Genomic DNA, 57671 nt, shown 5'->3' on the forward strand with positions numbered 1-57671 from the left:
TGTTTATAATGTCTGTTAAGCGCTCATCGGCTGAATTAATATCAACAGGCACATAGGCATGACCCGATTTAACACTACCTAAGAAACTGGCAATCATTTCAAATTGTTGTCCCCCATAAACCATAATTGGTGCTTTATCAGCAATAGGTAAGTTTTCTATAAATGCCGCTAAACTATCAGAATAAGTTTTAAGTTGCTCGTACGTGTGTGTGTTTCCCAATTCATCATAAGCAATTGTATGCCCTTGCGTTTGCGCAATGCTGTCGATTGCTGTCATGATATTTTCAATAATCATATTAATTTCCCTAAGTTAGAATTCGTTGTAAATAAAGTGACTTTCGCCCACGCCTGAATAGCTGTAAAGGTATATCAGCGCTAAAATAATCACAAAATAAAATAGCGTCCGACTAATAAAATTAATAATCGGTCGCTGAAAAAATTGTTTAATCATTTCACGTTACCCCCGTATCTGTGATTTAATGTATAATCAACATAGTAGTTTGTCGCAATACTATAAAAACATTTATAGCTATTATAGCACAAACTTTTTAAAAGTACCGTCTAATTATTGCAATACAACTATTTTTACACCTACTGGAGGGACCCCATGTTTAATCGTTTGGTCAACACCGCACAGCACTGGGATAGTGCCTTATACCGCCGACCTGATTTGCAGGCAATAGCAATTGCTATCCAACAATCTATCCCAATTTTGGCAATTGATGTCTATTTTCGGCTACTTTTAAAATTAGCTATTTCGCCTGACGCCTTGTTCGCCAACCTTTTTAGCAATTACCCTGTGTTGCCAGATACCATAACCGATCATTCACGACTCATTTTATCTAATCTTGATATGGCCGTAGCTATGGTTTTTGTGATTGGCTTAACGCATCATTATTTAACCAACAGAGGCATCCAAAATACGACATTGCCAGTTATAACCAATTTCATCGCAATCTACCTATTGCTTTTTGAAAAAAGTCAATTACCAGCTTACATTGCGACTCAATACTTGCTTATCACACTCATAACCCTGTTAAGTTGCCGCACGTATTATTGGTACTATCACCACTTTACGCCCAATGCTTCCCCGTTTAGTTTTAAATATTTAATCTGGGCTATGACAATTATAGCAATCAATTTATTACTTCATATTGTCTGCCGCTTTCCACGCATGCTAACAATCATATCAAACCTGTTGTCTCAAACCTTCTTTACAACATTCTCTGGGTTATTGCTGATTGCTATTTTGTCACCCATGCTGTTTTTACTTGGATTTTCGTTGCCACCAGAACTCACTGGTAATCAAACAACTCTTAATCCCGTGATATCAAATTTAGATGCCATGCTGACACATGGCCTGTCAACACTCCCTTTTCCTGAAAATTTGTATAGTATTTATGGTGCGTTTAGCTTATTTGGTGGTGTTGGTAACACTTTAGCACTCAACGTTTTATTATTATTTGCAGTGTCCAAAAAGTACAAACGTTTAGGCATTTTATCATGGATTCCTAGTTTATTTGATAATAATTTCTTACTTTACGCCGGTTTACCCTTATTTTTAAGACCACTTATGTTAGTGCCTATGTTACTCGTTAATGTCTCGAGTTTGTTAATCAGCTATATTGCTGTGGCCAGCCATCTTGTTCAGCCTGTTGTTTTTCTCACACCAAATAACCTGCCGAATACCTTGCTGCCAACACTTGCAAGCAATACCCCTATTCGGTCAACTATCCTTGCGATACTCATTTTCATGCTATCCTTACTAATTTACCGGCCATTTATACATCGTCTTATGACGGAGGATTCTAATGAAAAATAAAATAATTCTAATTTTAAGTCTCTTATTCATGGTTGTTTTAGGATTTTACGGTCAACATTGGGTTGCACAAACAAGCACGAGTCAATCTAAAATCCAAAATTCACGCATGACGCCAGTTATTTTTATCCCTGGATCGAGCGCTACCGTTAATCGTTTTGATAACTTATTATCAACCATTAATGCCAATGGCCAAACGCACAGCATTTTAAAAGTTCAAGTTAATCAAGACGGTGCACTTGTATACCACGGTAGTATCAACGCTAATGATCGTCAACCGTTTATTATTATTGGTTTTCAAAACAACAAAGATGGTTACAGCAATATCAAAAAACAAACACAGTGGTTGACAAGCGCGCTTAATTCCTTGCAAGAACGCTACCACTTCAGAACATTTGCCGCTGTTGGTCATTCAAACGGTGGTTTAATATGGACCGATTTTTTAGAAAAATATTATGACAGCAACACTTTTTCAATCCCAACATTGATGACATTAGGTTCCCCTTTTAATTTTTCAGAAACGTCTTTACAACGTCGTACTGAAATGCTTAAAGATTTTATTCAAGGAAACAACAAATTACCAAGTAATCTGGCCATGTATTCTGTTGCTGGCACTGAAGATTACACAGACGATGGTATTGTTCCAATTCAAAGTGTCACTGCTGGAAAGTATATTTACCAAAAAAAGGTTAAATCATACACGCAAATTACAGTTACCGGTGACAACGCACAACACTCCAGTCTGCCAGATAATCCCGAAGTCGTAAAGATTATCCAATCTAATGTTCTCTCCCCACTTTCTCGTCGCGATCGCCGCTAAAAAATAAGACAACGCAATTGCGTTGTCTTATTTTTTAATATTATCTATCACCACGTTTTTTATTTTCTTTACGCGTGGCGCGCATTTCTTCTCGCTTTGAAATACGGCGATCCATTTGATCTTTACGTTGAATGGCTGATTTAATTCGGCGCTTATAACCAGGTTTAACTATCTTTTTCTTCTTTTTAACCATGCCAACCATCGTTGGGTCTAACTTCTTGGTCGTTGCTACACGTTGTTTACGTGCGCGACGGTCTTTAACTTCAACAATTTCGCCATCTTTAATTTGCTTGGCTTTAAAGTTAATACCAAGCGCTTCTAATTCAGCAACCTCTTGTTCTTCATCAGGACCATATAAAGTAATCGCTAGACCAGACAAACCATTACGGCCAGTTCGCCCAACACGATGAACAAAGAACTCTAATTCATCTGGAATATCATCGTTGATAACATGTGATACACCTTCAATATCAATGCCTCGTGCAGCCAAGTCGGTTGCTACAACATATTGAAACTCTAAGTTCTGAATAGCTTTCATCACACGGCGTCGCTCACGTGGTTCAATATCGCCATGTATTTCTGCTACTTTCAAACCGCGACCACGCAAATTAGAAGCAATTTCTTTTGCACGTTCCTTGGTATTAGCAAATACCAAAGCCAAATAAGGATTACCAATTGATAACACTTGATAAATAACATCATTCCTGTCTTTAGACTTTGTTGCAAGTAGCCAGTTATCAATTGTATCAGCAATAACTGTTGATACAGGAATTGATTCAAACTGTGGATTGTCCAAATACTTCTTCAAAAATGGTTTCAACTTTTCGGGCATCGTTGCACTGAATACCAAAGTTTGCAATTTATCTGGCATCGCACCGGCGATAAAGTCTACTTCACTCAAGAATCCCATGTCAAGCGTCATATCAGCTTCATCAACAACCAATGTATGCACAGCATGTAACTTTAAAGCACCCGTTGACACCAAGTCTTTAATACGACCTGGTGTGCCAATAACAAGTTGGGGTTGACCTTTTTCAAGTTGCTTAATTTGTCGCATTTTGTCCGTACCACCGACGAACTCTGAAATAGTCACATCTTGTGACCAATTTTCCGCAAAATCTTTAGCTGCCTTAGTAATTTGTGCGGCTAACTCACGTGAAGGCGTTGTGATCACAGCCTGCACGTACTGCTTATCTTGCAGTAATTGATTCAATATTGGTATCAAAAATGTATGTGTTTTCCCAGAACCAGTCTGAGATTGTCCCACAACATCATTACCTTGTAAAATACTAGGAATGAGCTTAGCTTGAACCGGTGTTGGTTGTGTGAACCCAATTGCGGTCAAAGCCGAAATAATTTCTGGTTTTAAGTTAAATTGTCCAAATTGGTTTGCAGTTTCTGCCATCAATTTTCTCTACTTTCAGTCTGCTCAGTTATTGCCTGAGTTGCTTTTTCGACACCATATTTTTTAACTAATGCCATATCAACAATACTTATTAAACGATCAACATCTTGTGCAGTTTGTGCCCAAGCACCCGATGCCATTGGATGTCCGCCACCTTCAAATTGGTTTGCAATTTTGTTAATGACAATCGTTCTTGATCGTAAACGTACGCGATAGTTACCTTCATCTTGCTCCTCAAAAATAGCCCAAGCCTTAACTTTATCTATTTTTGAAGGCAGTGGCACAACAAATGCTGTGCCAGATTCTCCCAAATTGAATTTTTGAACTAATGACTTCGTTAACACGATATAAGCAAATCCAGAAGGCAAAATGGTTAAATTTTGTAAGACGTATCCCGATAATTTAGCCGCATTTTCAGTGATTGTCTCCATACTATGGTGCACATCTTCATAATTAAATTTATAATTAAATAATTCTGATACGACACGAAAAGTTTCCTTATCCATACCATACATGAAGCGGCCCGTATCACCTACAATACCAATGTAAAGCAACCGCGCTGCCGCGTCAGTCATTACTAACCCTTGATCTTTAAGTCCTTCATAAAACTCATAAATCATTGTACTGGTTGCAGAGTGCCCTGGTTTAACCCATTGCCAATCACCGTATGGCTCATCATTTGGATGGTGATCAATTTTAATTGTTTCTAACCCATTCGGCCAACGTTGATCATCAATGCGCGGTGCATTAGCCGTATCAACCATAATGACTAGCGCATTTTTATATGCTTTATCAGGAATATCATCCATGAACGTTTCATTTTCGTTCATCCATGATAGTCCTTGAACAGCTTTACCAACTGCATAAACACGTTTTTCAGGAAAACTCGCTTGTAAGATAGCTTTTAAACCAAGTTGTGAGCCAAAAGCATCAGGATCTGGTCGCTGATGCCTGTGAATAATAATTGTGTCGTACTTTTTAATTTGTTGCAGTATCTGTTCTTCAATCGTTGCCATAATTCTATCTTTCTATTTTTACACAAGTGTATTTAAATTTAATATGTCAACACCTAGTATATCACGTTTAAAACAACGTCATTTCCTCAAAAGCGCTAGATTGTAAATTACTCATTGAAACGCCTAACATTCGAATTGAAAACGGCAACGTTATCATATCATCAAAAACATTCTGAGCATTGTCAACGAATAGATCTTCCGACAAAGGCCATGGTGTCTCACGCGTGATCGCACGTGTTTTGGTGTTGAATTCATCATCACGCACTTTAATATTAAGTGTTCTACCAACCAGACCATGTGTCTTCAACGTACTGATCAAAGCAACAACCAATTTTTTAAATTCGTATTGTATATCGAATTCATTGCGTAAAAAATGATCATATGTCTCCTCTTTAGCAATAGATTGCCGTTGCCGTTGCCATTGAACCTCACCAAAATGAACGCCACGGGCCTGATAATATAGATGTTCCCCAATTTTCCCAAACTGTGCGCGTAATTCATCATACGACATTGTTCTTAAATCTGCCCCGTTTTTAATATCTAACTGTTTAAATTTTTCATATGTTTTTTTCCCTACCCCACGAAAATCGGCAATAGCTAACGCATCAAGAAACGGCAACATATTTTGTGATGTGATCACCGTGACACCATTTGGTTTATTGTATTCGGATCCCAATTTTGCTAACAGCTTATTATGTGAAATACCAATAGAACTTGTGAGGCCAGTCACTCTTAAAATTTCGTGTCTAATATGCGCTGCCTCCATTGAACCTGACGACGTTAAATCACTCAGGTCAAGGTATGCTTCATCTAACGCTACCGGTTCAACTTTTTTGGTAAACGTGTGAAAAACATCATGAATTTGGTCAGAGACAGCTTTATATTTAGTGAAATCAGGGGTTAAAAACACACCATCGGGTGCCAATTGTTTTGCTTCAGAGGCGCTCATAGCTGAATGAATACCTAGTTTTCTTGCAGCATAATTAGCTGTTGCTACCACACCTCGCCCACCTGTTTCTTCAGGGTTACGTGCTATAATTAATGATTTATGTCGCAGTTTCGGGTTATCACGCATTTCAATCTGCGCATAAAACGCATCAAGGTCAACGTGCAAAATTTTTCGCGTATCATTTGTAATCATAAACTCTACCATACAATTATTTTAACATAACGAACACCAGTTCGTTTACCTACTTATAATTAAGTTCACAATAATTTAACACATAAAAAAACCCCTGACCGAAGAGGGCATGGTCAGGGGGGCGATAACCGAAGTTATCAGTTAAATCAATCAGTAATTGGGGGGCTGATTGAAACATTACTAGGGGAGTAATGAAACTCAAATATTATTCGAGTATGTTTTAATTATATACCCTTAACGACTTGTTTAGATATCATCAGTTTTGCTGTTTCGTTACATAAATATTACATCATGACGTTCATCATACCACGCATGACTATAGCACCATGCCACACTTATTTTAGACTCTAAAAAAACACCCAAATGGATGTTTTTTAAGCAGATTAAACGTCGCGACGACGTTCTTTGATACGAGCTGCTTTACCTTGTAATGCACGCAAGTAGTACAACTTGGCACGACGTACTGCACCAAAGCGAATAACTTCAATTTTTTCAACACGTGGTGAATGTAAAGCGAATGTACGCTCAACACCAACACCAGATGAAATTTTACGAACAGTGTATGTTGCTTGAATACCAGCACCCTTACGCTTGATAACAACACCTTCAAATAATTGAATACGTTCACGTGAACCTTCAACAATTTTGGCGAACACTTTAACAGTGTCACCGGCGCGGAAATCAGGCATATCAGAACGTAATTGTACTGATGTAATGTTTTCTAAAATACTATTTTGACGCATTGGTAATTCTCCTAGTCGATAATCTTACACTTGCCCTTAGGCTAAACGCACAGCGGATTAGCGTTAATATGGCCTTCAAGCCTTTTTTAATTGTATCAAATTATTTGTTGATTGTCTATCATTACTTCGTATATGACATCAAATCTTCTGTCATGACATCAATTTTAGCCTGTGACGCTACTTGTGAATCAGATTCAACACCAATATAGAATTTCAACTTTGGTTCAGTACCTGAAGGTCGAATAGCGACCCATGAACCATCTTCAAGCCAGTACTTTAATACATTGGCTTTTGGTTGTGGTAACGTCGTTATTTCACCGTTAACGGTTGTTTCAGTCGCAGTTGCAAAATCCTGTGTGCGCATTACTTTCAAACCACCAATTGTCGCAGGTTGATTGTCACGGAACTTTGAAATAATTCCACCCATCTCATCATTACCATGAATACCCGGGAAATCAAGACTAATTGTCTTTTCTTCAAAATAACCAAACTTCTCAAATAATTCTTGCAAACCGTCTGCAAATGTTTTACCTTGTGACTTGTAATAAGCTGCTACTTCGGCAAACAAGACTAACGCTTGAATGGCGTCTTTATCATGTGCAAATGGCTTAACTAGGTAGCCAAAACTTTCTTCAAAACCAAATAAAAATGTCCGTTCTTTGGTTGCTTCATATTCGTCAATCGTTGCTGCAATATACTTGAATCCTGTTAGGACATCAGTTGTTGTTACGCCAAAACTGGCCGCAACTTTTGATGCGAAACGCGACGAAACGATTGACGTTACAATGGCGCCATTATCAGGCAGCGTCTTGGTATTTTTCTTAGCAGTTAATAAGTAATTAACCAAAACAGCGGCAATTTGGTTACCAGTCAAAACTTGAAAAGTACCATCTGACAATTTAACAGCCGCACCCATACGATCAGCATCGGGATCAGTTGCCACCACAGCATCAGCCCCATCTCGTTTAGCATAAGCAATTGCCATCTCTAGCGCAGCAGCATCTTCAGGATTGGGCTTTTTAACAGTCGGAAAATCACCATCAATAATTGCCTGCTCTTTAACAATTGAATAATTTGTAAATCCAGCTTGTTGTAGCGCCTTTTCACCTATATACTGACCTGTGCCATGTAATGGCGTGTACACAAACTTCAATGAAGCGCCTTCTTTAGCAACTAAATCAGCATCAACTGTGATTGTTGCTATCTGTTTTAAATATTTATCATCAATTTCTGAATCAATGACTTGTACCTGTTTATCTGTTGTATCCAATGCAATATTAAATATATCGGTAATTTTGTCCAATTCACTGACAACTGCATCAACAGCTTCTGGTACCATCTGTCCGCCATCTTCGCCATACACCTTATAACCATTATATTCCTTAGGATTATGCGATGCAGTAATCATAATACCTGCAAATGTGCCGAGTTCGCGCACTGCAAATGATAATTCAGGTGTTGGCCGTAAACTGCTAAATAAATATGACTTAATATTATGAGCAGATAAGACACGGGCTGCATCTGAAGCAAATTCAGGTGAAAAGTGTCTTGAATCAAAGCTAATAGCAACGCCTCTGTTTTTGGCTGTCTCACCTTGTGCATCAATATAACGTGCCAACGCTTCTGTTACTTGACGCACCGTGAAAATATTCATGCGGTTTGTACCAGCACCCAAAATACCACGCATACCAGCGGTACCAAAACTCAAATTTTGATAAAACGCGTCTTCTTCTTGTTCAGGTGTGTATGTCGTCAAATCCTTGGCCAAATAATCAGGCAATTCAACGTTCTGCCATTGTGCTAAACTTTCTTGATAGCTCATGATTTTCTCCTATTTTATTCTAAACTTATTATAACAAAATTTGCTTATTTTCGCGTAACTAAGTTAAATACCTGCTTACTAATGCTAGCAATTCATCATACTTTTATGATAATAAAAAAGCGCCTAGGCGCTTTAGTTGACACAATTACTTTGTCGTAAATATTTCTTTACCATTTTCAGTCACAGTAAAGCGTTTTGTTGCAAAGTTAGCATCTAACACAGCAGTTGTTTTACCATCAGCTGATGTCCGTGATACTGTCAATTCATTTTCGCCATCATTTGTCACTTCAATTGAACCGTCTAAATCAAAGGCTGAACTTGTGTTACGGAAACGCAACAAGTCAAACAAGTTCGAAACAACTGGTCGCTTTGTTGTTTCAGCAATTTCAGCCAAGTCATAATAATGACGGTTAATATTACGACCTTCTTTTGAGCTTTCCAAAAGTGCAATATCATTTTCACCAGCAAGCAAACCAACATAATAAATTTGTGGGATACCAGGTGCAAATATTTGTGCCGCACGAGCCAATAAGTAAGCAGCATCATCGTTACCCAATGCTGAATAGTAAGTTGTGTTGATCTGATAAATATCCAAGTTGTTATATGCAGCTGAAGAGAAAATCTTTTTCACATTTGCGCCAACTTTATACATTTCTTCAGTTGTGAAATCAGTTTCTTCTTGTGTCAACAAATCTTTGGCATCAACAACACCGATACCATCGTGTGTATCCAACGTTGTAAATTGCTTCATTGGGCTTTGACGCAACCAGTCAGCAATGCGTTCTGTCTTACCTGAGTACAATGAATACAATGTAATCAATGGCAATGCAAAGTCGTATGAGTACATATCATGATCAGTAATCTTACGTACAATCTTGTAATGTTCATGAATTTCAGGCAATACTTCTGAGCCTTCTGCTGCTAATATTTCACGAACTTCATCTATAATAGCCCAAATTTCTGGTTCAACGAAAAAGTCATTTGTATCTAACTTCTTAATTGCATAAGCAAAGGCATCCAAACGGATAACTGACGCACCATGATGTGACAAATTAACAAGTGAATCTTTGATGAATTTTTTTGTTACTTCTTTCGTAACATCCAAATCCATTTGTTGATCACCAAATGTATTCCAAACTTGATCAGTTGTACCATCAGCAAATGTTACAGGTGCAAAAGGCGCCTTGTCCTTACGCTTATAAATCAAATCAATATCAGCATCTGTTGGCCGATTTTCTGGCCAGAAATCAGAATATTTCAAGAACATATCATAATATTCTGATGCTTCTTTCTTTTCTAAAAAGTCTTGGAAGTACTTTGATTGTGGCGAAATATGATTCAACATAAAGTCAAACATTAAGTAATACTTTTCTGCTAACTTATCAACATCTGACCAATCACCAAATTTAGGATCAACTGTCTCATATTGCTCAGGAGCGAAACCACGGTCCCCTGTTGATGGGAAAAATGGTAGGACGTGGACGCCACCTACAACACCATTAAGTTCATTAGATAACACTTGATTCAATTCTTTCAAGTTCTTGCCAAGTGAATCCGCGTATGTGATCAACATCGCTTCATTTGTCAGTTTTTTCATGATTTTCCGTTCTCCTTATATAAACGTTTGATAGATGACAATAAATTTAAGGTTACTTATAATGCGCCGCCTAAAGGCGCAAATTTTGACACGTGATATTTTTTTAAGCGCGTTTACGATTTGTCACGAAGGTGACACCAGCAATAATGAGTAAAATCACTCCAAGTAATGGGATTGTCGTATAAGCTGCTTCAGACACACTACTTGTATCATTTCCCATTATCTTGGCTAGTAATGATAATACAAAGGGTTCAACGAAGACACCGACATTAAATCCAATCAAGACAATAGATGTCACAAATGGTTGCTTTTTTAAGGGCGCTAAATTAGGTAATTGACTAAAGATAAATGGTGAGATTAACTGCATTGGGAATCCAATTAATAATACACCAATTGTCAACATAACAAAATTACCGTTTGAAAATGCGACTAAGGCATTAGATAACACCATCAGCAGCAAACCAATTTGTAACGTAAAACGTCCAAATAACTTTTGCATACCACCATATACAAGACCACCCACCATCGCTGCAACCAACATAAGTGACAAAATTGTTGAAACAAGCAGGCCACTAACACCTAAGTTTTGTGCCATAAATGGGAAACTCAATTGAATCGCCATATAGTCAATGACTATAAATGCTGCAAATAATGTTAATACCCAAACTAAGGGGCTAATATCTTGAGGGGCATGCTTTTGAATCTGTGTTGCTTTGTCTTTCTTCTGATCAGCGGCCAACATTTCTGTTGTGTCTGGTACGCGAATATAGAAAAGATACAGGATTGGAAAAGCTAATAGATAAACCAAAAATGTTGTTTGCCAACCAAAATTTAAAAGCAAGCCAGCAATAAAAGTCAAGACAGCTTGACCAATCTGTTCCACTGCTGCACGCCAACCAAGCATGGTAGCACGTGTTTGCCCTTGATACATGACAGCTATCATTGACACAGCTAATGAGTTAAAGATACCAAATCCAGCACCCAAGACCATTCTGGATACAAGAATGACTGGATATGATGTGACAAAGAAAGGTACAATACCAGCAAATCCAACTAAAAGCATACCTAGCATGATTGTTCTTTTGTCACCTAATTTTGCTGAAATAAATGAACTAAGTAAAACAAACACGGTCACCACAATCGACGGTGTCGTCGCTAGCGCCTGTACTTGTGTTGCTGAGACGCCTAACGCCTTCGTCATTTGAGGCATTGCCCCATTGATTGCATACGCGCTAGTTAACATGAAGGATACACCTAAAAACGCAATTTTAGTAATCCATTTATCCTGACTTTGCATGATCTTCTCCTAGAGTTCTCTTTAATAGAACCGGTTCCTTTTTTTATTAAAAAACAATTCTTCTTGTGCAACTTGACACAAATAATTGTAACCGCTTGCACCTTAAATGTCAAACGATTTCCAACATGTAAATTAAGGACGCTTGTTTTCAGAAATTTTCAGTTTTTTTCAAAAATTAATATTGTTAGGTTAACGCTGCTTTTATGAGAAATAAATGGTAATTATTAATAAAAAAAGAAATCAATAAAAAAGACAAATTTTAAAAAATTTGTCTTTTAAAAATACTATACTACCTGTTCATTTTCTACAACTGGTAAGGCACTAATGTAATCATACACACCTTGTCCGGCAATACTACCATCACCAACAGCTGTTGTAATTTGACGCAAATCTTTGGCGCGTACATCCCCAACTGCAAAAATACCAGGAATCGTTGTCCTCATTTGATCATCAGTTATTATCCAGCCCTCATCATTGGTAATATTTAAACTTTCTAAACCGCGTGTATTAGGTTCTAGCCCAACATACACAAAGACACCACTTGCATCAATTTGAGATACTTCTTGTGTCTGATTATTAATCACACGAACGCCAGTGACTTTATCACTATCACCAGTAATTTCCACCACTTCCGTGTGCCAGATAAATGACATTTTGTCATTAGCAAAAGCGCGATCTTGGATAATCTGTTGCGCACGTAGTTTATCACGACGATGTAATACAGTGACTGACTTTGCCAAGTTTGTTAGATACAGCCCTTCTTCAATGGCCGAATCACCACCACCAACCACAACAACATCTTCATCGCGGAAAAAAGCGCCATCACATACGGCACAATAACTTACGCCACGGCCTTGATAATCTTCTTCACCATCTGCACCTAAATGCACATGTTCTGAACCGGTTGCAATAATAATAGTTTTAGCAATATAACGATCCATGTCAGTGTTAATGATTTTGTTATGACCGTCAATTTCAATACTTTCTACTGTGCCAAAACCATATTCTGCGCCAAATCGCATTGAAGAAGCATACATTTTCTCCGACAAATCTGGTCCTAAAATCGACTCAAACCCCGGATAATTTTCAACCTCAGCCGTGTTATTCATTTGACCACCATAAATACCGCGATCCAACATCAAAACAGATAGATTTGCGCGCGAAGCATAGGTAGCAGCTGTCATTCCGGCAGGTCCTGCACCGATAATCACAACATCATACTGCTTATCTTTTTCCATTCAGTAGACCTCATTTCACTTACTTTTTGTACATTTAATTCTACACGTGTTGCCACAATTTGTCGAGCAAAAAGTCTTGGTTTTTATTGCTACACAACACATTTTTCAACTTGCCTGTCTTACAGCTCACACAGATTTTTTCTTAAAGTTTAGCTGCTAATTCTTTAATATAGGCACGTAATTGGTCTTTTGTTTGTGGATGCTTTAACCCAAATTCGATATTAGTTTCCAAAAATCCAATTTTTGAGCCAATATCATAACGACTACCCTTAAACTCATGCGCATAAACATGCTGACGATTATTTAGTGAGTCAATCGCATCTGTTAATTGGATTTCATTTCCTTTACCGGGTTTTGTGTTTTCCAACTCTTCAAAAATTTCAGGTGTCAATAAGTAACGGCCAATAATCGCCAAATCTGATGGCGCATCTTCTGGTTTTGGCTTTTCGACGAATGACTTTACACGATACAAGCCATCAGAGGCTTCCGCTGCTGGATCAATCACGCCATATTCAGAAACTTGATCATGTGGCACTTTCATAACAGCCAAAGTTGATTCACCAGTTTCTTCATAACGTTCAATTAACTGTTTAGTTAACGGCACATCATCTTCCATCAAATCATCCCCAAGTAGGACAACAAAGGGTTCATCACCAATAAAGGCCTTCGCTGTCAAAACAGCATCACCAAGTCCCTTAGGATGAGATTGACGGATGAAATACATATTAATATCTGTTGTTTCTTGCACAATTTTTAGTAATTCATCCTTGCCTTTATCGCGCAAATTATTTTCCAATTCAGGATTTGAATCAAAATGATCTTCAATTGAACGTTTTGATTTGCCATCAACAATCACAATATCTTCAATACCCGAAGCAATGGCTTCGCGTACAATATATTCTATTGTTGGTGTATCAACAATAGGTAACATTTCTTTTGCTAATGCCTTTGTAGCAGGCAAAAAACGGGTCCCAAGTCCTGCTGCAGGGATAATTGCTTTACGTACTGGCTTCATTATTAATTACTCTCTTTCGTATTCGTTAGTTCATGCTTACAAGTTAATCTTCAGATTTCAATGGTCTAGCCATCAAATCCGCAATCACTTCGCGCAAAGGTTCATTTTTATATAAAACTTGATAAACTGCATCCGTGATTGGCATATCCACGTGATAGATTTTTGAAAAGTCGTAGACAGCTTTCGTTGTATTTACGCCTTCAATGACCATACCCATTTCCGCTGTTACCTGTTGTAAACTTTTCCCTTGCCCTAAGCCAAACCCAGCACGATAATTACGGGAATTTGGCGACATACCAGTCACAATTAAATCACCGATACCTGCAAGTTCATATAAAGTTTCTGTTTTAGCACCCATAGCTGAGCCTAAAGCGCGCATTTCAACCAAGCTTCTTGTTAATAAAGCTGCTTGGGCGTTAACCCCATAACCTAAACCAATTAAAGCACCGGAAGCAATTGCTACTATATTTTTCAACGCTGCAAATAATTCTGAACCAAGTAAATCATGATTTGTATAAGCACGGAAAGTATCATTTGACAAAACACGTTGTAATAGTTGTGCCGCAGATTCGTTCGAACTACCAATAGATACTGCCGTCAAATCATGTTTGATAACATCTTCAGCATGTGATGGCCCAGAAATAACAACCAGCGCTGACCGATATGCCTCTGGTACCTCTTCTGCAATCATTTCGGATATGCGCTTATATGTGCCTTGTTCTAGTCCTTTTGTTGCATGTGCTAAAATCACCGTATGTGCCTGTTCTTTCAAGGCTGTTGCTAATTTTTGGGCTACCTCGCGTACGGCCTTGGTTGGCACAACGCTTAATACGATTTCGACATCTTCAATCGCACGAACCATATCATTAGTTGCTACTAAGGTATCAGCCAATGTTGCATCAGGTAAGTACTTCAAATTCGTGTGCTGCTGGTTTATTTCTTCAACTTGACCTGGATTATGTGTCCAAAGACGTACATCATGGCCATTTTCGGCTGCCGTATTCGCCAATGCCGTTCCCCAAGACCCGGCACCAAGTACAGCTATCTTAGTCATGTTTGTTCTCCAAATCTATTTTTTCGTTTTTCACCATTTCTGCTGACATACGCTCTTCAAGTGTTTTCAGCGCATCAATACCCATATTGGCAGTACGAAACTTTACCGCTGCCGCATCAATAACACTCGCCGTGTTACGACCTGGTGTTACGGGCACAACCATGCGTTTTATTTTGACCCCTAAAATTTCTAGCGTATCATTATCATTCCCTAAGCGATCAAAATTAGCTTCGCCAATTTTACCATTTGATAAGTGAATGTTAAGCGCAATTGTTGCATGTGACCGAACAGAAACTGCACCATATACTTGCTGCACATCAATAATGCCGACACCACGAATTTCCATCATATTACGTAAAACTTCGTTAGGTTCTCCGATGAGGCGCTCTTCATCTTCTTGATAAATATCAACACGATCATCAGCAACCAATCGTGCTTTATCTTGTTGAATGAGTTCAAGAGCAGCTTCTGTTTTGCCAATACCCGCATCCCCAGTGATCAAAACACCCAAACCATGCACATCAATAAGCACGCCATGAACATTCTCACGTGGTGCTAACTGACCGCCTAAATAATAGGTCATATTTGATAAAATACGTGATGACGTTAACGTTGACGTTAGGATTGGAATTTGTGCTTCATTCGCTGCCTGTTTGAGCTCATCACAAATTGGCAAACCTGTTGACACAACGAATGCTGGTGTTAACGGATCGGCCATCCGTCGAAAAACCATCAGTAATTCTTCGTGTCCCATGCGTTCCGAAAAAGAAGTTTCTGTAATGCCTAACAACTGAACACGCTCCGGTGCGTAATAATTAAAATAACCGGTCATTTCTAGTCCAGGTCGTGAAATATCTGCTGTTGTAATCATGCGTTCTAAATATTGTTCACCTGCTACAATTTCTAGACGCGTATTGTTTACTAATTGTTTTACTGTGACTGAATTTTGTGCCATTTTTATTTTCTTTCTACGTGTACATGCAAATCAGGTGTCAATACCGTATTGACAATTGATAGAATAATCGCTGTCAACATTGCCCAGCCAAAACTCGAAAAGTCAAAACCACCCACAAGGTCTGCAGTTATTTCCAACATGATACCATTGATGACAATTGTGAATAAACCAAATGTTAAAAATGTTAATGGTAAAGTCAGAATCGTTAATATTGGTTTAATAATCGTGTTTAAGAGTGCCAGTACTAAGGATGCCCCTAAGGCTGTCGCCCAGTTATCAACACGGAACGCATCTGAAAAAAGTGATGAGATAACCAAAAAAACTAACATTGTCGTCGCTAGTCGTGCAAAAAAACGCATAGACCCTCCTACTATATATTTTGTAAGCGCTTCATGTCTTGACATCATGCACTTACTGATTAATGTCACGATACCTTTATTATACCAAAACTTTGCACCAGTAGACATAAAAACGACTAAACTTTCGTCTAGTCGTTAGTTTAGATTTACTATTACTTATCCCAACGACAACAAAATTCTTACCGTTTCGCTAACTTAAATGAAGTAATTGTATCCTGGATTCAATTCAATAATTTTACCTGTACGCTTATAAACAATCCACTCAGCAATGTCCGTTGTGTAATCGCCAATGCGTTTCAAATAACCAGCAATCACTAAGTAATCAGCGGCTGAGTCAACCAAATCAGCATCTTCTTTCATACCCTCAACTGAATCAAAACGAACTTGAGCCGCACGTTTTGATAATGTTTGATTTTCCTCAGCAATGGATTCAGCGCCTAAAGCATCATTTTTAACATAATAGTCCATAACCGTTGATACCATTTGCGCGACTTGCTCACCCATTTCACCAAGTGCTTGCTCGACACTAGAAATATGTTTTGTGCCCTTAACACGAATGGTGGAATTGGCAATATTGCGCGCTTGATCTCCCATACGTTCCAAAACAGATACAGCTTTCAAAATGGTAACAATTTCACGTAAATCAGTTGTGACTGGTTGATACAATGCAATCATTTCAAAGGTTTTCTTTTCAATAGCTGCTTCTCGTTCGTTAATTTGATGATCATTCTCTAAAATAGCTTTGGCACCTTCGCGATCATGATCTACAAATGATTGCACTGATTTTTGAATGGTTTGTGCAACAAGCATCCCCATTTCTGTAAATGAATTGTCTAAATCTGCTAATTCTTCATCAAATAATCGTCGCATATTGTTTCTCCTTTTCATAACTGACTGTATATTTATTAATTAACGCTATAATTAACCGAAACGCCCACTGACATAATCCTGTGTTTCTTGACTTTGCGGGTTCAAGAAAATATGTTTAGTGGTATCCACTTCAATAAGATCACCATTTAAAAAGAAAGCAGTCCGGTCTGATATACGCGAGGCTTGTGACATTGAGTGTGTGACAATAATCATCGCATAATCGTCACGTAAATTCAATAGCGTTTCTTCAATATTGTGACTCGATACTGGATCTAAAGCTGATGTTGGTTCATCTAACAATAAAAGCTCTGGTGCTGTTGCTAAGACACGCGCCAATGACACACGCTGTTGTTGCCCCCCGGACAAGCCGAGAGCAGATTTATGCAAATCATCTTTAACTTCTTCCCAAATTGAAGCCTGCTTAAGCGACTTTTCAACCGCCTCATCCAGTACCGATTTATCCTTAATGCCAGCCAGTTTAAGTCCAAAAACAACGTTTTCGTAAATCGAAAATGGAAATGGATTAGGTTGTTGAAACACCATGCCAATTCGCTTACGTAAGTCAACGGTATCTGTTGTTGGTGCATAAATATCTGTCCCATTAAAATTAAAAGAGCCAGTAACTGTCACATTATCTTCCAGATCATGCATACGATTTAACGCTCTTATATAGGTTGATTTCCCTGATCCCGATGGCCCAATTAGTGCTGTAATCCCTTTTTGAGGGAAATTCAAATTAATGCCATGTAAGGCTTCTTTTTGACCATACCATAGCTTAACATCGCGTGTCTCAAGTATATTTTCTCGTTTAGTATCTGTCATCCGAAGTTCCCCGAAATATAATCATTTGTCAGTGCAACTTTTGGTCTTGTAAAAATTTTACGTGTTAAATCATACTCAATCACTTTTCCCATATGGAAAAAGGCTGTATAATCGCTAATTCGAGCGGCTTGTTGCATATTATGTGTCACAATAATAATTGTATACTGATTTTTTAATTTAAGTAACGTATCTTCAACTTGTGCAGATGAAATAGGATCTAATGCACTAGATGGTTCATCTAACAGTAAAATATCCGGTTTCAATGCCAACGCACGTGCAATCACCAAACGCTGGGCTTGTCCGCCTGACAAAGCTAAAGCTGATTTGTTCAATTCATCTTTAACTTGATCCCATAAGGCCGCCTGTTTCAAACTGGTTTCAACAATTTCATCCAGTTCTTGTTTGGTATAATGATCACGTTGCGTCAGCGCAAAAGTAATATTATTATAGATAGATTTAGCAAACGGATTGGGCCGTTGGAAAACCATGCCAATATGACGTCGCATCTCATAGACATCAATCGCCTTTGTGTTAATATCAACGCCACGATACATAATGTTACCTTTAACCGTCGCAACACTATCGTTCATACGATTTAATGACCGTAAAAAAGTTGATTTACCAGAACCCGATGCACCAATGAGACTAGTAATTTTGTAGCGTTCAAACGATAAATCGCCTTCGCTCAAAGCTAAATTATTGCCATAGCTCACCTGTAAATCTTTTGTTGATATTGCAATTTCATGTTTATCCGTACTCATATCATGAATATAGCGCTCTGGCATATTTTCAGTGATAAGTTCACTTACTGGTTTTAATTCAATATTATTCGCCATTTTTTCTCCATAACTATGTTAAATACCATAATTTGATTTTATTATGCACTTGTTAACTTTTTGTATAATTGTGCCCCTATTTTACGTGCACTCAAATTGAATAACAGGACAACAATAATCAACACGGCTGACGCACCAGCAGACACGGCATTCACGTCCGGCATAATACCTTCGGAATTAATTTTCCAAATGTGTACAGCTAAGGTTTCAGCAGGCCGCATAGGATTTAAAGGACTCGAAATATTAAACGGATTCCAATCGGAAAAGTTTAATGCAGGTGCAGATTGTCCAGCAGTATAAATTAAGGCAGCAGCTTCACCAAAAACACGACCTGCAGATAAGACGACACCAGTCACAATTGATGGTACCGCGGCGGGTAGAATAACATGAATAACTGTTTCCCAACGTGACAAACCTAGTGCGGAACCGGCTTCACGTTGTAGATTTGGAATTTGTGCTAAACTGGTTTCAATCGAGCGTGTCAACAAAGGCAAATTGAAGAATGTTAGCGCAATCGCACCAGATAGGATTGAAAAACCAAAACGAAATTGGACAACAAATATCAAAAATCCAAATAAACCAACTACCACTGAAGGTAAAGAACTCAAAATTTCAATTGCGGTACGAACGATAGTTGTAAATCTGCCTTTTCTTGAATATTCGTTCAAATAGATAGCTGCGCCTAAAGCAATCGGGAAACTAATCAACATAGCCAATATTAGCAAGTAAAACGAGTTAAATAGTTGTATACCAATACCACCACCAGCTTCAAATGCTTTAGCTGGTGAGGTTAAAAAATGCCATGATAAATGTGGGACACCTCGTACCAAAATAAAGGCAAGCATCGCAATCAAAATTAGCGCAACAATCCCAGCAATCGTATAAATCACACCGGTTGCTATTTTATCTGCAGTTTTTGCATTCATTATTTCATCTCTCCTCTACGCCCAATAGCACGCACAACCAAATTAAATACCAACGACATCAGCAATAGGATCATGGCTAGTGTCCACAAGACATCGTTTTGCAACGATCCCATGACAGTATTTCCAATGCCCATAGTTAAAATTGATGTCAATGTTGAAGCAGGTGACGTGAGATTATGTGGCATCAATGCCGCATTACCAATAACCATTTGTACCGCCAACGCTTCACCAAAGGCGCGCGCCATGCCAAAAACGATTGCTGTTAAAATACCTGGTGTTGCTGCGCGCAAAACAACTTTATAAATCATTTGCCAACGCGTCGCACCAATGGCCAATGCTGATTCTCGATAATGTCTCGGAACTGACTTTAATGTATCTACCGTCATTGAGGTAATCGTTGGTAAAATCATAACGAACAGCACAATTGTACCAGATAAAATACCAAACCCAGAACCACCAAAAATACTACGAATAAAGGGTACCACAACTGTCAAACCAATAAAACCATAGACAACTGATGGAATACCAACTAATAATTCAATGATTGGCTGCATAATTTTTGTGCCACGTTTTTGAGCAATTTCAGTCATAAATAGCGATGTACCGATAGCAAACGGTGTTGCAACAATTGCCGCCAAGAACGTTACCAAAAATGACCCCAAGATCATTGGCAATGCGCCGATATAGGGTTGTTTAGTTTGTGGATTAACGACCGATGGGTTCCATGTTGTCCCAAATAGAAAATCTGTGACATGCACACCATCATGGAAGAATGTTGATAGGCCACGACTCATAACGAAAGCAAAAATTGACACAACAACGATGACAATTAACGACAAGGCTGCCAAACTAATGGCTCGTCCCAGTGAATCTTTTTTTGTTGACTCAGATTTTTGCATCAACTTCTGTGTAATGTTATCCATTTTATCTCCATAGCATCAAATATCATCGTACAAGATGACAGTGTTATCACTTGTACGTTACATTATAAAATAGCATCAAATGCATTAGTTTTCTTATTTGTCATTTTCATCAAATAATTAATGTGCATCAATTATTTAACTGTAACTTTACCATCCACTCCGCGCGTCACGCGCATATCATGAATAGAAATGTATCCTAATTTTGGTACCAAAGTACGCTGAATTTCTTTTGAAGTTAAATAATCCAAAAATTTAGCAACGGCGACAGTCGGCTTTCCCTTTGTATATACATGTTCGTATGACCAAATAGGATACTTGCCAGCCGCAACATTTTTATTTGAGGGTGCGACATGATTAACTGAAGCGGCTACAATTGTGTCATCAATATAACCAAAAGCTGCATACGAAATTGCCCCTGGTGTAGTTGCCACGATAGAGCGCACCATACCTGAAGAATCTTGTTCCTGCGCTTCAATACTTTGTTTACCAAGCAATCCCCACTTTTCAAAGGTTGCACGTGTACCAGAACCAGCTGCACGATTGATAATAACAACCTTTTGATTCTTACCGCCAACTTGATGCCAATTCGTTACTTTTCCAGTGAAAACGGCTTGTAACTGTGCGGTTGTTAAGTCCTTTAAACCAATGTCTTTGTTCAACAAAGGTGCAATGCCAACAACAGCTACTTGATGATCCACCAATCGGCTAGCATTGATGCCTTCTTTTTCTTCTGCAAAAACGTCCGAATTACCGAGATCTACAGCACCTTGTGAAACTTGGCTCAGACCCGTTCCAGTACCGCCACCTTGCACGTTGACAAATGTTCCTAAATTGGCTTTTGCATATTCTTCACCCGCTGCTTCAACAAACGGTTGTAGAGCTGTTGAACCAACAGCCGTAATTGACGTTCCTGAAGTTTTTTTGTCTCGTGTTGCATAAGCAGTTCCAAGTGCTGCTGCAATACCAACGGCCACAATCGTTATGACGATCGTGCCGCGATGTGATTTCGACATGATAATGCCTCCCAAGATTAAACTACTACTATTCTATTATCTTAAAGCGATGTAAATGTATTAACGGTGCTTTGTAAAGATTGTGTAAAGAAATCATTTACAGGGGCAAAGTTACACTAATAGTCGTGCCCACACCTACCTGTGAATTTACTTTCACCTCACCATTATGTTTACTAACAATCTCATTAACAATGGCCAATCCAAGACCAGTCCCACTAGCAATTGTTCGTTGTCGTGACTCGTCACCACGATAAAAACGTTCAAAAATTCGTGATTGTTGATTTTTAGGAATACCAATGCCTGAATCTTTCACATTAATTTGCCAATGCTGATGATCTTTATATACTGTAACAGTCACATCCCCATCCTGCTTATTATATTTCACAGCGTTGATAATTAAATTCTGTATGATTGTCTCCAAATCATTTTTCAAGCCATGAACAACAAAATTTTGTGACACATCATTATGGAAAGTAATATTTTTAGTTGCACCCATTGTCATAACATGTTGCCATTGTTCATCTACTAAGCTTTTAATCGTCAATTTTGTGTTCACTGCTTCATTTTTTTGTTGCACACGTGATAGTGACAAAATATCACTAACAAGCGATGATAGTCGCCCAGCTTCTTCAGCAACGATCTGTAAAAATTGCTGGCGTGTCACAGGATCTTCACCCGCGGGTCCTTGTAAGGTTTCGACAAATCCCGTAATGGCAGTGAGCGGCGTTTTAAGCTCATGAGAAGCATTGGCCAAAAAATCAGATTGCATACGTTCAACCTGCAAAACAGAAGTTAAATCATACAAAATAATCATGACCTCAGCGTGCTTTAAATCAGCCTGATGATAAAGCGTGCTTACCTCATATTGTTTCACCTCACCATTTATCTGTAAATTTAGAATAGATTGTTGGTTACGCTGTGTGTTAAAAGTTTGCGTGATCAATTCTGATAGTGTGAACTGTCGAATGACTAAACTTTCAGCAATTGGCGTTTCAGGTTGTTGCATGCCTAATAAATCGGCAGCAGTCGCATTAAAAACATCAATTATGTGTCGCCGATTGACATTGATCACACCAACTGGGAGGCTAGCCAGTAGCGATTGATAGTTTGTCACATCCCGTTGTGCTGTTTGTCGTGCCTGCTTAATATAATTTTGTAGTGTATTAAATTGATTAATCAACTCATAATGTGGCGAAGATGGTTCTGTTAGTACCCCTCGTGGCTCTTGACCTTGAACGGTAGCTAGCATCCGATTTTGCATGACTTGTAATTCAGTTTGCTGTCTCGTTCCCCATAATCTTATAACAAATACACTAATCACTGCTGCAATCAACATCAAAAACAGTGCAATTAACCACTGTCGAAGATTAAAAGATAATACATTGCCAAACATCATAATAACTATAAAATTAGGTACTAAAAAGGACAAAAATTTAAGCATTGTTTTTTTCATATTGTTACCCCACTACAACTATCATAACAAAAAAAGACCGCTTTCGCGGACTCTAATATATGCTAACTATGTTATTTATTTTCTACTTTACCTGTTGCATCTCGTGTGACCTTCATATCAGTCAAACCAATATAACCAAGCTTTGGCACGATTGTCTTTTGTACTTCTTTTGTAGCAAAGTACTTTAAGAATGCCTTTGTTGCTTCAGATTCATCACCCTTAGTGTACATATGCTCGTATGCCCAAATTGGCCATGTGTTATCTTCAACGTTTTTCTTATCTGGCGTTACTTTATCGATATTTAATGCCTTGATACCTGAGGCATCCAAATAGGCAAAGGCCAAATAAGAAATTGAACCTGGTGTCGTAGATACTATTTTTTGAACAGTACCATTTGAGTCTTGTTCAGTTGATTGCACAGCATTTTGACCATCTAACACATTCTTTTCAAATACTGCTCGCGTACCTGATCCTGTTGCTCGGTTAATGATAACGATTTTTTCATCCTTACCACCAACTTCTTTCCAGTTAGTAATTTTACCTGTGAAGATATCTCGTAACTGTGTTTTAGAAATATTTGAAACTTGCACATCAGAATTAACTACTGGCGCAATACCAACAACAGCTACTTGATGATCTTTCAATTTGGAAGCATCAACGCCTTCTTTTTCTTCAGCGAACACGTCAGAATTACCAATTTGAGCAGAGCCACTAGCTACTTGACTCAAACCTGCACCAGATCCGCCACCTTGAACAGTGATTGTCACGCCAGGATTTTTTTCTTGAAACGATGTCCCAACTTGCTCTGCCAATGGTTGCAAGGCTGTTGAGCCAAGTGATAATACTTTACCACTTAATTTTGTTGTAGATGACGCCGTATTAGATTGACTTTTATCTGCATGCGAGCTGGCATAAAAAGCTACGCCTGCTGCGATAACAATCACGCCACCGGCGATTCCAACAATTGTCTTGTTCATGGATACTTCTCCCTTTGTTTAAGCTTCACGTGGAAGCATATGTAATGTAAACTCGGTTTGTAGTAGCGGCTCTTGGCAGCCTCTCCTTGTTTACAAATCATATATTACGCACCTTGTGTCAAAGAAAGCACCCTAAAATTGTCATCGTTGTGTAAAGCAATGTAAATCAATCTTTACATTGCTAATTAACCATTGTATATCCAAAGCCACGCACTGTCTTTAATATTTGTGGTGACTTCGGATTATTTTCCACCTTTTCTCGTAAATTACTAATATGCATGTCTACCATGCGACTTTCGCCAACATACTCATATCCCCATACGGCCGTTAAAATCGTTTCACGATCAATAACCCGTCCGATTCTTTGAGAAAAATAGAGTAATAACTCATATTCTCGTGGTGTCAGAGTTAAATTCTTACCAGATTTAGTGACAACTTTTTTATTATCATCAATAATAATATCTTGTATTTCAACGACATCTGGTTTATCGGGACTTGTCTGATCATTTTGAGATCGTCGTAATACTGCTTTTAGCCGCGCAAGCACTTCTCGTGGGCTAAAGGGCTTAGTAATGTAATCATCCGCACCTAGTTCTAATCCAAACACGCGATCAAACTCGTCACCTTTAGCTGTAACCAACAATACTGGTGTACTTATTTTATCTTGACGTAAATTTTTTAACACGGTCATGCCATCCATCACCGGTAACATCAAATCAAGCAAGATAGCATCAAAAGTTTGTTCTCCAATAAGTTCATAAGCTGATTGTCCATCCGCCGCTATTGTAACTTGATAACCATTTTGCTCTAAATTGTATTTCAACAAGGTTGAAATTGCTGGTTCGTCATCCACTACTAAAATTTTTGTCATGATATTAATACACTCAATTAGCTTAAAGTGCATTCCTCTCCAAATGTTTATTTACTTGCATTGTAACAAAAAAAACGAAAACGCCCTAGCGTTTTCGTTTTTTCTTTACATTATTTATACAATAGGTTCGTCTGTTAAATCATCATCTGCAACTAAATTCAACGCTTCAGAGTCATCTGTTGTTGAAACAACCTCTTCTGTTGACTGGTCAACAAGTGACTCGCCATCACCTATGCCAAATGCATCTCGCACTTTGGCATAGATTTCTTGACGCATTTCTGCATTTTCAGGCAAATCCAAAAATTCCTTAGCTTTTTCACGGCCTTGGCCAACTTTAATATCATTATAATAATAGAAGGCGCCGGCTTTTCGAATAATTTCCTGCTCCGCACCCAAATCAAGAATTTCTCCTGTTTGAGAGATACCTTTACCATACATAATATCTACTTCAGCTACCTTAAATGGTGGCGCTACTTTATTCTTAACTACTTTGACCTTAGTTAAGTTTCCAGTGACTTCGGTTCCATCTTTAATTTGGGTTGAACGACGGACTTCTAACCGAATCGTCGAATAAAATTTCAATGCACGACCACCTGGTGTTGTTTCAGGATTACCAAACATCACACCAATTTTTTCACGAATTTGATTAATGAAAATGGCGATTGTTCCGGTACGGTTTAAAGTGCCAGCCAATTTACGTAACGCTTGACTCATCAATCGTGCTTGCAATCCCACATGAGCATCACCCATCTCGCCTTCGATTTCTGCACGTGGTACCAATGCTGCAACTGAATCTATCACGATGATATCTACAGCCCCCGATTGTACTAGGGCATCGGCAATTTCTAACCCTTGTTCGCCTGTATCAGGTTGAGATAGCAACAGTTCATCTTTTTTAACACCTAATGCTTCAGCATATTTAACATCCAACGCATTTTCAGCATCAATATAGGCTGCTGTACCACCTGCTTTTTGCACTTCTGCAACAGCATGTAGTGCAATAGTTGTCTTACCAGATGACTCTGGGCCGTAAACTTCAATAATTCGACCCTTTGGATAGCCACCAACACCAAGTGCAACATCTAACTTAACGGATCCGGATGGATAAGTTTCGATCTGGGTTAACGTATTCTCACCCAAAAACATAATCGAACCTTTTCCAAAATTTTTTTCAATTTTCTTCAACGCCTCATCTAGCGCTGATTTGCGGCCCTTAGATTGCGCCTCTTTATCATCTTTTTTAGTCGTTTTTTTTGTAACCATATTTTTGGCTAACTCCTTTTATCTTACCACATTAGTTTACCTGTTTTTGTAGTCAAAAGCAAGCATTAAACGAACAATTGTTCGACAACGTTCGCTTCTATATTTATGATACGAAAAAAGCGCTTATTGCGCTTCACATCCCATCCGAAAAGACATAACGATTTTGCCAAAAGTAATCAATACCAGAATATATTGTAAAAATAACTGCTATCCATAACAATATGTCTCCCACTGGCAAACCAAAGTATACGAATGGTAAATTTTTAATATACAAGAAAAAAATAGCAAACATTTGTGAAAATGTTTTAATTTTTCCAGGCATCTGAGCAGCCAAAACTTGACCGTTATTCTCAACAATCAATGTTCTTAATCCTGTTATGGCTAATTCTCGAATCACAATAACTGCCGTCATCCACGCGGGCACGACATGAAAACTTGTTAAAAATATCAATGCAGTAATTACTAATAATTTATCTGCCAATGGGTCCGCGAACTTACCAAAATTAGTGACTAAATGTCGGCTACGAGCAATTTTGCCATCTAAAAAGTCTGTCAAAGAGGCCACAGCAAAAACAATCGCAGCCACTATCCAATTCACCGGAACCACGACATTCATGGTAGTCACGGTGCCCCAGTCATAAGGAATTGTCAACACGAAAATAAAAACTGGAATTAAAATAATACGAAAGACAGTTAATTTATTAGGTAGATTCATAATTTCCTCTTAGTTATTTAAATTTATCAATACATTCCAAAACGGCGTTGCGCTGTCAATAACAGTGATTCTTTGACCATCAAACGTCATGACCGCATTGGCTACATTTGTAAATTGCACATTGACAACATCTGTTCCTTCAGGAACAGTGAGTGTCTTATCAGCTGTCACCATTTCATTTAATAAGACAGCGCCACCCGCTGTGACTTGCACGTTGGTTCCAGCATTTTGTGCATTAATTTTGATTGTATGCTGTCGGTTGTTTTGTTTTGTTAAATTATAAACGGTTGTCTGGCGTGCAATATTTTGTTCGGGTGTTCCTAATTCAATTTTAGGGTTAACAGACTTTTTTGTCTTTTCTTTTTTTGAAGACGATGTTGCACGTGATTCAGATGAACTGCTAGGTACAGTAGAAGTTGAAACGGATACATTCCCGCCGTCATTTGATTGTTGACTGCCACTATTTAAATGTGTTAATACAAACCAAATACCAACTAACACCAAAACAATTAAAATACCTAGCCAAATATTTGGCAACATATTCGATAATTGTGACTTAGTTGATCGTGTTGTATCAATACCAGCACGTACAACGCCATCATTATCACGATGTGCGCGATTCAAATCCTTACTTCGAGAAATCGAAGCCAGCCCCGTTTTCCCTAATAAATCTTCAGGGTTCAAGTCAACAGCAAGTGCATATTGCCGAATAAACGCACGCACATAAAAATCACCTGGTAAAATACCTAGATTATTATTTTCCATGGCCTCAAGATATCGCACTTGAATTTTAGTTGCGGCTTGCACCTCATCCAATGTTAAGTTTTTCTTGAGGCGTGCAGCTTTTAACTGCTCACCTATTTGATTTGTTAAAGTTTCGCTCATAGTTTTTCCAATGTCATTTCTGCAGAACAAACCGTTGTAATTTCGCGTTCACATATATTTTTTCAGCGGTTTCTAGTATATCATTATATGTTAAATCTTGTAATAACATAATTTTATCAAATAAATTGGTACCAAAAAGTACGTCATCGCCACGTAAAGCAATACTTTCTAAAGAATTCAAACGTTGAATGCCTTCACCTAATGTTGCACGACGTAAAGATTCAAAATCATTTTCTTTACCAGCAAGAATTTCCTGATATTGACTCAACTGCGTTTCAATCGCCGTCGTCAATATGTCGTATTCAGTTGTTTCTGAAAAGAATGTCACAAATTGATAATGCCGTAATAAATCAAACGACGTGTCAAATTCAGTATCAATGATACCTTTATTATACAGGTTTTGATACCAATCTGTCTGCTCTCCAAACATTATATCAGATAAAATATCAGCGGCTAACATTAATTTAGTTGCCTGCTTGCCTGATATGTCACTTGCTGGCAATCGCAAACCAAAGGCTACTTTAGGACGCGAAACATCAAATTTTTTAATCTCTTGCTTTTTTTTAGGAACGCTAATAGGCGCTTCAATGCGCTTCACATTCACTTTTTCAATCATTTTTGTTGCTTGATTATCACGAATAACTTGCAGCATCTCTTTAGGATCAAAATTCCCAACAATTTGTAACGTTAAGTGATTGGGTTGATAAAAGGCACGATGAATATCGTACAGTAACGCTGGTGTGATTTTCAAAATAGATTGTTTCGTGCCTGCAATATCTTCTGACAAGGGCGCATCAGGATACATAAGCTGCATCAATCCCATATAGACCGTCCAATTTGGATCATCGTCATACATTTGGATTTCTTGCCCAATAATACCTTGCTCTTTAGCAATTGTTTTTTCACTAAAATAGGGCGTTTGTACGAAATCTAATAAGTGATTTAATGCCAAATTTAAATTTTTGGTTGTTGAAAACAAATAACTTGTTTGATACGCATTTGTGAAAGCATTAGCATCGGCACCAAGTTCACCAAAACGTGTAAATGCATCACTATTTTCCTTCTCAAATAACTTATGTTCCAAAAAATGAGCCGTACCAGCTGGAATATCAATCATCTTATCATTGTTTATTTGGAAACTTTGATCTAGTGATCCAAAAGGTGTTGTTATCACCGCGAATGTTTTATGATACACTTTTTTGGGGATCATGATAACTTTCAAACCATTGGCTAAGGTTTCTGTTAAGACATTTTCTTTCAGTCGTGTGTATTTTTTTTCTATCATTCTTGCACCTCAGGCATTAAAGTAAAGCGACTTTGTATCACGACTTCACGTGCCATTTTTGCAACATCTGCTGATGTGACAGCATTAACCGCATCAGTCCATTCATCAACCGTTGTTTCCCGATTTGTTAACAATCTTGAAAATATCAGTCCCATTTCACTAGATGGTGTGTCCTGTTGACTTAAATAATCATTCACTAAACTAGCTTTAATCGCTGACAATGTTTCTTCCGAGAAGTCACCTGCTTGAATTGCTGTTATTTGTGCTTGAATCATCGTATCTGTTTGTGACACTTTATCCGCATCAAGCCCTGCCGCAACAGTAATAAATCCTGTATCATGTTGCCATCGCGAATAGATACTGTATGCTAAGGACGCCTTTTCACGAATGTTTGTAAATAACTTAGATAATGGTGACCCACCAAAAAGTGCATTCAAAACCAAGGCGACAAATCTTCTCGGATCATCAGGTGCAATCGCTAATCGATAGGCAATCGTCATGATTGCCTGATTAATGTCCACTTGTCTATCTGTTTCCTCATGGATGACTGATTGCAACGCTTGTCGGTAAAATGGCTGCAATGGTTGTTCTTGACGTGCTAAAAGCGGCCACGCCTTTAATTCAGACACAACGCGTTGCTCGTCAACATCCCCATAGACAATAATATTCATTGTATCCTTTGTCATCATGTCTTGATAAGCTTGATAAACGATTTCTGAAGTCAGCATTTCAACGTCACTTCCGCGTCCTGCTGACGATATCGTCATGGCAGGTATATCATAGGTTAATTCACGTAACTTAGACATCGCATAACGTTGCTTATCATCAGTTAAACTATCTAATTCGTTCATTAGACTTTGCTTTTCTTTTGCAAAAGTCGCTTGGTCAAAATGACCATCACTTACAAATGGGTCAAAAATCATATCACGCAAAAAAGCAAATGCCTCATGTAACAAATTGCTTTCTTCACCAATATACGTTGGCGCTGGCATTTGCAAGGTATAACGTACATGATGTGTCTGACCAAAACGCAGCACATCTGTTTGGTACTGAGCACCATATAAGTCAATCGTTTTTTGCGCAACCTTTTGTTGACTAGGGTACTGTTTTGCACTAACAGCCGTTAAATAAGTTAACAATGAGCGGGCTGCAATATTCTCAACTTGTAATAATGGCGCAGCAAAATCGACAGCAATATGTACTGTTTTAAATTGTGTTGTGGGTTGAACAACAAGGTTCACACCGTCTTTTAATTGTATTTTTTTCATAGTTTTTATAGTATTGGAGAAAATAGTCGGCTAAATTTCTGTAGAAAAGTTAACCAGAACGACTGTTTCTCAAAATCCTCAATTGTTAGTCTTGTTGCCTTTTCAATATCTTGTTCAAACAGCGTCTCTAAGTGTGTTGCAAATTTTGGATCATAGATAAACGCGTTCGTTTCAAAATTTAACACAAATGATCTAATATCCATATTAGCTGAACCAACCGTTCCAATCTCATGATCAATGCTAACGACTTTGCTGTGTAGGAAACCGCCATCATATCGATACACTTCTGCACCTAATTCAATCAGCTCTTTTGCATAGTATTGTGTTGCTCTGTATACAATCGGATGGTCAGGCCTATCAGGAATCATCAAGCGTACACGAACACCTGACATCACCGCTATTTCAAGCGTTTCTAGAATCGCGGCATCTGGAATAAAATACGGTGTTTGAATCATTATTTCAGTCCGTGCTGAAGCAAACATTCGCATAAAGCCTTGCTTAATTTGTTTCATATCGTTATCGGGTCCACTAGATACAATTTGAATCATCGCACGCCCTGGTAATTGCACAATCTCTGGAAAGTAGTCAATCGTTTCTGACAGTACCTCTTTGGCTTCGGCGGTCGCATTCCAATCCATCAAAAAACGACTTTGCATAGCCAACACGGCATCACCATGAATACGAATATGCGTATCACGCCAATGACCAAACTTCTTAAAATAGCCAAGGTATTGATCCCCAACATTAAAGCCGCCAATATAGCCAATTTTACCATCGATAATGGCTATTTTACGGTGATTTCTAAAATTGAAACGTAAGGTCAAAAGTTGAAATCGTCGCATCAGAAATGGTGCCGCTTTGCCACCAGCATCACGCAATCGCTTGTACATATCTCGGTGTTGTCCGTGCGAACCAAATTGATCAAAAACAATTCTAACTTCAACGCCTGCTCGCGCTTTTTTGGTCAACAAATCAATCAATTGATTGCCAATCTTATCATCATAAATTGTAAAGTATTCCAAATGAATATGATGTGTCGCTTGTTTAATGTCCTCAAACAAGGCATTAAATTTATCAAAACCATTCGTAAAAGTTTGAATATCATTTCCGCGCGTCAATACTGCATCATCCGATGTCAAAAACAAACGAACTAATTCAGAGGCCGAATCAGGAATTGGTAATAGTTTTTCAATCTTTTCTAATTGTTGGCGTTGATTATCTGCAATTTGCTTTAATCCGCGCATATCTTGTGTTCTTAAACGGAAAATTTTTTTATTTGAGATACGACTACCTACCAAGAAAAAAATAAAAAATCCGACACCTGGTAACGTTATTAGGACAAGTAACCAAGCCCAAATGGTAGCGATATCTCTTTTCTGACTAAAAACAGCAATAATCGCCCCAAAGGTGTTAACAATTAGCAGTATGACTATTATTATCCATAGTGAATCCCTTAGCATGCCAACCCTCTTTCAATTTATAGTAATAATACTAGTTTACCATTTTTAACAATTTTATGACAAATAACCTAAATAAAAAGCCTAAAGCTTGTTATTTTTTACAACCTGCTTTACGCTCTTTATTGTGGCTGACATCTGACTATAAATCAGTGGCCATTTTTTTGTTTTTAGTTTGAAAACCAGCGATTTTCAATTTGCTTCAGACGACCATCTTTTTTGAACTCAGATAACTTTTGATTGACCGCTTGTCGTAATTGCACATCTGATTTACGGAAGCCAACCGCTGTTTCATCAACAGAAAAGCCACCGACAGTTACCGTATAATTTGTTGGATTTGCTTGGTGTGCCACATAATAACGTGCATAGTCCTCATCAATTAAAAGACCGTCAATTCGACCAGCATTTAAATCATTAAATGCCTTATCAAAAGTATCATAACCAATGACTTTTTGATCTTTAACGTATCTTTTCAATACTTTAGGGTGCTGATTAAAACTTTCATCGCCGCTGGAAGCTGTTTGATCGCCCAGCACTTTACCCTGCATATCAGAGAACGCATTAATATTATTTTTCTTTAGCGTCACCAAAACTTGTGTGGCATTATGGTAAGTATTTGAAAAGGCGACTTGTTTCGCACGGGCATCAGTTTTAGTATAACCATTCCAAATGGCATCAATATTGCCCGTATTTAATTCTGTTTCTTTCATTGACCAATCAATTGGCTGCCAATTAACTTTGATTCCCATCGTTTTAAAAACAGCATTAGCTAAATCAACATCAAATCCAATAATTTTACCACTTTTATCTCGAAATCCCATAGGCACAAAAGTGTCATCCAAACCGATTGTAATTTGCTTATCTTTTTTTATGCGGTTCCAATCGTCAGTTTTAGCAGTTGCCTGATTATTTTGTGAATTGTGCTTCGCACTCGCACTTAATCCAACTGCTAACCAAACCACTATCCCTATAAATAATAACCCAATAATTGAATTCACAACTATTTTTTTCTTCATACTCACCATCAACGTGCTACCTCCTTTGAAAAATCAAAGACCCGATCTGATACCATTTCCGCGAAAAATTGATCATGTGTAATAATTAGCTGTGTCACACCACGTTGCTTTAAAGTTTTAACGATGTCAGCAACCTGTTTAGTCGATGCCTCATCTAGTCCACTTGTCGGCTCATCGTACGCTAGAATTTGAGGGTTCATCGCTAGTGCTCGTGCAATCGCTGCGCGCTGCTTTTGACCACCTGATAATTGGAATGGATACAAATCTGCTTTATTTGACATACCTAAAGTCTCAAGAATATTAAGTGCCCTATCTTTAGCAGATGCTTTATCTTCTTTATTGACATTAATTGGCGCTAAAATGATGTTGTTTAACACAGTATAGTTTGGAAATAAATTAAAATCTTGAAAAATCAGGCCAACTTTAGCATCTGTGCGTGTCCCATTAACAGGTAATTTTTCGCCGTTTAAGGTCACTTCTCCAGCATCAGCAGTTTCTAGACCAGCTAAAATTTTAATCAAAGTCGTCTTTCCTATACCAGAAGGTCCAACGATACTGAGTACTTCACCATCGGATACGGCTAAATCTAAATCTCTAAATATGATATTACTACTATATTTTTTAGTTAATTTTTTAATTTCTAACATGGCTTATCTCCAAATGTTTAAACGTTTTTCAGTGCGTCGCAACAGTACTGTCACAATCGCGGTCATGATGAGATAGATTAGACCAACAAGTAAATAAGGAATCAACGTCACGTCGCGACTAGCTGCGATGTTACCTGCCCGTAATATGTCTCCCAATCCAATGACATACACTAATGAGGTATCTTTAACAAGATTAATGACTTCATTACCAAATGACGGTACAACAATTTTGATGACTTGTGGTAACACAATTTTAAAAAATGTTTGCATGCGTGTAAACCCTAAAACTTTAGCAGCATCATATTGCCCATGCGGAACAGATTGTAAGCCACCACGAAAAATTTCGGCCAGATAAGCCGCATAGTTAATAATAAAGGCGATAATTGCCGCCTCAAATCTTGGAAAAGTAATACCCATCATGCCTAATCCATAATAGACAAAAATTAATTGCAACAATAATGGTGTGCCTCGCATAATCCAAATATAACCATTAATTAACCAACGGATTGTAAAGTATTCCGATTTCATGCCAAGGGACACAATGATACCCAATGGGACCGATCCGATTATTGTGAAAAAGAATACCCCCAATGTCATTTTTAAACCCGACAATAGATTTGGTAATATCTCTAGGAAATAGTTCATCAGTTACTCCTTCTTTAAATACGCTATTAATAACATCACTTTAATTAAAAAAAGCTCTTGCAAAATAATTTGCAAGAGGACGCGTCAGCGTGATACCACCTCAGATTTTAATTTTGTTCACACAAAACTACTCTGCTAGTCTTTTATGGTTAACACAAAAACGCCCTCTGAATACAATAGTACTCAGAGGGCGTTTTTTTGCGCGGTGCCACCTCTTATTACATACCCCATCACTGGTTGCATGCCTTAATAAGTCAAAAGACTATATGCGGTAACGGGCAACCCCGATGTAATCTACTTAATTCAATCACACACTCGCAAATGTGTTTCATTTAACCTAATCATTTGCTCACACCACCCGCAAACTCTCTGACGAAAATGTTAAATTACTCTTCTGCTCAACGTTTTTTAATATAGCTCTTAGTATAGTCTTTTTTTTGTTTTTGTCAAGGTTTATCTTAAAAATTGAAATAAAGACCAAGTCGGATAGTAACAAATTGCTGCCACAATAACATTCAAAGCGGCTGTTGGCAAAACTTCAAATGCCAAAAAAGTTACTAGACTAACATTTGAAATGCCAATTATGAATCCTGCTACATAGGTAACCATTAAATAAACAATTAATCCAATCAAAAATATTGATATGCCACTGAGTAAACGCTCATCTAATATTTTGTGGAGTTGTTTCATAGCAGCGACCGCTGCCACAAATGCCAGCGTATATGTTCCAAAGATACCCGTATAGTACATATCAAATAAGATACCGATAAGCACAACGTATAGCCAGAAAGGCATATCTTTCCCAGCATCAAATTGAACAGCATAAAACAACCAAACTAATGTGAGCGTCGGCAAGATATACCACGGAAAAGCGGTAAAAATGCCGCTCATACCAGCCATTAACGACCCATCAGCGAATAGTAAAAACAATAAGATTATCGGATAGACAACACGTAACCGTGTCAACTGCCAAAAAGCCATTATTGCCCTCCAATCTGAGATACGGCAACAACAACCGTTGTAATATTGCCCAAATCAGCTGCTGGTCCTATATTAATACGTTTAGATAACCCATAGTCATCTCGAGTTACACTAGCAACTTTACCAACGTAAAGTCCCGCAGGAATGACTCCCCCTAGTCCAGACGTTTCAACCAAGTCGCCAGCTTTAATCTTATTTTCTGACGTTACTTGACTCATAATTAATTGATTTTTTTCGCGATTAAAGTTCGTAACGATACCGTTAACATCACCATTCCCGCCTTTAATGGTGATAGCAAATCGATTAGCATCCTCACTCGTGTCAGAAATTAGCGCTACTTTCGAATTGGTCGTATTAACTTCGCTAATGCGCCCAATAATTCCGGCGCCAGATAAGACTGGCATGCCTTTTTTAAGCCCTGATCTTAATCCTTTGTTGATAACTAACTGTGATTGCCACGTGGTTGGCGATCGACTAATAGTAACTGCAGAGACTGTTTTATAGTCCGTCAAAGTTGCTTTAAGTTTGAGTTGTGCTTTAAGCGCCTTATTTTCTTCCTCAACGGTTTGTAATCTCACTTTATCTTGTGCAAATTCGTCAATTTTAGATTTTAATTCACGATTTTCTTCAAATGTATCTAATAAATTGCCAATGCTATTAGCTGAACGACCAATAGCATTGGTCGGCACTGAAATAACACGACTTGCGCCACCAGCTAAGTCGTTACCAAAACGTTGTAAAAAAGGTGGCGTGTTCGTTCGTTTTGCCCACCAATTAGATCCCGCTATCAGCCCCACAATCACAATAAGCGAGATAATAATTGTTACAACAGCGCGTGACGAAAATATTTTACGCATTTTGTGTCCCCTTGTTTCAAAAATAAAAGCGTAGCGCAAGCGCTACGCTGGTGTTCATTTATCCTAATTTAATGTTAACTGTGTCGCATCACGTCAATAGATTTCAACGCTTCACCTGTACCAATAGCTACTGCATCAAGTGGCTCATTAGCAATTAAGACTGGCACCTTTGTTGCTTCTTGAATTATTTTATCCATATCACGAAGCATTGCCCCACCACCGGTTAAGACCATACCATGATCGATAACATCGGCAGCCAATTCAGGTTGCGTAGATTCTAATGTTTCACGAATTGCAACAACAATTTCTTGGACAGGCCCTTGAATAGACATAGCAACATCTTCAGCTGTGACATCAATTGTTTTCGGAAGGCCAGTCAACAAATCGCGACCACGTACCGATGCATTTGGTAATGTTCTTGCCAATTCTAATGAAGCGGCACCAATTTCAATTTTCAAACGTTCCGCAGTCGGTTCACCAATTGTCACATTATACTTATTACGTACAAAATTAGCAATTGCCTCATCTAGCTTATCACCGGCGATACGGATTGAACGACTGGATACGATACCACCTAATGAAATAGTCGCAACATCAGTTGTACCACCACCCATGTCTACAACCATGGAACCGGTCGGATCCATCACTGGTAATCCTGCACCAACAGCTGCAGCAAATGGTTCTTCAATCACATAGGCATCACGTGCGCCAGCGACACGAGCAGCATCAATCACAGCGCGACGCTCTACAGCTGTCACACCTGAAGGGACACCAATGGTAACATATGGCTTACCAATACGACCGCCCAATGCTTTTTGTAAATAATACCTGATCATTGCCACTGTCGTATCATAATCCGCAATCACGCCATCACGCATTGGTCGAATAGCTGCAATACTAGCAGGTGTCCTGCCAAGCATATCTTTAGCTTCAGAACCCACAGCGACTACTTCGTTTGTTTGCGTGTTTCGTGCGACAACAGACGGCTCGCGCAAGACAATACCACGTCCTTCAATATATACATATGTGTTGGCCGTACCAAGATCGATACCGACGTTTCGTTGTCCAAATGAAAATGCCACGATGTCTGCCCCTTTTGTGCTTTTTATTATCAAAAACTGTGCGCACTTTATATCATGTTTAACTTATAATATTGTAGCATAAAAATACGTTTCCTTGCCGACTAATTTGCACGAATATATTTAATGTTACCTTGTTTTCCTGCGACACCTCGAATACGATTTTGAGAAGGGAAATCTCGCCATATTTTTTGAAATGCTGGGAAAGTTTCTGGCGTAATGGCAATTTGATCAATTTTGCCATCACGTAAGTCGATTAGTAATTGTTCATAGTCCATTTAATCACCTCATCTAATAGTATACAATATTTCTTTTTAGCACTCAAAACAAAAGAGTGCTAATTTTAATTGCAATTTAATGTTAAGGTGTTATACTAATGTCATATTACTATAGAAAGGAAATGTATCTGCGCATTAATGGCTTGGTTATTACTACGCTGATACGACTGAATATTATGGCAGCACAAGACCCCTTTGGATTTGGCAATATCAATTTTGATGAGATGATGCGGGCAATGAACGACCAAATGCAATCTGCACAACCGGACAATCAAAATAACATTAACCAACAACAGAATAAAAAAGATAAAACAAAAAAAAGACCAACCTTACTAGAAGAATATGGTATTAACCTCACCCAACAAGCGCGTGAAGGTAAACTCGATCCAGTGATTGGTCGTGATTTAGAGGTTGCTCGTACGATTGAAATACTTAATCGCCGCACCAAAAATAACCCTGTTCTCATCGGTGAACCTGGCGTAGGTAAAACAGCTGTCGTCGAAGGTTTGGCACAAGCAATTGTTGCTAATAAAGTACCTGAAAAACTACGTTCTAAAGACGTCATTCGTTTAGCTATGTCTGCCATGGTACAAGGTACTGCTATGCGTGGACAATTTGAAGCCCGTATGCGGCAATTAATGAAAGAAGTAGCCGACAACGACGATGTGATTTTGTTTATTGATGAAGTGCATGAAATTATGGGTGCTGGTAATGCAGAAGGCGGCATGGATGCCGGTAATATCTTAAAACCTGCCCTAGCCCGTGGCGAATTCCAACTCATCGGCGCAACGACATTAAATGAATACCGTAAAATAGAAAAAGATGGTGCTATTGCACGTCGTTTCCAACCCGTTCAAATTTCAGAACCATCAAAAGAAGCAACAATCAAAATATTACAAGGTATCCAACAACGCTATGAAGCTTATCATCATGTTGCGTTTACCGATGAAGCTATTGCTGCTGCCGTTGAATTATCGGATCGCTATGTTCCTGAACGTTTTTTGCCAGACAAAGCGATTGATTTAATTGATGAGGCTGGCTCTCGTAAAAATTTGACTATGACAATTGCCGATCCAAAAGCCATTCAATCAAAAATAGATGCTGCCGATCAACTGAAACAAGATGCAATTGATAAAGAAGATTTTGAGAAAGCAAGTTACTGGCGTGATCAAACCAATCAGCTCGAATCTCAAAAGGCTCAAGTTGAAGCACATCCAGAAATGTTCAAACCACAAACTATCACCGAAAAAGATATTCTACAAATCATTGAAGATAAAACAGATATACCCGTCGGCGATTTAAAGGATAACGAAGCCAACCAATTGCAAGAATTAGACAAGCAATTGTCTCAACATGTTATCGGACAAGATCTTGCGGTTCAAACAGTTGCTAAAGCCCTTCGCCGCAATCGTATTGGTTTAACAAAATCCGGCCGGCCGATTGGTTCATTCTTATTTGTTGGCCCCACCGGTGTTGGAAAAACTGAATTAGCTAAACAACTCTCACAAGAGATGTTTGGCAGTAAAGAAGCCCTGATTCGTTTCGACATGTCTGAATACATGGAAAAACATGCAGTTTCTAAAATGATTGGTGCCCCCGCTGGCTATGTTGGTTATGAAGAAGCCGGTCAGTTAACTGAACAAGTACGTCGCCATCCTTATTCACTCATCTTAATTGATGAAATTGAGAAAGCACATCCTGATGTCATGAACATGTTCTTGCAAATTTTGGACGATGGTCGTTTGACCGATGCGCAGGGTCACGTTGTCAGCTTCAAAGACACCGTTATTATCATGACATCAAATGCTGGCTCAACTGACACCGGCAATGCCCCAATGGGATTTAACCAATTAGATGCACAAAATAAATTATTACAACGTTTAGAAAATTATTTCCGACCTGAATTTTTAAATCGTTTTGACGACATTATTGAATTTGAACAACTTTCAAAAACGCATCTTGTAACAATTATCGATCTCATGTTAGCAGACATGAACAATAATTTAGCTGATAATAATTTACATATCAGTGTCAGTGACGCAGCAAAATCTAAGTTAGTAGCTCTGGGCTACAACCCTGCGCTTGGTGCGCGACCATTACGCCGTGTGTTGCAAGATAAGATTGCAGACCACTTAGCTGACTATTATCTTGCACACCCCGAAGTGACTGACCTCTATGCAGATATTGATGTCGCTACAGACGATATTATTATTTCAGAAAAAGAATATATTAAAGCATAAAAGTGACTCTTAACTCACAATAAAATAAACTTTTTAGGCAGTAGCTTACCATTAAACGCTTGGTGAGCTACTTTTTAATTTAGCCGACAGATGTATAACATTATAGTATAATAATTATTAATGAGGTGATGACTAATGAACGACATTCTAAAAGAGCAATTCTTAATTAACAAGCTATCTGATGACCAGCAAAGTGTCATCGCTAACATGAATACTTATATTAATGACAGTATCGCAAATAAGCAACATGCTGTCGCCATTATCCAAGGCGCTGCAGGCACTGGTAAATCTGTTGTTCTAATGCAACTTGTCCAGCAATATATGACAGACAAACACTATAAAACAGCCTTAGTCGTCAACCATCCAGAACTTTATAAAGCCTATCAAGATATGGCTGCCGATGTTCCTGGACTCAACCCCCGTAACATTCGCCGACCAACTGCACTCATTAATGAGGCACAAAAAAATAATCATAACTACGATGTCATTTTTGTTGATGAAGCCCACTTATTATACTCAAAATCTGAACCCTATGCCCACTATCGTGGTGAAAATCAACTCACTGACTTGATGAGTTTAGCCAAAATAGTGGTCGTTGTTTACGATTTTAATCAAGTTTTTCAATCAAAAATGTATTGGTCACAAAAATTACTATTAGATACAATTGGAAAACATCCTTATCGACAGTTTAATATGACCTTTCAATATCGCATGATTGCCAGCGATGCACAAGTCGATTGGCTAGACAATTTAACTGCCCAAAAAGCCATTACACCGTTCCCTGATAATAGTCAATTTGAATTTAAAGTCTTTTCGACTGCCGGTGCGCTTTATGAGAAAATAAAATCTCAGAATCAAGAATTTGGCTTAAGCCGTGTCGTTGCAACATCTGGATTTCCGAGAATTTCTGGTCGACATAATGTTGAAATGGATTCTTTCTCTTTACCTTGGGATGAATGGGATCCGCAACGAACGCACTGGGCTAAAAGAGAATCATCTATCACACAGGTTGGCACAATTTATACGTTACAGGGTTTCGATTTAAATTATGTTGGCATGATTATTGGACCATCCTTTGGTTATGATGCCAAAACAGACAGCATGACGATTATCCCAGAAAAATACTCGCACAAAGAAATTTTTAAGAAGCGAAAAGATTTACAATTTACGCCAGCTCAATACCAAGATTTCATCGCTAACGTGTTGAATGTGTTAATCAAACGCGGTAAATACGGTCTCTATTTAACAGCTTATGATGATGTCTTGCGTGAACGACTATTGAACTTACAGCGTAACAATTAATCATCTGTAACTTGGATTTTCATCACATATGACCACCAAAAAAACGCATGATATGACGTGAAGTTCACTGCATATCATGCGTTTTTTATAAATCAAAGTATTAGTGCTTATATTTTACCGATTAATTGCAAATCATCTGACGTTGCCATTTTGTTAGGGTTTGTTCCTAGTTGATTTAATGGTACATCAACACCTAGTTTTAAATAATAATCGGACCAGAATTGTGATATTTCCTGTTCACCATCACCAAACTGCATAGGTTCTTCATCAAAATCAATCACACCTTCAAATGCAGACGCGACTAGCTGGGAGCAATAAACCCCTGGATCATTTTTATAAAACGAAAAATTATAAGGTCGATGTTCAAATTGTTGCGCACGTTGCACAATATTCGTGACATTTTCAACCATTGGTCGATAGACGTCCACATGATTAGATTCATCTAAGAATACAGCTAATGATTGCGTGACAACGCCATAGCGTGGACTGGCATGAATCACATACTCACTATCAATAGCAATCCCAACATGCACATAATCACCAGTTGATGCAGCAATTGCTTCATCCATATCATGATGTTGATTGGGAACAAAAAGCAAATCGGCAGTTTGTATTTCCATGTCTCTATTTTATCCCCTATACTGACAATTTATTGCCAAACTTCACTCAAAAGATGCGTCTCTTCCGGCTTTGGCCCAACGGCAAAACTTAATAATTCGACTTCCAGCAATTCTGAGATACGTTTTAAATAGTTTTGAGCATTAATTGGTAAGGCATCAAAAGACGTCACTTTGGTAATATCTTCATCCCAACCCGGGAGGGTCTCACAATTAATATCTAACCCATCAAACCAAGTATCTGACGCTGGAAAATGATGAATTTCTTCACCCTTATACGTATATGATGTTGCAATTTTCAATTCTTTCAAGCCAGACAACACGTCTAAAGAATTAATTGCCAATTTAGTCAAACCAGAGACTTGAACCGCATGACGTAATGCCACAGCATCTAGCCAGCCAATACGTCGTGGCCGTTTTGTCACAACCCCATATTCATGCCCAACTTCACGAATATGATCCGCGATATCATCATGTAACTCCGTTGGAAAGGGACCTTCACCAACACGTGATGTATAAGCCTTAATCACACCGACAACATCTTGTATTTGTTTTGGTCCAACACCGGCACCGTTCATCACACCACCAGCCGTTGGGTTTGAACTTGTTACATAGGGATATGTACCATGATCGACATCCAACATGATGCCTTGTGCCCCTTCAAATACAACACGCTTTTTATCAGCCATTAATTGCCCTAACAAATAAGAAGTATCTGTCACATAAGGCGCTAATAAACGGCCATATTCAACATAAGTATTGTAAATATCGTCATAACTTAGTGCTTCTTCACCATACAATTTTGTCAATTGATCATTTTTAAATGGTAAATATTCTTTAAGCAGTTTTGAAAAAACCTCTGGATCAATTAAATCAGCTACACGAATACCCACACGAGAAATTTTATCTGTATAAGCTGGACCAATACCTTTTTTAGTCGTGCCAATCCGGTTGTTCGACGCTGATTCAGCTGCCTTATCAAGTGCAATATGATATGGCATAATGACATGCGCACGATTAGAGATTCGTAAGTTTTCAATCGTAATACCTTTGGATTCAACTTTAGCGATTTCTGCAAGCAAGGCTTCAGGATTGACAACAACGCCATTACCTAAAATAGCCAGCTGACCCTTTGTCAAAATACCGGAAGGCAAAGCTGACAATTCAAACTTTGTATCACCATGCCAAATAGTATGACCGGCGTTATTTCCACCTTGATATCGGACAACTGCATCTGCATTTTCCGAAAAAAAGTCAACTATCTTTCCTTTACCTTCATCGCCCCACTGTGAACCGACAACAATTACACCAGACATATTTTTCTCCTAATACATCCACAGCTGCTTTCAGACGGGATAGGTTTATCGGAGAAAGTCCTGCGATTCAAAAAATCAACACTGGCCTGTTTGCACCTATCCGTGAGTGTCCCTCTGTGGGTATACATTTTATTTTTAGCAAAAGACGAACATTATGAATAGAAACGTCTTTTACTTATTTATTTTACCATACTATAAAGTAGTTAGATAGCATAAAATAATCAAAATGTTATTATTCGTCACTAACGCGTACAATATCACACTCAAAATAAAAAGGACATCATCGTCCTTTAGGTCACTATTTTGTACTGGTTAAAATGGCTGCTCGCATACCAGCGTTATCTTCTGCTGTGCCTAATGCGATACGAATCCACTCTGAATTTAAGTGATCATTGACTTGATATCCCTGTGACAATAGATATTCGCCGACTTTTTTTGTATCACCAACTTTAACCCAGATAAAATTCGTTTCTGACTCATAGAAATTCAAGTTATTGTCACGTAAAAACGTTTGAAACAGCTTTCTTTCGGCTTGCGTTTTAGCGACCACTTGACTTAAGTAAGCTTGATCTTCAATCGCTGCTGTACCACCAACAATTTGATAAGTATTTAAATTATAAGGTAACCGAACTGCCTGCATGACACCATACAATGGTTCTTGCATAATACCGTAACCAACCCGTAAGTTTGCCAAACCATAGGCTTTTGATAAGGTACGTAACACAACAAGGTTACTATAATGTTTAACATCTTGAGCAACCGTTGCATCCGGTTGCGCCACAAAATCATAATACGCTTCATCAACGACTAATGTCACGGTTTTTGGTAACTTTTCCAAGAAAGCCAAAATAGCTGCCCGCTTTTCAAATACACCCGTTGGATTATTGGGATTAGCAAGCCACACCATTGCAGTGTTGTCGTCAACTGCTGAAAACATAGCTTCAAAATCAATTTGACCAGTTGTAGGCTTCACTGGTATTTTTTTTGCATCAGCTTGCTCAATTTGTGCATGCATCGCATATTCACCAAATGTTGGATCAGGGACAATAATATTTGATCCTGGCGTTAATACAGTCCGTGTCAGTAATTGAATCAATTCGTCAGCACCAACACCAAACACCAAGCTTTCAGGATCAACTTGATCATGTTTTGCAACTGCTTCACGCAATGTTGTTGCTTGGCCATCAGGATAGTATCCCAAAATATCATCAGCTGTTGCTTTAATTGCCTTAGCTACTTTTGGTGAGGGTCCGTAAACGGATTCATTAGCTGACAAACGTGCTAAATGTGATAAGCCATATTTAGCTTTAACCACTTCAGCTGGTAACTCCGCCTGATAGGCCTTCATATTTTTAATTGATTCCTTCATTTTTTAACTCTCCAATCTTCTCGCTCGTGCAGACGTGATTTTTGACCGTCACGAGAACCAAGTTCGTTTTTGATGTCATCAAGTGAGACACCCTTTTCAACTAATAATACCATTAAATGAAACAATAAATCAGCAGTTTCATAAATTAGTTCATCGTTCGTGTTTTTTGCGCCAATAATCACTTCTGTTGTCTCTTCACCAATTTTTTTAAGAATTTTATCCAACCCTTTCGTGTAAAGATAATTTGTATATGAGCTTTCTTCTGGTGTTTTTTTACGATCCAGGACTTGTTCATAAAGTGATTCGATGGTTTGTTGCGTCATATTTTTTCTCCTTTAAGAACGATTTAATTGCTTATCCAGCTGAAAAATAACCAGTTGTCCTTGATTTGGTAGCAGCGTTTAGTTATTGTTCTTCAAATTACTGTCAATCACAGGATTAAAAAAGCATGAATACGCACCTGTGTGACAGGCTGGTCCATTTGATATTACTTGAATAAGCAAGGTATCTGAATCACAATCCAAAGTCATAGATACAACTTGCTGTGTATGACCACTAGTTGCCCCTTTGTGCCATAATTCAGCGCGTTCTCGTGACCAAAACCATGTCTCACCTGTAGATTTTGTCAAGGCATAACTTGCTTCATTCATATACGCTAACATCAACACAGCCCCAGTTGTGCCGTCAGTTATAATGGCCGGTATCAGATTGTTTTGATAAGGCTTATTAAAATTAGGTGTTTTCTCTACTGTCATGATCTTATAACCAGTCCTTCACGCTGTAAATGTTGCTTTAAATCAGGTATTGTTATGTTGCCATAATGAAATACAGATGCAGCTAACGCAGCATCAACATGTCCTGCTTTAAATACAGCAGCAAAGTCAGATAGTTTACCAGCACCACCACTAGCAACAATTGGGACATTAACTGCTTGATTAAGTGCTTGGTACAATGCGATATCGTACCCATTTTTAGTACCATCGGTATCCATACTTGTCACTAATAATTCTCCAGCACCATAGTCTACCATTTTTTGTGCCCAACTAATTGTCTCTAAATTTGTCGCTTTGGTACCACCAGAAACATAAACCCGATGCTTCTGCAATTTTTCATCCCATTTTGAATCAATGGCCCCAACAATGGCTTGTGAACCAAACAATTCTGCCCCTTGTCGCATAAGTTCAGGATTGGCAACAGCAGCTGAGTTCAAAAATACCTTGTCGGCTCCCGCTTGAATAATGTCACGTATACTTGCTAAATCAGTCACACCACCACCGGCCGTTAATGGAATGAAAACTGCAGATGACACACGCGTAATCATGTCTATCATCGTAGATCGCCCTTCTAAGGTTGCAGAAATATCTAAAAAGACCAGTTCATCTGCACCAGCATTTTGATAAGCAATTGCCGTATCAACTGGATCACCAACATCTTGTAAATTAAGAAAGTTAATGCCTTTCACAACACGGCCGTTTTTAACATCAAGTGCTGGTACAATACGTTTTGCTAACGCCATATTACCCCTCCAATTCGGCTAACTGTTTCAATGAGATGTTGCCTGACGCCAAAGCCTTGCCAACAATAATATCTTGTATGCCTACCTGATGTAAAACTTCCAAATCACTTATTTGCGCGATGCCACCACTAGCGATAATATTAGCCGCTGCAAAACTTTTCTGCAACTCAGCTAATAAAGCAACATTTGGCCCTTGAAGCGTGCCGTCACGAGCCACATCAGTGACAATAAAGTGTTTGACGCCAATGGTTGTCATGGCGGACAATAGCGTTTCAAAGTTGACATCCGATTGTTCAAGCCATCCTTCTGTCGCAACTTTACCATTTTTGCCATCGACACCCACAGCAATCAATCCACCATATTTTTGGACTGCTTGTTGCACCAAAGTAGGATTTTTTAATGCGATTGAACCGAGAATAACACGATCTACTCCCAAATTTTGATACTGTTCAATTTGCGCCATTGTTCGAATACCACCACCAACTTCTATAAAACCAGTAAAATTTTGACGTATGGCAATGATCGTCTTCAAGTTAGCTGCCAAACCTGATTTTGCGCCATCTAAATCAACAACATGCAAAGCTTCTAGGCCCGATTCATTAATTTTTTTTGCTTGCGCAATAGGATCTAAGTTAACCACTGTGACAGCATTGTAATTACCTTTTAACAAGCGTACTGATTGACCATCAAGTAGATCAATTGCAGGTAATATCATACGATCACCGTCTTTTCTGACACCAAATCTGCAAAAGCTCGCCAGACACGCAAACCGACTTCGCCCGATTTTTCGGGGTGGAATTGTGCGCCAATAATGTTGTCCTTGATAACAATGCTTGGCACCTGAACACCATAATCGACACTAGCAGCAATATATTTAGCGTCTGTTTTAACATAATATGAATGTACGAAATACGTGTACTCGTCTTTAATACCTTGTGTTAAGGTATTTTCAATCGCAACGTTGTTTTGATTCCACCCCATTTGTGGCACTTTAAAACCAGTATTTCGTGGTAACGTCACTACTTCACCTGGAATTAGTCCGAATCCTTTTGTTTCACCAAATTCTGTTGATGAGTCAAATAACAACTGCATCCCTAGACAAACACCAAGAATGGGTATCTTATTATTTGCAGCTTCTTGAATCGGTTCTACAAGTTCGGTCGCATTAATTTTGTCCATAGCCGCTTTATACGCACCAACACCAGGAATAACAATGCCATCTGCGGATAAAATTTCGGCAGGATCTTTTGTGAGTTTTGCCGGTAACCCAACATAATCTATCGCCTTCATGACATTGCGAATGTTGCCAGCACCGTAATCAATCACTGCAATAAACGGATTTTCTTTTGACATTAAATCACTCCTTTGGTTGAATTAACCCCTTTGATTTCGGGATTAATCGTTACAGCTTGACGCATCGCACGCCCCATTGCTTTGAAGATGCTCTCAATTTTATGATGTGTATTACGACCATAAAGTACTTCAATGTGCACGTTAGCATGTGCTTGATCAGCAAATCCTTGCCAAAAATCTTCAACCACTTCTGTTTCAAATGTACCTAACACAGGCGTTGTTAGTTCAGCCACAAAAACTAAGTAGGCACGACCAGATAAATCAACTACCGCGCGCGACAAGGTTTCATCCATTGGTACGAATTGTGCGCCATAGCGGTCAATGCCAGTTTTGTCACCCAATGCTTGTGTAAACGCTTCACCTAAGGCAATACCGATATCTTCAGTTGTGTGATGTGAATCAACAGTCAAATCACCAGTAACTTTTACTTGCAAACCAAACCGTCCGTGTTTAGCAAACAAGGTCAGCATGTGGTCAACATAACCAATACCAGTATCTACTGAAATTGGTGACTGTTCATCAATAGTTAACGTTAAAGTAATTTGTGTTTCCAATGTGTTTCTTATGATATTTGCTACTCTTGGCATCTTGAGTTTATCCCTTTCTAATATGTGCAGCGCTATTCTTTTAAGATAAGACATTTTATGATTGACGAACTTCAATTGCGCGAGCGTGTCCTGCCAAACCTTCTTCACGTGCTAACACTGTGACATCATCGGCATCATCCAGTAACGCATCTTGTGAGTAGGACAAATATTGAATACGCTTTTGAAAATCCCAGACACCTAGTGCGGAGCTAAAACGCGCTGTGCCACCAGTGGGCAAAATATGATTCGGCCCTGCCAGATAATCGCCTAGTGGTTCAGAAGCATATTTGCCTAAGAACACGGAACCAGCATTTTGTATTTTATCGATGTAATCATAAGCATTTTCAAGTTGAATTTCTAAATGTTCTGGTGCCACTGCGTTCATTAAATCAATCATGTCATCAATTGTCTCAACCAAATAAATGAACCCATTATTATCAATTGCGTCACGCGCAATGTCTTCCCTTGGTAGTGTTTTTAACTGTACGTTCACCTCATCAGAAACCGCTTGCGCTAATTTTTCTGAGTTGGTAATTAAAATTGCACGCGCATTTTTATCATGCTCAGCCTGCGATAACAAATCAGCGGCGATGTCTTTAGCTCTCGCAGAGTCATCGGCTAAAATACCAATTTCTGATGGTCCAGCAATCATATCAATAGCAACTTGGCCATAAACAGCGCGCTTAGCCGTGGCAACATAGGCATTTCCTGGCCCTGTAATTTTATCTACTTGTGGTATTGATTCAGTGCCATAAGCTAACGCTGCAATTGCTTGTGCGCCACCAACTTGATAAATACTATCAATGCCGGCAATTCGTGCTGCTGCTAACACAGCATCATTTAACCCCTCTTTTTGTGGTGGTGTCACCATAATAATATGTTGAACACCGGCAATTTTTGCTGGTAACGCATTCATCAAGACAGATGATGGATATGCTGCTGTACCACCTGGTACATAAATTCCTACTGCTGACAATGGGGTTATTTTTGTTCCTCGTATCACACCCGGTCGTGGCGAATCTTCAAAGGCCTGTTGTATTTCTAATTGATGAAATGACCGAATATTTGCAGCCGCTTTTTCTAATGCTTTAATCACTTCAGGCGCAACGTTTTTCACTGCTAAATCAATTTGTGCTGCGCTTACTTTTAATTCATTTAGTGTGACACCATCAAATTCCTGAGCGTATGCTTTCAAGGCAGCATCGCCTTTTTCTCGTACAGTTGCAATAATGTTTTCAACCCGTGACGCAACAATTGGATCGATCGTTTTAGATGTTTGCTGACGTATGCGTGTTTTGATTTGATCAATTGACTCATTTTTAATAATTTGCATCATTTTTTCCTTACTTTCGCTGGTCTAGTAACATGATAAGATTTTCAATAACTTGTTTTAATTCTGATTGAAATTGCAATAAAGCGCCTGGCCGCACGAGTAAATGTGTTGCTACTTCACCAACTGTGTCGTAGATAACCAGATTATTTTCACGTAACGTGTCGCCTGTTTGCGTAATATCAATAATAGCGTCTGACAAGCCAGTTAATGGCCCCAACTCAACCGAACCTGATAATTTAACTAATTCAACATCCTCGCCATGTTGTGAAAAATAACGACTGGCTGTTTTAGGATACTTAGTTGCAATACGTTTGCGCTGTATGTCATTAAGTTTAAAATTTTGACGCGCTGCTAACACAAACGTGGCTTGTCCTGTTTGTAGATTCAAGACGTCGTAATGATTTTGAATTTGTTCAGCAATCGTATCTGACCCTACAATGCCAACATCCCCAATACCACGATCAAGATACTTCACAACATCATCTGGTTTCACCAAGATAAAGCGATAAATACCATCTGGACTATCAAATACTAACTTTCGGTCTGGATTTTCTAATGGTGTTGTGTCAATCCCTGCCGCCTTTAGTAACGGTCGTGTATCTTGTTCGACACGGCCTTTGGCCAGCACAACAACAATGGGTTCAACAGGATTATGATCCGCCGCTTCACGTCGCCATTCAGCCATAATTGTATCAATATTGAAACCCATGCCAACTGCAGGTAAACTTTCTGTTTGAAAACTTTCTAACAGACGATCATACCGACCACCACTGAAAAGATAACGCCCCAGACTGGGTACAAAGCCACGTATGATTGTTCCCGTATAATAAGGTTGTGGTGATGCCGATGCAAGATCAACCGTAACAGCGACATCTGGATAGCGTTCATGAATGAAAGCAGCTAATTGTAACCAACGATCAACAAGGTCATTTACTTCTGGTAAACCTTGTAACTGCCACATCACAGTTTCCCCAGCTTCACCAAAAGCCAAGGGCCATTTTTTTAAGTGTGTCGGAAAGTTTTTTATTGTCATTCGAACTTTCTCAAAAGCCGTCATGTTTTTACTTTCAATTGCTTGCTTAAGTGATATTTGCTGTTCACTTGATATATCTAGCGTGCCTAATACACGATCGATTAATCTTGTATCGCTAATCACAACTTGCACATCGGCAATCTCAAATTGTTGCGCAAAATCTAGCATAATGTCCAATGCCTGCATTTCAGCATCGAAACTAGCATCACCAATTAGTTCAATGCCTGCCTGTGTCTCTTGATTATATTCTCCCGATAAATAATCAGTACGTCGAAAAACATCACCAATATAGTAAAATTTTTGAACATGTGCTTGTTGTGATTTAGATGCTAAAAACCTTGCAACAGGTAATGTTAAATCTGGTCGCAAAACTAGATTCTCACCAATTTGATCACGTAGATGAACTACATTATCATATTGATATTGTTCAAAAACACTTTCTCGCTCAATCAGTGGCGTATTAATGGCCACAAACGCTTTTTTATTTAATGTCTTGCTAATCAAATGCGTTATTTGTTGTTTTTGTACCAAAGCTTCGCCAAATTCATCATGAGAACCAGCTGCTAAGATTTTATCGCTCATCAATTTCTCCTCATTATAATATTTTTCCAATAAAAAACGTCCTTGCAAACTATAAGCATAGTTTGCAAGGACGTTTTCGCGTGTTCCCACCTTGATTTTAGATAAACTTACGTCTATCTACTCATTAACCCATTAAAACAGGTATACTCGGTATCGGGAGTTTCCGAAATGACTTATGATCATTTCGCTCGTCGGTGTGTTTCATTAAATACGTAGGCGCTCATCTCAATGCGTTAGCTTAAGCACTTCCTGTACAACGTGATTTTAATTACTCTTTCGACTTCAGCGATTATTTATTAGATTAAACTAATCATACACCCATAATATTATATGTCAATGATTATTTTAAACTTATTTAAATATCAGATACAGCAGCATCGTAAAATTGACCTACATCACTAACTTTGTGTGCATCAGACCCATAAACAAATGTCATTCCCAAATGACTTGCTCTTCTGACAATATCAAGCGTTGGATAAGTTTCTCCGTTATATGGTTTGCTGAGTCCGGCCGTATTAAAATCAAGTTGAAAATGGTTATCCTTAATTTGTCTTAACAAATCATCAATGCGTAATTGGTTATCGTCATCGAATTTTGGCAAATTAAAATATTTTTGGTATTTTCGAATTAATGTTATATGCCCAATTCTAATCACAAAATCATGTGGCAAAGTTGCCGCAAAACGGACACTTTTTTGGAGTATTTTAAAATAATTTTCAAAAACAACCTGTGGTAAATTTTCAATCTCCGGAAAATATTTAGCTAATGTATCGGGATCAAAATCAATTGGTGCAACCAAGCCATCTTGCGTGGGCAAGAAATGAACCGATATCACTAACTCATCTAACCAATCCGCTTGCATGATTATAAATTGGCGTAACTCTGTTTCATAATCCGCTAAATAATCAAGCTCAAAACCGCTTTTAATTTGGATGTGATCAGCATATTTTATCTGAACACGCTTGACTTCTTTTTGATACGCTGCAAGCTCCGTCGCCAGCATCGCTGAACCATCATGTGCTTCACGTGGTCCTGTAAAATGATTTAAAAACGTCATTGGTAAAGGTGCGTGTTCTGTGACTACATATTCTGTAAACCCGAGTGAAATTGCGCGTTCGATATAATCATCTAGGGGTTCATTAGATCCATGATGTGAAAATCGTGTATGCGTATGACCATCTTTTTTAATCATCGTTGTTTCTCCCTCAAAACATTGTAACAAAGAAAACAAAACTATGGTCATACAACGACTTCATTTTAAACTTCCGTTGGCGTTCCCTGTTCATCATGATACAATTTTGTGTCATATATTTTGATGAATGGTAGGTAAATTAGAAAGGCAATGATGACACAAAGTATTGCTAATACTGATGCGCGCCAATCAACCGTACTAATGAAAGCACCGATTCCAGCTGGAGAAGGCCATGGTGCCTGAATAACAATAGGTCGAATAAAGTGAAAATTAATTGCCGCATAAGCAACTGACGCTGTTGCCATTGGTGCTAAGAAAAACGGAATAGCCAAGTATGGATTATACACAATTGGCAGCCCAAAGATCAGTGGTTCATTAATATTAAATAATGACGGCACAATTGAAGCACGACCTAGTACTTTCAATTGCTCTGAACGTGCTAGCAAGGCAATAAATATACACAAACCTAATGTTGCCCCTGATCCACCCAAAATTGCAAAGGAATTATTGAATTCACCAGCAAAGGGAATATTTGCACCATTCGCATTTGATACCATATTCGCTAGGAAAATAGGTGTAATGAAAGCCGAAATAATGTTGGCGCCATGAATACCAACAATCCATAATGCATGGATCAAGAATTCAATAACCATAATACCTAGCCAAGTACTTGTCATGCTCGTGACAAAGCTAAATGGTATGGCAATCATTTTAAAGATATCAGTTCCGAGCATGACCAACCCACCGTTAATGGCTAACACCACAAAGGCAATAACAAAGGTCGGAATTAAGGCTGTAAAGGACCGTGATACACCTTCAGGTACAGCCTCTGGCATTTTGATAGTCCAGTTATGCTTCACACAGAAAGTATATAACCAAACGGCTAAAATGGCCATAATAATCGCTGTAAAAATACCACTTGTGCCAATTCTATCAATGGTACTTGTCATTCTAAACCCGTTGACAACTGTTTCATTTTTAGTAATAGTATTTAACAACACAATTTTGCCACCACGCATCACCAATTCAGGTAAACACATGAAGAAGGCAAATAGTGACAAGAACGCACCATTTAGCGGCGCCACTTTTAATTTATCTTCTGTCTGAATAATACGTGTGAGTTCAAAGCCAATAGCTAAACTGAAATACATCGCCAAAATACCCATAGTTGCCGTATTAGCAATCATATAGAGATCACTAAATTTGAAGAAGGTGGCATTAAAGAAATCAGTCATAAAGGGAAATACAGTCGGTAATATATTTAAAACTAATATCATAGATCCGACAATCGTAAACGGAATGGAAGCCATCCCTGCCGCCATAATTGCACGTACAATTCTATATTGCGCTACTTTGGTCATTGGCTTTAGTAGCACTTTTTGTAAGATATTAAACAAACGTCCATTTTCCATAACTATTTCATCTCCTTATTATTTTTAAGAATGGCTTGATATGCTATCAAGCGCGAATAGTACTTATCATGGTTATTTGCAATTAAAGTTAGCCTTTTGTTAATAAAAAGAATTGCACCCACTCCAAGTAACAACACGAGTAAAACAATGGATCGATTCTGACTTGTATTATTTACAAATTGGAATAGTGATGTAAATAATGGTGTCATTGTGCTAATCATTAAAATAATATTGACAGCTAATTGTGTTCTAAAAAATAGTTTTGAATACACTAAATGATTCGTATGCTGGCCAAACAGTTTAATTTGTTCTACAACAGCAAGTGCGGATACAAACATGATGGCTAACGGAATTACGACTACCCACGTTTGTCGCATAATTAACGCCCAATATAAATTAACAAAGAAAAAGAAAGCAGTTGCGTAGCGAATCAACATAAAACGATTAAACTGCATACTTTTAAGGCTCATGTCTCGACGATTTTTTTCAATTGCAGCCGCTAGTAATTTATCCTTAGACTGTGCTTTTTTTTGTCGCTGATTGCTGGCTGTTTTCAATGTTCTTCACCTCCTTGTAGAGATATTGCATCTCAATGGCCATTTCTCGTAAGGTCATTGTTGTCATCAGATGGTCTTGTGCATGTACCAAGATAACTTCCATATCAATTTTTGTCCCCGCAGCGTAGGTCTGCAGTAACTTTGTTTGTGACTTGTGTGCTAACAATAATTCTGCATTTGAATCTGTCAATTTTTGCTCAGATAATTCGAAATTTTTATGACGCATTGCTGCAAATGATTCATGTATATTTGTGCGTGCATTACCGCTGTGTAAAATAATTTCAAACGCAATCACTTGAATTTCTTCAGAATTCATTTCGTTTTACCTCCTTTCATCAACAACATAAAGTTTTGTCGAAAATCAGAAAAATCTTTAGCTAATACTAAATTTTCTTGTTGTGCCTGATTTTCTACCAATCGCACGATTGTTTGCGTTGTTTCTGTTAACCCTTGATTATTCAAATAAGATGGTGATAAAAGAAAAACCAATTTGATATTAGGATACGCCTGAGACCATTTTAGTCCTGCCGGTATCACACCAATGGCAATTTTAGGCACTTGACTGATTGCTCTTGCTGGATGCGGCACTGCAATCACATCGCTAAATGTTACTGCACTGAGTAACTCACGCTGAGCAATTTGGTCCAACAATTCTTGCTTAAATTCTGGTGCCTCGTTTGCTAGCATCATATCACTTAACTGATTTAAAACTGCTGCGCGATTCGTTGGTGTTTGCCAAATTTTAAAACGTGAGTTGTCCATAAACTGATCAAAATAATTATCTGTCTGACTGTTATTTGCGTACTTAGTTGCCTTGTTACTAAACTGATTCGGATTAACCTCTAAATCATCTAAAAATTGGGTCAACTTTTTAGTATCGCTTACCGTCAAAAAAATACTCACTTGAATCACAGGTATTTTAAAAAATTGCGTTGATAAATCAATCGCGCTTATAATCATGTCGATACCATTCAATGCAGCATCATCCACCTCGTAATAACCCTTAATACTAACAATATTCAGCCGTTTACCAAATTCTTTTTCAAGACGATTATTTAACAATTGTGCCGATCCATAGCCAGTCGCACAGATCAGTAAAACTTTAGGTTTCTTTAAATCTCGGTATTTTTCTGCTGTTGCCATGAGATGTAGTGCAAGATAAGCGATTTCATCATCATTTATCTCAAACTTTGATAAATAACGTGACAAGCTCATATAGCGTTTAACGTCTGAAAAATAAGTCGGATAATTTGTTTTTATTTCTTGTAACAATGGGTTTTTCAGCTGTAGCCCTTGCTCAAGTCGGACAATCATTGGTTTTAAATGTTCAACTAAATTTTTTCGTAGTTCATAGTCTTGAGATATTGGACAACCAGTATCATGTTCAATTTGTTGTAGCACACTGTCAAGCTCTTTTCGCAAAGTCTCATCGTTGGCCATGTTAATATTCTTGCCTTTAGCCAACAATTGAATCGTTAAATACGCCACTTCACTTTCTGGTACTTGCAGATGATAGCTCTTTTCAAGACGATGAATAATATTTTGTGCCACAATGTATACTTGACGCGTTTCGACACTATTATCAAGACTAACTGGTTGTAACTCAAAGCCACCTGCCATACGTTGTATACTCAGTGCAATATATAACACGATGTTTTGAATGATGAAATCCGTCAAATGAATCCCTGATTCACGACATTCGTCCAGCACAATGATTGTAATTTGATCAAAATTCAGTTTTTTAAAAAACGACTTATTTTCCATATAATGCTGAAATGAATTATCATTATGCGTGAAGAAATAATCCAAAATAAAATGACGACGATTACGTTCTAACCCTGTAATAAAGATACCACTATGCGGTTTATTTTCGATGGTCAGTGCATAAGGGAGCAATTTTTTGCGAATCATTGACAAATCTTTTGACAACGTAGAACGCGTCACAAATAATCGTTGTGTTAAATCATCTATCAAAATTTTCCTATTTTCGATCACCAGTTTATTAAGCACATACTTTTGACGATCAGAAATATCAATTTCTTCAGTATCATCTACTTGCCACTGAGATAATTGATAATTCTTATTCAAAAACAAATCAAATGTCACCGGATGAGAAATATGTAAACAATAACCAAAACTAGGCTTCGCCTCTAATATTGCGCCATGTAAAGCAAGTTTTGGTTTCAACATTTTGATGTAATTTCGAATAGTCCTCGGCGATAATGATAAAATGCCAGCCAACTCATCACTGGTAACAAAACGTTCTTGATTATCTAATAAATAGCGTAGTAAATCAATTTCCTTCATCATGATACCTCAACTATTCAAAATTGTGCCGTCTAAATGTTTTCTTCAACTAACTTTGCCATTTTTTCGATGCCCATTGGAATAGGAATATAGGCATTAAATGGGATAGAAACAACCGGTTTCCCCACTTCTTGTCCTATTTTTTGAAAACCTTCTAAGTACATCGTTGTCTGTGGACTCACCAAATACAAATCAAAATCCCCCTCACGAATTGATTCTTCACCTTCTGTGGCTGTGATAGCATCCATTTCAATCGCTTTGTTTTGCGTCTTGAAATAATCTGTTGTTTTTTTTGCCATCATTGATGATGACATGCCTGCTGCGCAAATGATTAATGCTTTCTTCATAATAAGTTTCCTTTCTAATCTAAGTTCTCGCCATTTGATGCGATAACAGCCTTAAACCAATAAAATGAATCTTTTTTACGCCGTGCCAAGGTGCCTTCATTTTTATTATTTTTGTCGACATAGATAAAGCCATAGCGCTTATCCATTTCACCTGTTCCCGCCGATACTAAATCAATACATCCCCAAGGCGTATAACCAATCAAATCTACCCCATCTTCGACAACGGCAAGTATCATTTGACGAATATGTTCACGTAAATAATCAATACGGTATTGATCATGTATGGCACCATCTGCCGTAACTTTATCATACGCGCCAAACCCATTTTCAACAATAAATAAGGGTAAATGATATTTGTCAGTAAACCAATTCAAGGCATACCGCAACCCTTTCGGATCAATTTGCCAGCCCCAATCGCTTGCCTCCAAATAAGTGTTTCGTACCTGACTGTTTTGCGGTGTCATATCATCAAATGCTGTCTCACTATTTTTCTTAACAGCATGTGACATATAATAGCTCAAGCCAATATAATCAACTGTCCCAGCTTTCAAATCTACTAAATCTTGTGCCGTAACATCAATATCAAATCCCTTACGTGCCCAATACTTTGTCAAGAAAGCTGGATATTCACCATTAACATGCACGTCAGCAAAGAAATAATTTTTTTCCATCGCTTTTTGAGCAGCCAACACATCGTCTGGATTCATAGTTGCAGGGTATACAGGCCCCATGGCGATCATGCAGCCAATTTGAAAATCAGGATTAATGTCATGCCCTAATTTAACCACACGCGCACTCGCCACTAATTCATTATGGGCCGCTTGATACATACCTTCTTCGCGATTTTCACCTGGCTTAAAGCGAAGACCTGAATTAGTGAACACTAGAAAGTCACTGTCATAATTTGCTTGGTTATTTATTTCATTAAAAGTCATCCAGTATGTCACTTTGTTTTGATAACGCTTGAAACAAGTTATCGCAAATTTGACAAACAAATCAATTAATTTACGATTACGGAAGCCGCCATATTTGGTCACTAAATTATAAGGTAATTCGAAATGTGATAATGTAATAACGGGTTCAATATCATTTTTTAATAGTTCATCAAATAAATCATCATAAAATTGCAATCCCGCTTCATTTGGTTCATTCTCTTCTCCAGTGGGATATATTCTAGTCCAAGCGATTGATGTTCTAAAACTTTTAAACCCCATTTCTTTCAACAAAGCAATATCTTCTTTGTAATGATGATAGAAATCA

Annotated in this window: 58 protein-coding genes and 1 other annotated feature (2 of these 59 running past the window's edge); of the genes, 4 read left to right on the forward strand and 54 right to left on the reverse strand. The window is 38.3% G+C overall.

Translation table 11 applies throughout. The annotated features are described in order from the left end of the window. Positions 1-295, reverse strand: the beginning of a protein-coding gene (gene dltA / locus AB3K24_RS06805) for a D-alanine--poly(phosphoribitol) ligase subunit DltA (RefSeq protein WP_367974576.1). 1238 nt of this gene lie to the left of the window's left edge; 295 of the gene's 1533 nt are visible here — the first part of the coding sequence; it begins with the start codon at positions 293-295; its stop codon lies beyond the left edge, outside the window. A 15-nt stretch (positions 296-310) separates the two neighbouring features. Next, complete coding sequence (locus AB3K24_RS06810; RefSeq protein ID WP_367974578.1) at positions 311-451, reverse strand: teichoic acid D-Ala incorporation-associated protein DltX; 141 nt, start codon at positions 449-451, stop codon at positions 311-313. 156 nt (positions 452-607) lie between these two features. On the opposite strand from AB3K24_RS06810, the gene AB3K24_RS06815 reads away from it, so the two are divergent. Next, positions 608-1822, forward strand: coding sequence for a PTS sugar transporter subunit IIC (locus tag AB3K24_RS06815; RefSeq protein WP_367974580.1), 1215 nt, complete (start codon positions 608-610; stop codon positions 1820-1822). Then, a complete protein-coding gene (locus AB3K24_RS06820) occupies positions 1812-2639 on the forward strand; it encodes an alpha/beta hydrolase (protein WP_367974581.1) in 828 nt (275 codons plus the stop codon). The genes AB3K24_RS06815 and AB3K24_RS06820 overlap by 11 nt, the downstream gene beginning before the upstream one ends. A gap of 40 nt (positions 2640-2679) precedes the next feature. Here the strand turns inward: AB3K24_RS06820 and AB3K24_RS06825 are convergent, their stop codons facing one another. The 34 genes from AB3K24_RS06825 to AB3K24_RS06990 form a co-directional block, all read right to left on the reverse strand. Further along, positions 2680-4044: a DEAD/DEAH box helicase gene (locus AB3K24_RS06825; RefSeq protein WP_367974582.1), complete on the reverse strand. Its 1365-nt coding sequence runs from the start codon at positions 4042-4044 to the stop codon at positions 2680-2682. Further along, on the reverse strand, positions 4044-5060 hold the full coding sequence (locus AB3K24_RS06830) for a DHH family phosphoesterase (RefSeq protein WP_367974584.1): 1017 nt from the start codon (positions 5058-5060) through the stop codon (positions 4044-4046). The genes AB3K24_RS06825 and AB3K24_RS06830 overlap by 1 nt, the downstream gene beginning before the upstream one ends. A 67-nt stretch (positions 5061-5127) precedes the next feature. Further along, on the reverse strand, positions 5128-6213 hold the full coding sequence (dinB, locus tag AB3K24_RS06835; protein ID WP_367974586.1) for a DNA polymerase IV: 1086 nt from the start codon (positions 6211-6213) through the stop codon (positions 5128-5130). A 371-nt stretch (positions 6214-6584) separates the two neighbouring features. Further along, the gene (gene rplS, locus AB3K24_RS06840; RefSeq protein ID WP_367974588.1) at positions 6585-6944 is read right to left on the reverse strand and encodes a 50S ribosomal protein L19; all 360 of its coding nucleotides are present in this window, start codon (positions 6942-6944) and stop codon (positions 6585-6587) included. A 121-nt stretch (positions 6945-7065) separates the two neighbouring features. After that, entirely contained in the window at positions 7066-8766 is a 1701-nt protein-coding gene (locus AB3K24_RS06845; RefSeq protein WP_367974589.1) for a phospho-sugar mutase, read from the reverse strand. 145 nt (positions 8767-8911) lie between these two features. Continuing rightward, positions 8912-10363, reverse strand: a complete 1452-nt coding sequence (gene gtfA / locus AB3K24_RS06850; RefSeq protein ID WP_367974591.1) for a sucrose phosphorylase — start codon at positions 10361-10363, stop codon at positions 8912-8914. Positions 10364-10466: 103 nt separating this feature from the next. Continuing rightward, positions 10467-11660 carry an MFS transporter gene (locus tag AB3K24_RS06855; RefSeq protein WP_367974593.1) on the reverse strand — a complete coding sequence of 398 codons (1194 nt, stop codon included), beginning with the start codon at positions 11658-11660 and terminating at the stop codon, positions 10467-10469. Positions 11661-11944: 284 nt separating this feature from the next. After that, on the reverse strand, positions 11945-12898 hold the full coding sequence (trxB, locus tag AB3K24_RS06860; RefSeq protein ID WP_367974595.1) for a thioredoxin-disulfide reductase: 954 nt from the start codon (positions 12896-12898) through the stop codon (positions 11945-11947). 142 nt (positions 12899-13040) lie between these two features. Further along, a complete protein-coding gene (galU, locus tag AB3K24_RS06865) occupies positions 13041-13913 on the reverse strand; it encodes a UTP--glucose-1-phosphate uridylyltransferase GalU (RefSeq protein ID WP_367974597.1) in 873 nt (290 codons plus the stop codon). Positions 13914-13956: 43 nt separating this feature from the next. Further along, positions 13957-14967 carry an NAD(P)H-dependent glycerol-3-phosphate dehydrogenase gene (locus AB3K24_RS06870; RefSeq protein WP_367974599.1) on the reverse strand — a complete coding sequence of 337 codons (1011 nt, stop codon included), beginning with the start codon at positions 14965-14967 and terminating at the stop codon, positions 13957-13959. Further along, on the reverse strand, positions 14960-15922 hold the full coding sequence (gene hprK, locus AB3K24_RS06875) for an HPr(Ser) kinase/phosphatase (protein WP_367974601.1): 963 nt from the start codon (positions 15920-15922) through the stop codon (positions 14960-14962). Before hprK ends, AB3K24_RS06870 begins: the two co-directional genes overlap by 8 nt. A 2-nt stretch (positions 15923-15924) precedes the next feature. Further along, positions 15925-16281 carry a phage holin family protein gene (locus tag AB3K24_RS06880; RefSeq protein ID WP_367974603.1) on the reverse strand — a complete coding sequence of 119 codons (357 nt, stop codon included), beginning with the start codon at positions 16279-16281 and terminating at the stop codon, positions 15925-15927. Positions 16282-16476: 195 nt separating this feature from the next. After that, entirely contained in the window at positions 16477-17151 is a 675-nt protein-coding gene (phoU, locus tag AB3K24_RS06885; protein WP_367974605.1) for a phosphate signaling complex protein PhoU, read from the reverse strand. Positions 17152-17202: 51 nt separating this feature from the next. Beyond that, positions 17203-17973 carry a phosphate ABC transporter ATP-binding protein PstB gene (gene pstB / locus AB3K24_RS06890; protein ID WP_367974607.1) on the reverse strand — a complete coding sequence of 257 codons (771 nt, stop codon included), beginning with the start codon at positions 17971-17973 and terminating at the stop codon, positions 17203-17205. After that, the gene (pstB, locus tag AB3K24_RS06895) at positions 17970-18809 is read right to left on the reverse strand and encodes a phosphate ABC transporter ATP-binding protein PstB (protein ID WP_367974609.1); all 840 of its coding nucleotides are present in this window, start codon (positions 18807-18809) and stop codon (positions 17970-17972) included. The genes pstB (AB3K24_RS06890) and pstB (AB3K24_RS06895) overlap by 4 nt, the downstream gene beginning before the upstream one ends. A gap of 41 nt (positions 18810-18850) precedes the next feature. Continuing rightward, positions 18851-19735, reverse strand: coding sequence for a phosphate ABC transporter permease PstA (pstA, locus tag AB3K24_RS06900; protein ID WP_367974611.1), 885 nt, complete (start codon positions 19733-19735; stop codon positions 18851-18853). Beyond that, positions 19735-20658 (reverse strand): phosphate ABC transporter permease subunit PstC, encoded by a 924-nt coding sequence (gene pstC, locus AB3K24_RS06905; protein ID WP_367974612.1) that lies wholly within the window; start codon positions 20656-20658, stop codon positions 19735-19737. Before pstC ends, pstA begins: the two co-directional genes overlap by 1 nt. 131 nt (positions 20659-20789) lie before the next feature. Continuing rightward, entirely contained in the window at positions 20790-21671 is an 882-nt protein-coding gene (locus AB3K24_RS06910; RefSeq protein ID WP_367974614.1) for a phosphate ABC transporter substrate-binding protein PstS family protein, read from the reverse strand. A gap of 97 nt (positions 21672-21768) precedes the next feature. Next, positions 21769-23124, reverse strand: coding sequence for a sensor histidine kinase (locus AB3K24_RS06915; RefSeq protein WP_367974615.1), 1356 nt, complete (start codon positions 23122-23124; stop codon positions 21769-21771). Between the two features lie 71 nt (positions 23125-23195). Further along, positions 23196-24101, reverse strand: coding sequence for a phosphate ABC transporter substrate-binding protein (locus AB3K24_RS06920; protein WP_367974617.1), 906 nt, complete (start codon positions 24099-24101; stop codon positions 23196-23198). 181 nt (positions 24102-24282) lie between these two features. Next, entirely contained in the window at positions 24283-24972 is a 690-nt protein-coding gene (locus AB3K24_RS06925; RefSeq protein ID WP_367974619.1) for a response regulator transcription factor, read from the reverse strand. A 114-nt stretch (positions 24973-25086) separates the two neighbouring features. Continuing rightward, positions 25087-26235: a recombinase RecA gene (recA, locus tag AB3K24_RS06930; RefSeq protein ID WP_367974621.1), complete on the reverse strand. Its 1149-nt coding sequence runs from the start codon at positions 26233-26235 to the stop codon at positions 25087-25089. A gap of 133 nt (positions 26236-26368) precedes the next feature. Beyond that, positions 26369-26950 carry a CDP-diacylglycerol--glycerol-3-phosphate 3-phosphatidyltransferase gene (gene pgsA, locus AB3K24_RS06935; protein WP_367974623.1) on the reverse strand — a complete coding sequence of 194 codons (582 nt, stop codon included), beginning with the start codon at positions 26948-26950 and terminating at the stop codon, positions 26369-26371. Between the two features lie 9 nt (positions 26951-26959). Then, positions 26960-27835, reverse strand: coding sequence for a helix-turn-helix domain-containing protein (locus AB3K24_RS06940; RefSeq protein ID WP_367974625.1), 876 nt, complete (start codon positions 27833-27835; stop codon positions 26960-26962). 13 nt (positions 27836-27848) lie between these two features. Continuing rightward, on the reverse strand, positions 27849-29120 hold the full coding sequence (yfmH, locus tag AB3K24_RS06945; RefSeq protein WP_367974626.1) for an EF-P 5-aminopentanol modification-associated protein YfmH: 1272 nt from the start codon (positions 29118-29120) through the stop codon (positions 27849-27851). Further along, entirely contained in the window at positions 29117-30388 is a 1272-nt protein-coding gene (yfmF, locus tag AB3K24_RS06950) for an EF-P 5-aminopentanol modification-associated protein YfmF (RefSeq protein WP_367974627.1), read from the reverse strand. The genes yfmH and yfmF overlap by 4 nt, the downstream gene beginning before the upstream one ends. A 5-nt stretch (positions 30389-30393) precedes the next feature. Further along, on the reverse strand, positions 30394-31848 hold the full coding sequence (gene cls, locus AB3K24_RS06955; protein WP_367974628.1) for a cardiolipin synthase: 1455 nt from the start codon (positions 31846-31848) through the stop codon (positions 30394-30396). Positions 31849-32015: 167 nt separating this feature from the next. Beyond that, positions 32016-32870 (reverse strand): amino acid ABC transporter substrate-binding protein, encoded by an 855-nt coding sequence (locus AB3K24_RS06960; RefSeq protein ID WP_367974630.1) that lies wholly within the window; start codon positions 32868-32870, stop codon positions 32016-32018. After that, positions 32870-33508: an amino acid ABC transporter ATP-binding protein gene (locus tag AB3K24_RS06965; protein ID WP_367974631.1), complete on the reverse strand. Its 639-nt coding sequence runs from the start codon at positions 33506-33508 to the stop codon at positions 32870-32872. The genes AB3K24_RS06960 and AB3K24_RS06965 overlap by 1 nt, the downstream gene beginning before the upstream one ends. A gap of 3 nt (positions 33509-33511) precedes the next feature. Further along, positions 33512-34153, reverse strand: coding sequence for an amino acid ABC transporter permease (locus tag AB3K24_RS06970; protein WP_367974632.1), 642 nt, complete (start codon positions 34151-34153; stop codon positions 33512-33514). A 183-nt stretch (positions 34154-34336) separates the two neighbouring features. Further along, positions 34337-34564: a binding site (T-box leader), on the reverse strand. Positions 34565-34606: 42 nt separating this feature from the next. Continuing rightward, entirely contained in the window at positions 34607-35134 is a 528-nt protein-coding gene (gene mreD / locus AB3K24_RS06975; protein ID WP_367974634.1) for a rod shape-determining protein MreD, read from the reverse strand. Continuing rightward, positions 35134-35991, reverse strand: a complete 858-nt coding sequence (gene mreC / locus AB3K24_RS06980) for a rod shape-determining protein MreC (protein WP_367974636.1) — start codon at positions 35989-35991, stop codon at positions 35134-35136. Before mreC ends, mreD begins: the two co-directional genes overlap by 1 nt. A 74-nt stretch (positions 35992-36065) precedes the next feature. Beyond that, positions 36066-37073: a rod shape-determining protein gene (locus AB3K24_RS06985; protein ID WP_367974637.1), complete on the reverse strand. Its 1008-nt coding sequence runs from the start codon at positions 37071-37073 to the stop codon at positions 36066-36068. Positions 37074-37174: 101 nt separating this feature from the next. Further along, positions 37175-37348, reverse strand: a complete 174-nt coding sequence (locus AB3K24_RS06990) for a hypothetical protein (protein WP_367974638.1) — start codon at positions 37346-37348, stop codon at positions 37175-37177. Between the two features lie 176 nt (positions 37349-37524). Here AB3K24_RS06990 and AB3K24_RS06995 point away from each other — a divergent pair, with 176 nt between their 5' ends. After that, positions 37525-39588, forward strand: a complete 2064-nt coding sequence (locus tag AB3K24_RS06995) for an ATP-dependent Clp protease ATP-binding subunit (RefSeq protein WP_367975598.1) — start codon at positions 37525-37527, stop codon at positions 39586-39588. 135 nt (positions 39589-39723) lie between these two features. Further along, complete coding sequence (locus AB3K24_RS07000) at positions 39724-40890, forward strand: DUF2075 domain-containing protein (RefSeq protein ID WP_367974640.1); 1167 nt, start codon at positions 39724-39726, stop codon at positions 40888-40890. 107 nt (positions 40891-40997) lie between these two features. Here the strand turns inward: AB3K24_RS07000 and AB3K24_RS07005 are convergent, their stop codons facing one another. The 18 genes from AB3K24_RS07005 to AB3K24_RS07090 all read right to left on the reverse strand — a co-directional run. Next, positions 40998-41510 (reverse strand): YiiX/YebB-like N1pC/P60 family cysteine hydrolase, encoded by a 513-nt coding sequence (locus AB3K24_RS07005; protein ID WP_367974642.1) that lies wholly within the window; start codon positions 41508-41510, stop codon positions 40998-41000. Positions 41511-41539: 29 nt separating this feature from the next. Next, positions 41540-42823, reverse strand: a complete 1284-nt coding sequence (locus AB3K24_RS07010) for an adenylosuccinate synthase (protein ID WP_367974644.1) — start codon at positions 42821-42823, stop codon at positions 41540-41542. 298 nt (positions 42824-43121) lie between these two features. Continuing rightward, entirely contained in the window at positions 43122-44192 is a 1071-nt protein-coding gene (gene hisC, locus AB3K24_RS07015) for a histidinol-phosphate transaminase (protein WP_367974646.1), read from the reverse strand. Next, positions 44189-44515, reverse strand: a complete 327-nt coding sequence (gene hisE, locus AB3K24_RS07020; protein WP_367974648.1) for a phosphoribosyl-ATP diphosphatase — start codon at positions 44513-44515, stop codon at positions 44189-44191. Before hisE ends, hisC begins: the two co-directional genes overlap by 4 nt. A 78-nt stretch (positions 44516-44593) precedes the next feature. Continuing rightward, positions 44594-44947, reverse strand: coding sequence for a phosphoribosyl-AMP cyclohydrolase (hisI, locus tag AB3K24_RS07025; protein ID WP_367974650.1), 354 nt, complete (start codon positions 44945-44947; stop codon positions 44594-44596). Further along, on the reverse strand, positions 44944-45708 hold the full coding sequence (gene hisF, locus AB3K24_RS07030; protein ID WP_367974652.1) for an imidazole glycerol phosphate synthase subunit HisF: 765 nt from the start codon (positions 45706-45708) through the stop codon (positions 44944-44946). The genes hisI and hisF overlap by 4 nt, the downstream gene beginning before the upstream one ends. Position 45709: 1 nt before the next feature. Then, positions 45710-46423: a 1-(5-phosphoribosyl)-5-[(5-phosphoribosylamino)methylideneamino]imidazole-4-carboxamide isomerase gene (gene hisA / locus AB3K24_RS07035; protein WP_367974653.1), complete on the reverse strand. Its 714-nt coding sequence runs from the start codon at positions 46421-46423 to the stop codon at positions 45710-45712. After that, entirely contained in the window at positions 46420-47061 is a 642-nt protein-coding gene (hisH, locus tag AB3K24_RS07040) for an imidazole glycerol phosphate synthase subunit HisH (RefSeq protein ID WP_367974655.1), read from the reverse strand. Before hisH ends, hisA begins: the two co-directional genes overlap by 4 nt. Beyond that, complete coding sequence (hisB, locus tag AB3K24_RS07045) at positions 47061-47648, reverse strand: imidazoleglycerol-phosphate dehydratase HisB (protein WP_367974656.1); 588 nt, start codon at positions 47646-47648, stop codon at positions 47061-47063. Before hisB ends, hisH begins: the two co-directional genes overlap by 1 nt. 55 nt (positions 47649-47703) lie before the next feature. After that, positions 47704-48981, reverse strand: a complete 1278-nt coding sequence (gene hisD / locus AB3K24_RS07050; RefSeq protein ID WP_367974657.1) for a histidinol dehydrogenase — start codon at positions 48979-48981, stop codon at positions 47704-47706. Between the two features lie 10 nt (positions 48982-48991). Next, positions 48992-50596 carry an ATP phosphoribosyltransferase gene (gene hisG / locus AB3K24_RS07055; RefSeq protein WP_367974658.1) on the reverse strand — a complete coding sequence of 535 codons (1605 nt, stop codon included), beginning with the start codon at positions 50594-50596 and terminating at the stop codon, positions 48992-48994. Between the two features lie 355 nt (positions 50597-50951). Further along, entirely contained in the window at positions 50952-51788 is an 837-nt protein-coding gene (gene hisJ, locus AB3K24_RS07060) for a histidinol-phosphatase HisJ (RefSeq protein WP_367974659.1), read from the reverse strand. A 65-nt stretch (positions 51789-51853) separates the two neighbouring features. Then, positions 51854-53185, reverse strand: a complete 1332-nt coding sequence (gene celB, locus AB3K24_RS07065) for a PTS cellobiose transporter subunit IIC (RefSeq protein ID WP_367975600.1) — start codon at positions 53183-53185, stop codon at positions 51854-51856. Positions 53186-53202: 17 nt separating this feature from the next. Then, entirely contained in the window at positions 53203-53757 is a 555-nt protein-coding gene (locus AB3K24_RS07070) for a sugar transporter (RefSeq protein ID WP_367974661.1), read from the reverse strand. Next, positions 53714-54073 carry a PTS cellobiose transporter subunit IIA gene (locus AB3K24_RS07075; RefSeq protein WP_367974663.1) on the reverse strand — a complete coding sequence of 120 codons (360 nt, stop codon included), beginning with the start codon at positions 54071-54073 and terminating at the stop codon, positions 53714-53716. Before AB3K24_RS07075 ends, AB3K24_RS07070 begins: the two co-directional genes overlap by 44 nt. After that, a complete protein-coding gene (locus tag AB3K24_RS07080; RefSeq protein ID WP_367974665.1) occupies positions 54070-56067 on the reverse strand; it encodes a BglG family transcription antiterminator in 1998 nt (665 codons plus the stop codon). Before AB3K24_RS07080 ends, AB3K24_RS07075 begins: the two co-directional genes overlap by 4 nt. A gap of 29 nt (positions 56068-56096) precedes the next feature. Next, positions 56097-56411 (reverse strand): PTS cellobiose transporter subunit IIB, encoded by a 315-nt coding sequence (locus tag AB3K24_RS07085; protein ID WP_367974667.1) that lies wholly within the window; start codon positions 56409-56411, stop codon positions 56097-56099. Positions 56412-56425: 14 nt separating this feature from the next. Continuing rightward, positions 56426-57671 carry the 3' portion of a 6-phospho-beta-glucosidase gene (locus AB3K24_RS07090; protein ID WP_367974669.1) on the reverse strand. The gene runs 191 nt beyond the window's last position, so the window shows 1246 of its 1437 coding nt (coding positions 192-1437); the start codon falls outside the window, past its right edge; its stop codon occupies positions 56426-56428.

The sequence above is a fragment of the Leuconostoc aquikimchii genome (genome assembly GCF_040838325.1).
GTDB classification, from domain to species: domain Bacteria; phylum Bacillota; class Bacilli; order Lactobacillales; family Lactobacillaceae; genus Leuconostoc; species Leuconostoc aquikimchii.

What these genes read in the sequence shown, in the direction of transcription:
- AB3K24_RS06810 (WP_367974578.1), bottom strand. Translation starts at nt 451, where the DNA reads ATGATTAAACAATTTTTTCAGCGACCGATTATTAATTTTATTAGTCGG.
- AB3K24_RS06815 (WP_367974580.1), top strand. Translation starts at nt 608, where the DNA reads ATGTTTAATCGTTTGGTCAACACCGCACAGCACTGGGATAGTGCCTTA.
- AB3K24_RS06820 (WP_367974581.1), top strand. Translation starts at nt 1,812, where the DNA reads ATGAAAAATAAAATAATTCTAATTTTAAGTCTCTTATTCATGGTTGTT.
- AB3K24_RS06825 (WP_367974582.1), bottom strand. Translation starts at nt 4,044, where the DNA reads ATGGCAGAAACTGCAAACCAATTTGGACAATTTAACTTAAAACCAGAA.
- AB3K24_RS06830 (WP_367974584.1), bottom strand. Translation starts at nt 5,060, where the DNA reads ATGGCAACGATTGAAGAACAGATACTGCAACAAATTAAAAAGTACGAC.
- dinB (WP_367974586.1), bottom strand. Translation starts at nt 6,213, where the DNA reads ATGGTAGAGTTTATGATTACAAATGATACGCGAAAAATTTTGCACGTT.
- rplS (WP_367974588.1), bottom strand. Translation starts at nt 6,944, where the DNA reads ATGCGTCAAAATAGTATTTTAGAAAACATTACATCAGTACAATTACGT.
- AB3K24_RS06845 (WP_367974589.1), bottom strand. Translation starts at nt 8,766, where the DNA reads ATGAGCTATCAAGAAAGTTTAGCACAATGGCAGAACGTTGAATTGCCT.
- gtfA (WP_367974591.1), bottom strand. Translation starts at nt 10,363, where the DNA reads ATGAAAAAACTGACAAATGAAGCGATGTTGATCACATACGCGGATTCA.
- AB3K24_RS06855 (WP_367974593.1), bottom strand. Translation starts at nt 11,660, where the DNA reads ATGCAAAGTCAGGATAAATGGATTACTAAAATTGCGTTTTTAGGTGTA.
- trxB (WP_367974595.1), bottom strand. Translation starts at nt 12,898, where the DNA reads ATGGAAAAAGATAAGCAGTATGATGTTGTGATTATCGGTGCAGGACCT.
- galU (WP_367974597.1), bottom strand. Translation starts at nt 13,913, where the DNA reads ATGAAGCCAGTACGTAAAGCAATTATCCCTGCAGCAGGACTTGGGACC.
- AB3K24_RS06870 (WP_367974599.1), bottom strand. Translation starts at nt 14,967, where the DNA reads ATGACTAAGATAGCTGTACTTGGTGCCGGGTCTTGGGGAACGGCATTG.
- hprK (WP_367974601.1), bottom strand. Translation starts at nt 15,922, where the DNA reads ATGGCACAAAATTCAGTCACAGTAAAACAATTAGTAAACAATACGCGT.
- AB3K24_RS06880 (WP_367974603.1), bottom strand. Translation starts at nt 16,281, where the DNA reads ATGCGTTTTTTTGCACGACTAGCGACGACAATGTTAGTTTTTTTGGTT.
- phoU (WP_367974605.1), bottom strand. Translation starts at nt 17,151, where the DNA reads ATGCGACGATTATTTGATGAAGAATTAGCAGATTTAGACAATTCATTT.
- pstB (WP_367974607.1), bottom strand. Translation starts at nt 17,973, where the DNA reads ATGACAGATACTAAACGAGAAAATATACTTGAGACACGCGATGTTAAG.
- pstB (WP_367974609.1), bottom strand. Translation starts at nt 18,809, where the DNA reads ATGGCGAATAATATTGAATTAAAACCAGTAAGTGAACTTATCACTGAA.
- pstA (WP_367974611.1), bottom strand. Translation starts at nt 19,735, where the DNA reads ATGAATGCAAAAACTGCAGATAAAATAGCAACCGGTGTGATTTATACG.
- pstC (WP_367974612.1), bottom strand. Translation starts at nt 20,658, where the DNA reads ATGGATAACATTACACAGAAGTTGATGCAAAAATCTGAGTCAACAAAA.
- AB3K24_RS06910 (WP_367974614.1), bottom strand. Translation starts at nt 21,671, where the DNA reads ATGTCGAAATCACATCGCGGCACGATCGTCATAACGATTGTGGCCGTT.
- AB3K24_RS06915 (WP_367974615.1), bottom strand. Translation starts at nt 23,124, where the DNA reads ATGAAAAAAACAATGCTTAAATTTTTGTCCTTTTTAGTACCTAATTTT.
- AB3K24_RS06920 (WP_367974617.1), bottom strand. Translation starts at nt 24,101, where the DNA reads ATGAACAAGACAATTGTTGGAATCGCCGGTGGCGTGATTGTTATCGCA.
- AB3K24_RS06925 (WP_367974619.1), bottom strand. Translation starts at nt 24,972, where the DNA reads ATGACAAAAATTTTAGTAGTGGATGACGAACCAGCAATTTCAACCTTG.
- recA (WP_367974621.1), bottom strand. Translation starts at nt 26,235, where the DNA reads ATGGTTACAAAAAAAACGACTAAAAAAGATGATAAAGAGGCGCAATCT.
- pgsA (WP_367974623.1), bottom strand. Translation starts at nt 26,950, where the DNA reads ATGAATCTACCTAATAAATTAACTGTCTTTCGTATTATTTTAATTCCA.
- AB3K24_RS06940 (WP_367974625.1), bottom strand. Translation starts at nt 27,835, where the DNA reads ATGAGCGAAACTTTAACAAATCAAATAGGTGAGCAGTTAAAAGCTGCA.
- yfmH (WP_367974626.1), bottom strand. Translation starts at nt 29,120, where the DNA reads ATGATAGAAAAAAAATACACACGACTGAAAGAAAATGTCTTAACAGAA.
- yfmF (WP_367974627.1), bottom strand. Translation starts at nt 30,388, where the DNA reads ATGAAAAAAATACAATTAAAAGACGGTGTGAACCTTGTTGTTCAACCC.
- cls (WP_367974628.1), bottom strand. Translation starts at nt 31,848, where the DNA reads ATGCTAAGGGATTCACTATGGATAATAATAGTCATACTGCTAATTGTT.
- AB3K24_RS06960 (WP_367974630.1), bottom strand. Translation starts at nt 32,870, where the DNA reads ATGGTGAGTATGAAGAAAAAAATAGTTGTGAATTCAATTATTGGGTTA.
- AB3K24_RS06965 (WP_367974631.1), bottom strand. Translation starts at nt 33,508, where the DNA reads ATGTTAGAAATTAAAAAATTAACTAAAAAATATAGTAGTAATATCATA.
- AB3K24_RS06970 (WP_367974632.1), bottom strand. Translation starts at nt 34,153, where the DNA reads ATGAACTATTTCCTAGAGATATTACCAAATCTATTGTCGGGTTTAAAA.
- mreD (WP_367974634.1), bottom strand. Translation starts at nt 35,134, where the DNA reads ATGGCTTTTTGGCAGTTGACACGGTTACGTGTTGTCTATCCGATAATC.
- mreC (WP_367974636.1), bottom strand. Translation starts at nt 35,991, where the DNA reads ATGCGTAAAATATTTTCGTCACGCGCTGTTGTAACAATTATTATCTCG.
- AB3K24_RS06990 (WP_367974638.1), bottom strand. Translation starts at nt 37,348, where the DNA reads ATGGACTATGAACAATTACTAATCGACTTACGTGATGGCAAAATTGAT.
- AB3K24_RS06995 (WP_367975598.1), top strand. Translation starts at nt 37,525, where the DNA reads ATGGCAGCACAAGACCCCTTTGGATTTGGCAATATCAATTTTGATGAG.
- AB3K24_RS07000 (WP_367974640.1), top strand. Translation starts at nt 39,724, where the DNA reads ATGAACGACATTCTAAAAGAGCAATTCTTAATTAACAAGCTATCTGAT.
- AB3K24_RS07005 (WP_367974642.1), bottom strand. Translation starts at nt 41,510, where the DNA reads ATGGAAATACAAACTGCCGATTTGCTTTTTGTTCCCAATCAACATCAT.
- AB3K24_RS07010 (WP_367974644.1), bottom strand. Translation starts at nt 42,823, where the DNA reads ATGTCTGGTGTAATTGTTGTCGGTTCACAGTGGGGCGATGAAGGTAAA.
- hisC (WP_367974646.1), bottom strand. Translation starts at nt 44,192, where the DNA reads ATGAAGGAATCAATTAAAAATATGAAGGCCTATCAGGCGGAGTTACCA.
- hisE (WP_367974648.1), bottom strand. Translation starts at nt 44,515, where the DNA reads ATGACGCAACAAACCATCGAATCACTTTATGAACAAGTCCTGGATCGT.
- hisI (WP_367974650.1), bottom strand. Translation starts at nt 44,947, where the DNA reads ATGACAGTAGAGAAAACACCTAATTTTAATAAGCCTTATCAAAACAAT.
- hisF (WP_367974652.1), bottom strand. Translation starts at nt 45,708, where the DNA reads ATGGCGTTAGCAAAACGTATTGTACCAGCACTTGATGTTAAAAACGGC.
- hisA (WP_367974653.1), bottom strand. Translation starts at nt 46,423, where the DNA reads ATGATATTACCTGCAATTGATCTACTTGATGGTCAATCAGTACGCTTG.
- hisH (WP_367974655.1), bottom strand. Translation starts at nt 47,061, where the DNA reads ATGTCAAAAGAAAATCCGTTTATTGCAGTGATTGATTACGGTGCTGGC.
- hisB (WP_367974656.1), bottom strand. Translation starts at nt 47,648, where the DNA reads ATGCCAAGAGTAGCAAATATCATAAGAAACACATTGGAAACACAAATT.
- hisD (WP_367974657.1), bottom strand. Translation starts at nt 48,981, where the DNA reads ATGCAAATTATTAAAAATGAGTCAATTGATCAAATCAAAACACGCATA.
- hisG (WP_367974658.1), bottom strand. Translation starts at nt 50,596, where the DNA reads ATGAGCGATAAAATCTTAGCAGCTGGTTCTCATGATGAATTTGGCGAA.
- hisJ (WP_367974659.1), bottom strand. Translation starts at nt 51,788, where the DNA reads ATGATTAAAAAAGATGGTCATACGCATACACGATTTTCACATCATGGA.
- AB3K24_RS07075 (WP_367974663.1), bottom strand. Translation starts at nt 54,073, where the DNA reads ATGAATTCTGAAGAAATTCAAGTGATTGCGTTTGAAATTATTTTACAC.
- AB3K24_RS07080 (WP_367974665.1), bottom strand. Translation starts at nt 56,067, where the DNA reads ATGATGAAGGAAATTGATTTACTACGCTATTTATTAGATAATCAAGAA.
- AB3K24_RS07085 (WP_367974667.1), bottom strand. Translation starts at nt 56,411, where the DNA reads ATGAAGAAAGCATTAATCATTTGCGCAGCAGGCATGTCATCATCAATG.